Origin of the sequence: Agrobacterium sp. AGB01 (assembly GCF_014851585.1) — a bacterium.
Lineage (GTDB): Bacteria > Pseudomonadota > Alphaproteobacteria > Rhizobiales > Rhizobiaceae > Agrobacterium.
Genome location: NZ_JACVAB010000012.1, coordinates 1 through 43,765, shown reverse-complemented (window position 1 = coordinate 43,765; position 43,765 = coordinate 1). Strand labels below are relative to the sequence as shown.

Annotated in this window: 44 protein-coding genes and 3 pseudogenes; 22 read left to right on the top strand and 25 right to left on the bottom strand. The window is 54.1% G+C overall.

Features of this window, described 5'->3' with window-relative positions; genetic code table 11:
• A pseudogene (locus IB237_RS26115) lies at window positions 1–105 on the top strand (IS110 family transposase); the annotation flags it as partial.
• A 24-nt stretch (window positions 106–129) separates the two neighbouring features.
• Here IB237_RS26115 and IB237_RS26385 read toward each other — a convergent pair.
• Window positions 130–450 (bottom strand): annotated as a pseudogene (locus IB237_RS26385) (acyltransferase family protein); the annotation flags it as partial.
• 383 nt (window positions 451–833) lie between these two features.
• Between IB237_RS26385 and IB237_RS26110 the strand changes: the two are divergent.
• Window positions 834–1,856 carry an acyltransferase family protein gene (locus IB237_RS26110; RefSeq protein ID WP_192491674.1) on the top strand — a complete coding sequence of 341 codons (1,023 nt, stop codon included), beginning with the start codon at window positions 834–836 and terminating at the stop codon, window positions 1,854–1,856.
• Window positions 1,857–2,131: 275 nt separating this feature from the next.
• On the opposite strand, the gene IB237_RS26105 is transcribed toward IB237_RS26110, so the two are convergent.
• Window positions 2,132–3,814, bottom strand: coding sequence for an SGNH/GDSL hydrolase family protein (locus IB237_RS26105; protein ID WP_192491673.1), 1,683 nt, complete (start codon window positions 3,812–3,814; stop codon window positions 2,132–2,134).
• An 898-nt stretch (window positions 3,815–4,712) separates the two neighbouring features.
• Here IB237_RS26105 and IB237_RS26100 point away from each other — a divergent pair.
• Both IB237_RS26100 and IB237_RS26095 read left to right on the top strand, forming a co-directional pair.
• A complete protein-coding gene (locus IB237_RS26100) occupies window positions 4,713–5,786 on the top strand; it encodes an acyltransferase family protein (protein ID WP_371815418.1) in 1,074 nt (357 codons plus the stop codon).
• A 204-nt stretch (window positions 5,787–5,990) separates the two neighbouring features.
• Complete coding sequence (locus IB237_RS26095) at window positions 5,991–6,584, top strand: outer membrane protein (protein ID WP_192491671.1); 594 nt, start codon at window positions 5,991–5,993, stop codon at window positions 6,582–6,584.
• A 100-nt stretch (window positions 6,585–6,684) separates the two neighbouring features.
• Here the strand turns inward: IB237_RS26095 and IB237_RS26090 are convergent, their stop codons facing one another.
• Complete coding sequence (locus IB237_RS26090; protein WP_192491670.1) at window positions 6,685–7,713, bottom strand: acyltransferase; 1,029 nt, start codon at window positions 7,711–7,713, stop codon at window positions 6,685–6,687.
• A 126-nt stretch (window positions 7,714–7,839) separates the two neighbouring features.
• On the opposite strand from IB237_RS26090, the gene IB237_RS26085 reads away from it, so the two are divergent.
• Entirely contained in the window at window positions 7,840–8,142 is a 303-nt protein-coding gene (locus IB237_RS26085) for a hypothetical protein (RefSeq protein ID WP_192491669.1), read from the top strand.
• Here the strand turns inward: IB237_RS26085 and IB237_RS26080 are convergent.
• A complete protein-coding gene (locus IB237_RS26080) occupies window positions 8,129–9,421 on the bottom strand; it encodes a hypothetical protein (RefSeq protein ID WP_192491668.1) in 1,293 nt (430 codons plus the stop codon). The genes IB237_RS26085 and IB237_RS26080 overlap by 14 nt on opposite strands.
• A 602-nt stretch (window positions 9,422–10,023) precedes the next feature.
• On the opposite strand from IB237_RS26080, the gene IB237_RS26075 reads away from it, so the two are divergent.
• Window positions 10,024–10,215 carry a hypothetical protein gene (locus tag IB237_RS26075; RefSeq protein ID WP_192491667.1) on the top strand — a complete coding sequence of 64 codons (192 nt, stop codon included), beginning with the start codon at window positions 10,024–10,026 and terminating at the stop codon, window positions 10,213–10,215.
• A 77-nt stretch (window positions 10,216–10,292) separates the two neighbouring features.
• On the opposite strand, the gene IB237_RS26070 is transcribed toward IB237_RS26075, so the two are convergent.
• Window positions 10,293–10,673 (bottom strand): PAS domain-containing protein, encoded by a 381-nt coding sequence (locus IB237_RS26070; protein ID WP_371815417.1) that lies wholly within the window; start codon window positions 10,671–10,673, stop codon window positions 10,293–10,295.
• Window positions 10,674–10,945: 272 nt separating this feature from the next.
• On the opposite strand from IB237_RS26070, the gene IB237_RS26065 reads away from it, so the two are divergent.
• A complete protein-coding gene (locus tag IB237_RS26065) occupies window positions 10,946–11,575 on the top strand; it encodes a hypothetical protein (protein WP_192491666.1) in 630 nt (209 codons plus the stop codon).
• Window positions 11,576–11,618: 43 nt separating this feature from the next.
• On the opposite strand, the gene IB237_RS26060 is transcribed toward IB237_RS26065, so the two are convergent.
• From IB237_RS26060 to IB237_RS26040, 5 genes are all read right to left on the bottom strand, one after another.
• Window positions 11,619–12,020 (bottom strand): hypothetical protein, encoded by a 402-nt coding sequence (locus IB237_RS26060; protein WP_192491665.1) that lies wholly within the window; start codon window positions 12,018–12,020, stop codon window positions 11,619–11,621.
• A 450-nt stretch (window positions 12,021–12,470) separates the two neighbouring features.
• On the bottom strand, window positions 12,471–12,827 hold the full coding sequence (locus tag IB237_RS26055) for a DoxX family protein (RefSeq protein WP_192491664.1): 357 nt from the start codon (window positions 12,825–12,827) through the stop codon (window positions 12,471–12,473).
• A gap of 11 nt (window positions 12,828–12,838) precedes the next feature.
• Window positions 12,839–13,516, bottom strand: coding sequence for a TetR/AcrR family transcriptional regulator (locus IB237_RS26050; protein ID WP_192491663.1), 678 nt, complete (start codon window positions 13,514–13,516; stop codon window positions 12,839–12,841).
• A 237-nt stretch (window positions 13,517–13,753) separates the two neighbouring features.
• Window positions 13,754–14,341, bottom strand: a complete 588-nt coding sequence (locus IB237_RS26045) for a sugar O-acetyltransferase (protein ID WP_192491662.1) — start codon at window positions 14,339–14,341, stop codon at window positions 13,754–13,756.
• 10 nt (window positions 14,342–14,351) lie between these two features.
• Entirely contained in the window at window positions 14,352–15,554 is a 1,203-nt protein-coding gene (locus IB237_RS26040) for an MFS transporter (RefSeq protein ID WP_192491661.1), read from the bottom strand.
• A 75-nt stretch (window positions 15,555–15,629) separates the two neighbouring features.
• On the opposite strand from IB237_RS26040, the gene IB237_RS26035 reads away from it, so the two are divergent.
• From IB237_RS26035 to IB237_RS26025, 3 genes are all read left to right on the top strand, one after another.
• A complete protein-coding gene (locus IB237_RS26035) occupies window positions 15,630–16,196 on the top strand; it encodes a TetR/AcrR family transcriptional regulator (protein WP_192491660.1) in 567 nt (188 codons plus the stop codon).
• 219 nt (window positions 16,197–16,415) lie between these two features.
• The gene (locus IB237_RS26030; protein WP_192491659.1) at window positions 16,416–17,309 is read left to right on the top strand and encodes a GGDEF domain-containing protein; all 894 of its coding nucleotides are present in this window, start codon (window positions 16,416–16,418) and stop codon (window positions 17,307–17,309) included.
• Window positions 17,310–17,847: 538 nt separating this feature from the next.
• A complete protein-coding gene (locus IB237_RS26025) occupies window positions 17,848–18,390 on the top strand; it encodes a cysteine hydrolase family protein (protein WP_192491658.1) in 543 nt (180 codons plus the stop codon).
• 94 nt (window positions 18,391–18,484) lie between these two features.
• Here IB237_RS26025 and IB237_RS26020 read toward each other — a convergent pair whose 3' ends face one another.
• The 4 genes from IB237_RS26020 to IB237_RS26005 all read right to left on the bottom strand — a co-directional run bounded on the left by IB237_RS26020 (window position 18,485) and on the right by IB237_RS26005 (window position 23,322).
• Complete coding sequence (locus IB237_RS26020) at window positions 18,485–20,011, bottom strand: P-loop NTPase fold protein (protein ID WP_192491657.1); 1,527 nt, start codon at window positions 20,009–20,011, stop codon at window positions 18,485–18,487.
• 96 nt (window positions 20,012–20,107) lie between these two features.
• Window positions 20,108–21,628, bottom strand: a complete 1,521-nt coding sequence (locus IB237_RS26015) for a terminase (RefSeq protein WP_246788340.1) — start codon at window positions 21,626–21,628, stop codon at window positions 20,108–20,110.
• A 245-nt stretch (window positions 21,629–21,873) separates the two neighbouring features.
• On the bottom strand, window positions 21,874–22,443 hold the full coding sequence (locus tag IB237_RS26010) for a terminase small subunit (RefSeq protein ID WP_192491656.1): 570 nt from the start codon (window positions 22,441–22,443) through the stop codon (window positions 21,874–21,876).
• A 513-nt stretch (window positions 22,444–22,956) separates the two neighbouring features.
• Window positions 22,957–23,322 (bottom strand): hypothetical protein, encoded by a 366-nt coding sequence (locus IB237_RS26005; RefSeq protein ID WP_192491655.1) that lies wholly within the window; start codon window positions 23,320–23,322, stop codon window positions 22,957–22,959.
• A gap of 492 nt (window positions 23,323–23,814) precedes the next feature.
• Between IB237_RS26005 and IB237_RS26000 the strand changes: the two genes are divergently transcribed.
• Window positions 23,815–24,393: a GNAT family N-acetyltransferase gene (locus IB237_RS26000; RefSeq protein ID WP_192491654.1), complete on the top strand. Its 579-nt coding sequence runs from the start codon at window positions 23,815–23,817 to the stop codon at window positions 24,391–24,393.
• A gap of 45 nt (window positions 24,394–24,438) precedes the next feature.
• Here IB237_RS26000 and IB237_RS25995 read toward each other — a convergent pair whose 3' ends face one another.
• Window positions 24,439–25,185 (bottom strand): F0F1 ATP synthase subunit A, encoded by a 747-nt coding sequence (locus IB237_RS25995; RefSeq protein WP_192491653.1) that lies wholly within the window; start codon window positions 25,183–25,185, stop codon window positions 24,439–24,441.
• Between the two features lie 289 nt (window positions 25,186–25,474).
• Complete coding sequence (locus IB237_RS25990; protein ID WP_192491652.1) at window positions 25,475–26,641, bottom strand: calcium:proton antiporter; 1,167 nt, start codon at window positions 26,639–26,641, stop codon at window positions 25,475–25,477.
• A gap of 593 nt (window positions 26,642–27,234) precedes the next feature.
• On the opposite strand from IB237_RS25990, the gene IB237_RS25985 reads away from it, so the two are divergent.
• On the top strand, window positions 27,235–27,942 hold the full coding sequence (locus IB237_RS25985; protein WP_192491651.1) for a hypothetical protein: 708 nt from the start codon (window positions 27,235–27,237) through the stop codon (window positions 27,940–27,942).
• Between the two features lie 71 nt (window positions 27,943–28,013).
• Here IB237_RS25985 and IB237_RS25980 read toward each other — a convergent pair whose 3' ends face one another.
• The gene (locus tag IB237_RS25980; RefSeq protein WP_192491650.1) at window positions 28,014–28,847 is read right to left on the bottom strand and encodes an undecaprenyl-diphosphate phosphatase; all 834 of its coding nucleotides are present in this window, start codon (window positions 28,845–28,847) and stop codon (window positions 28,014–28,016) included.
• Between the two features lie 716 nt (window positions 28,848–29,563).
• On the opposite strand from IB237_RS25980, the gene IB237_RS25975 reads away from it, so the two are divergent.
• From IB237_RS25975 to IB237_RS25965, 3 genes are all read left to right on the top strand, one after another.
• Window positions 29,564–29,845: a hypothetical protein gene (locus tag IB237_RS25975; RefSeq protein ID WP_192491649.1), complete on the top strand. Its 282-nt coding sequence runs from the start codon at window positions 29,564–29,566 to the stop codon at window positions 29,843–29,845.
• Window positions 29,846–29,847: 2 nt separating this feature from the next.
• Window positions 29,848–30,039, top strand: a complete 192-nt coding sequence (locus IB237_RS25970; protein WP_192491648.1) for a hypothetical protein — start codon at window positions 29,848–29,850, stop codon at window positions 30,037–30,039.
• A gap of 177 nt (window positions 30,040–30,216) precedes the next feature.
• On the top strand, window positions 30,217–30,441 hold the full coding sequence (locus IB237_RS25965; RefSeq protein WP_192491647.1) for a hypothetical protein: 225 nt from the start codon (window positions 30,217–30,219) through the stop codon (window positions 30,439–30,441).
• Window positions 30,442–30,781: 340 nt separating this feature from the next.
• Here IB237_RS25965 and IB237_RS25960 read toward each other — a convergent pair whose 3' ends face one another.
• The 3 genes from IB237_RS25960 to IB237_RS25950 form a co-directional block, all read right to left on the bottom strand.
• Entirely contained in the window at window positions 30,782–30,922 is a 141-nt protein-coding gene (locus tag IB237_RS25960) for a hypothetical protein (RefSeq protein WP_192491646.1), read from the bottom strand.
• Between the two features lie 210 nt (window positions 30,923–31,132).
• The gene (locus IB237_RS25955) at window positions 31,133–32,551 is read right to left on the bottom strand and encodes a M20/M25/M40 family metallo-hydrolase (protein WP_192491645.1); all 1,419 of its coding nucleotides are present in this window, start codon (window positions 32,549–32,551) and stop codon (window positions 31,133–31,135) included.
• A gap of 40 nt (window positions 32,552–32,591) precedes the next feature.
• Window positions 32,592–33,806, bottom strand: coding sequence for a PLP-dependent aspartate aminotransferase family protein (locus IB237_RS25950; protein WP_192491644.1), 1,215 nt, complete (start codon window positions 33,804–33,806; stop codon window positions 32,592–32,594).
• Window positions 33,807–33,916: 110 nt separating this feature from the next.
• Between IB237_RS25950 and IB237_RS25945 the strand changes: the two genes are divergently transcribed.
• The gene (locus IB237_RS25945) at window positions 33,917–34,792 is read left to right on the top strand and encodes a LysR substrate-binding domain-containing protein (RefSeq protein WP_192491643.1); all 876 of its coding nucleotides are present in this window, start codon (window positions 33,917–33,919) and stop codon (window positions 34,790–34,792) included.
• Window positions 34,793–34,823: 31 nt separating this feature from the next.
• Here the strand turns inward: IB237_RS25945 and IB237_RS25940 are convergent, their stop codons facing one another.
• The 3 genes from IB237_RS25940 to IB237_RS25930 are packed head-to-tail and all read right to left on the bottom strand — an operon-like array spanning window position 34,824 to window position 37,416.
• Entirely contained in the window at window positions 34,824–35,600 is a 777-nt protein-coding gene (locus tag IB237_RS25940; RefSeq protein WP_192491642.1) for an amino acid ABC transporter ATP-binding protein, read from the bottom strand.
• A 3-nt stretch (window positions 35,601–35,603) separates the two neighbouring features.
• A complete protein-coding gene (locus tag IB237_RS25935; RefSeq protein ID WP_192491641.1) occupies window positions 35,604–36,515 on the bottom strand; it encodes an amino acid ABC transporter permease in 912 nt (303 codons plus the stop codon).
• Window positions 36,516–36,519: 4 nt separating this feature from the next.
• Window positions 36,520–37,416 (bottom strand): ABC transporter substrate-binding protein, encoded by an 897-nt coding sequence (locus tag IB237_RS25930; protein WP_192491640.1) that lies wholly within the window; start codon window positions 37,414–37,416, stop codon window positions 36,520–36,522.
• A gap of 1,737 nt (window positions 37,417–39,153) precedes the next feature.
• Here IB237_RS25930 and IB237_RS25925 point away from each other — a divergent pair.
• From IB237_RS25925 to IB237_RS25915, 3 genes are all read left to right on the top strand, one after another.
• Window positions 39,154–39,474, top strand: coding sequence for a hypothetical protein (locus IB237_RS25925; protein WP_192491639.1), 321 nt, complete (start codon window positions 39,154–39,156; stop codon window positions 39,472–39,474).
• A gap of 220 nt (window positions 39,475–39,694) precedes the next feature.
• On the top strand, window positions 39,695–40,054 hold the full coding sequence (locus IB237_RS25920; RefSeq protein WP_192491638.1) for a hypothetical protein: 360 nt from the start codon (window positions 39,695–39,697) through the stop codon (window positions 40,052–40,054).
• Window positions 40,055–40,056: 2 nt separating this feature from the next.
• Entirely contained in the window at window positions 40,057–40,491 is a 435-nt protein-coding gene (locus tag IB237_RS25915) for a hypothetical protein (protein ID WP_192491637.1), read from the top strand.
• Between the two features lie 100 nt (window positions 40,492–40,591).
• Here IB237_RS25915 and IB237_RS25910 read toward each other — a convergent pair whose 3' ends face one another.
• Window positions 40,592–41,074, bottom strand: coding sequence for a hypothetical protein (locus IB237_RS25910; protein WP_192491636.1), 483 nt, complete (start codon window positions 41,072–41,074; stop codon window positions 40,592–40,594).
• A gap of 309 nt (window positions 41,075–41,383) precedes the next feature.
• Here IB237_RS25910 and IB237_RS25905 point away from each other — a divergent pair, with 309 nt between their 5' ends.
• The 3 genes from IB237_RS25905 to IB237_RS25895 all read left to right on the top strand — a co-directional run bounded on the left by IB237_RS25905 (window position 41,384) and on the right by IB237_RS25895 (window position 43,261).
• Window positions 41,384–41,725 carry a hypothetical protein gene (locus tag IB237_RS25905; RefSeq protein WP_192491635.1) on the top strand — a complete coding sequence of 114 codons (342 nt, stop codon included), beginning with the start codon at window positions 41,384–41,386 and terminating at the stop codon, window positions 41,723–41,725.
• A gap of 4 nt (window positions 41,726–41,729) precedes the next feature.
• Window positions 41,730–42,098 (top strand): hypothetical protein, encoded by a 369-nt coding sequence (locus tag IB237_RS25900; RefSeq protein ID WP_192491634.1) that lies wholly within the window; start codon window positions 41,730–41,732, stop codon window positions 42,096–42,098.
• A gap of 146 nt (window positions 42,099–42,244) precedes the next feature.
• Complete coding sequence (locus IB237_RS25895) at window positions 42,245–43,261, top strand: IS5 family transposase (RefSeq protein WP_192491633.1); 1,017 nt, start codon at window positions 42,245–42,247, stop codon at window positions 43,259–43,261.
• A 402-nt stretch (window positions 43,262–43,663) separates the two neighbouring features.
• Here IB237_RS25895 and IB237_RS25890 read toward each other — a convergent pair.
• A pseudogene (locus IB237_RS25890) lies at window positions 43,664–43,765 on the bottom strand (IS110 family transposase); the annotation flags it as partial.

The following is a 43,765-nucleotide window of genomic DNA, read 5'->3' as shown; positions in this document are numbered from 1 at the left end:
GATGCTGGCAAACCCAAGATCGTCGCGATTGTCGCAACGATGCGAAAACTGCTGACCATTCTCAACGCCATCATCAGGGATCAAAAACCATGGCAAGACGCTTGACGAACAAGACAGTCGCTCATTCGGTTTCACGGCGTTCTCCTGCACTTGGCCAAAATATAGCCACCGCGCGAGTCCCCAGAATCCGAACAAAAAGGCAAACGTCCAAATTTTCCGAGAAAACAATGCCGCCCAAGACGAATGCAACGCGTTTCCTGCAAGCATGCCGGATATAGCGAAAAACAGAGGTATACGGATCGGACGGAGAAGGTCGTTAATCCCGCCGTACAAACTATGATCAAGGTCATATAACTCTACGTAGCCGTCTACATGGTAAAGAACTACGCCTATGATAGAACATCCCCTTGCAATATCAATCCAGTCCAGTCTTGATGCTTTTGCCAACATAATATCCCCGATTATGAGGCTATGGTAATATTTTAGATTCTCAATTTAGTCGATGCGTTACTAGAGATTATTTTGCAGGGTGACAGTGCATTGGGCCGGATCAAAGTGACATGACTGGTCCGATTTCTGACGAATGGCAGCACGCTATCCGCACCGGCCTCAAGTTCGGATCACTTCACACTGAAAATCAAAAATCCGGGCACGTTCCGTCCTTTTGGTATCTTGGGGGGCGCTCGCGCCGTCAAGGATGATGAGGGGGTGGCAGGAGTTAAGGTTACCTCATAACCTCCACGCAAAAAATATGCTGCATAGCAACAATATTTATTAAATTACGAATAAGGCATGTTAGTAGTCACTCTATCCGTGATTACGCAAGGTTTCCAATGAACACCATGGCTCCGCGTCTCGAATGGGTAGACACCCTCAAGGGGATATCCATTGTTCTTGTCGTTTTTTATCATGCCACTCTGATGCTTGCGGCTTTGGATTTTGAAGTTGAGGAACTTACTTACATTAACCGTTTTTTAGCCCCAATCAGAATGCCTGCGTTCTTTTTTGCTGCAGGGCTGTTCGCTCGATCTGCGATAAACAAAAGTTGGAAAGACGTATTTCAACATAAGGTCGCACTATACATGTACCTTTTTGTCCTGTGGTCCGTGATCAGGTACATCTACTTTGGTATCGTTCCTAATCCAAACACTCCGACTGAGGGGCACAATATTTTTTGGCTTCTTCAGTCCGTAATCAAACCTGTCAGTGGCGCATGGTTCCTTTGGAGCTTATCCATCTTCTTTCTTGCTACACGCGCATTGCGGGGAATTCCGCCGCTCCTCGTTGTCGTTGTGGCGTCGGTGCTTTCAGCTGTGACGCTTTCTGATGTTTTGCGCCTTCACTTCTCGTATGAGAATACTCTGCAGTATTTCATCTTCTTCTATTCCGCATGCCAGTATCGCGAGATTTTCCAAACGATTACAGAGCGAAAGTGGTCATCCGTAATCTTAGGTGCTGTGGTTTTTCTATTGGTGACAGCGGCGGCTTTGATTTCAAGGCGATGGTGGGTGGATGGTGCAGCTCTTTTTATTGCTGCATGGTCTGGCGTATTTGTCATGGCTGGAATAGCTCAGTTTATAACGGGCACACGGCTAGCGAAGTCATTCATCTATATCGGACTTAACACGCTTCCAATTTACGTCATCCACGTAATGATAGTGGCCACGATAGCCCACGTCGCTGATATATCCGGAGTTCCAGACGAAGGTGATGGAGTGTTGATATTCCCCCTCATTTCGACTTTGCTTGCTATTCCGATATGCTTGTTGCTTTTCAAGATAGCCACATACGCCCAACAATCGTGGTGGTTATTCAAACTTCCTTTCGCGCAGCGAGTTGAGGCGATTGCTCGGTAGTGAAGGGAAGTTTGGACGATCCTGCAGGAGGTTAGACAAACATTACGGAGTTAGTTCTCACCCGCTTCGAATGCAGGCAGGTTAATATCGAGCTTGATCAGCAAGCCATCCATTGGACGCAAGTTATGACTAATTCGCGCTGCAAAAAAGTAAGAAGCCTGGATACGTTCCGGGCTTCTTGTATTTTAGTCATGGCGGTGGATGGCTGTATGACGGCGCAGCGCTTAGGCCACACAATCGAATAGATTACACCACCATCAAATTTTTACGCTCTATTATAGAAGCTTGCTTTTCTCTGACTGTGCTATCAGCTCCGCAATCTCAGTTGTGCGGCCTGAAGATGCATGGATGCTGTCTCCGCTGACTGAATAATAAAGCGGAGTTCCCGACGGAACCGATGCCGTATATGCGGCTGCACGTACGTTTGTCCAGGTACCATCACCATTGGCCACGGAACTTAGAATATTGCCTCCGCTAATTGTACCGAAGCGATAGTCATGCCCCACATTCAGAGGAACATCCGTTTTGAACGTATTCCAAGTTGTTACGCCATCACCAGCTGTTTCAACAAAGGTACCTCGCTGTTGCGCAGTGAGGTATGGGCGCCACTTGTAGGTGTCAATCGGGTCCGACCAGGCCTCAAATGCATCGATATAGCCGTCCAATGCGCCACTTGCATTTGTCCTGATGCCGTTATTCACGGCGCCCAAAATTGCGGCAGTGAACGGGCTGGTAATGGTCTGGCTAGCGGTTGTCGAGAAAGATGAAGAGCTGGTGGTCCGACCAAACAACGTCATGCCTACGACCTTCACGCCACTGAAGCGCGCTTTAATTCGACCGACCAAGGCATCAATCCGGCTCGACCAGGTTGCTGCCGTAGTATTGTTATCGTTCCAGCCCACTTGATTAAGGACGACTGTGAACGGTCGTTTTCCATCCGGATTAAAGGCGATTGCTTCATCCAGCACCGCCCATCTCTTGAGCGCGTTTGTTGCCAGTTCACGCTGCGCCGCAGCACCCGGTACGCCAATAATAAAATGTGGAATACGACCCAGACCACCGACGTCGTCAAGCCAACGGCGGAGGAAACCCATGTTACGACGAGCATCGGCTGACATTGCAATTTCATTTCGCTGTTCGCCATGGCTATCAGATGTCACCAACGCAACAGGGCGTTCATCGTAATCACCACGAGCCAACATCATGTCAGGGCCAAAGCATTGGAATTGGTTGGTGAGCGAGTTGTAATTACCAGGATTGTCGATTGCAGTAGTTGAAGGAGCGTTGGAATCCACCAATGCTTCTAGTGAAGTAAGCGTGGACGACGCCCAGATCTTTTCGCCACGTTCTTGCTGATGACGATATCCATACAACAGCTTTTCGCCCACTGCTGCATGATATTCGGTAATTACGCCAAATACCGAGTTTGCGGGCAGGTCGACGCCAGGTACGCAATGACCCCATACGCCATTTGAACCGCTGGCGATGGTAGCGCTTGCAGATCCGCTGAAGTCGATCGGATATCGTTCGTTACCAATGGTTAACCAGGCTTTGTCGATCACCACATTATTGCCGGGTGCCAACAGTTCTTGCGGTGCGGTTCCGCCTTCGTTGATACCAAAACCGGACCAATGAAAACGAAACTCACGAGTTTTGTATGGTGCGGATCCAAAGAATAGTTTGGATGCAACGTAATTCAGTCCCGTGACCGCAACAGGAAGTGATGATGTACCTCCCGGAACTCTGTTGCCAGTCGCGAAAAACATCCATCGGTTGGTATCAGCCGTGGTTGGAACAACGATATTTTGATTGAAGTTTTCGGACCAACCTTCTGAGTTCTCGACTTTGGTGGACAGTGTGTAACTGCCAGGCGCTAGATCGGTCGCAACGCGCGTTTCCGCGCCGATGATTTCGTCTGCCGGATTGATGTCATTGGTCAGGCTGTAGATAATTTTCATGATAATATCTCGCGTCATCTTTTAGGGAGCTCTTTCAAGGAAGAGCGTTTGACTTCATTTGACGTCGCTTCGTGCTTTCAAGGGCTGGATCTCTTGGTTGAGTGCGTTTTTGTAAAACAAAGCAAAACCTTACGCTTTGGCTGCCCTTAAGCGGCCATGCTGGGAAACTCGTAGATACTGAAAGAAACGAAGTAATGTCGTTTATGAACCTGCAGCTTTGCTGACTAAGCTGAATGTCCTGGAGACGTTGATCTGATTTGAGGTGCGCGAATTGCACCGCAAATAACGTCAGCAGGCAATTTTATCGCTGAGGCGATGTGCAGGAAATTAAGCAGAGGTACGGTAGATAATGTTGATGCCACTGCCGATATTGGATTTTACCATAGTACATCCTTCGGACGGAATGTCCGTCGTCTGGATAGCTTTCCAATGGTTGTTTCTAGAAATCCACGATGAAAGCGCGGCAGATTTGTCGCTATGACTAATACTACACCTCGATGCTGTACGAGGGCGCCATTGTTTTCAGATTTCAAAGTTTCCTGTCTTTCGCAACAGACAGATTATTCAAAATGAGCACATGTCGCGAGTTATAACTCCTACGTATCGGGTCCAGCGGTCCGAAACACGTTATTCGGTTTATGTGTCTGCAAAAGAGCCTTTGTCACTGAATCAGACTGTCTCCTTGCGACATTCAGATGAATTGCATTGTTGTTCACTTGTTGCATATGATAACGTGACACCAATATTGATTGTTTTTTCATAAGTGCAAATTTCTACGGGGCGTGATTTACAATTATTGTCCTGAATGGCTTTTTAATTGGATTGTATATGTCTGATTTTTTAACAAGAAATACTTATTGTTTTGAGGGTCAATATGTCGCGTTAAAAGCTTAATTCTATACAGATTTTAAGAGCCGTTGCAGCGTTAGTCGTTGTGTTTTCCCACTGCATCCGAGCATACACAATCTACCAGCCACAATATATGCAAGATCTCTCGCATTCATGGCTGTCAGGGTCATGGTTACGTGAAGGTATGGCGGTTGGTGTCGATATCTTTTTCGTCATCAGCGGGTTTATTATGGTGCATGTCTCGAAAGATCATGCCGAAGGACGCAAAACACCCGGGAATTTCATTTGGCTGCGGCTTAAGCGTATATATCCACCTTACATCGTCGCGACGCTGGTGTTGATGGGGTTGGTGATTGCGTGGTCGCACTCGATACCTGATGACTTTAATGTTTGGCGTATTGTGTTGTCGGTGGCGCTTATTCAGTCATTCAACCCAAACGGACTGGTCCAGCCAATCTTAGGAACCGGATGGACATTGTCGTACGAAATGTATTTCTACCTTGCCTTTGCTGCCGCACTCGCGATTGGGAAGCGTAGCTACTTGGCTGTCTTGGTAGTGATGATTACGGGCGGGTGGCTTGTGTCGAGCGCTATATACAGCTACTCGGCACTCGGTGTTTTCTTCAGTAATCCAATTGTATTCGAATTTTTATTTGGTTGTGCTATTGGATACCTATATGCGGTTAATAAAATTCCGCGTGTTTCGAGCTTCATTGCGGCGCTGGCGGTACTATTCATCTGTGTTGTTTCGCATCTAAATCGAAGTGAATTGATATCCGACAACTGGCGATTTCTTTACTTAGGGATTCCTGCAGCAGTCATCGTTACCTCGGCACTTTCGTGGAGAGTAAGCGGACGTGTTAGCAATTTTTTCTCGTTTCTAGGCGATGCGTCTTATTCGATCTACCTAATCCACATAGTCGTCATTTACCAAGTCATGTCGCGTGTTTACCCGAAACTGATTTCTTTCGGCTTTGTTACGTCAATTGATCAGGCAGTAGCGATCACGTTTATTGTAGCCACAATCGGCGGAATTCTGTTCCATTTAGTTGTCGAGAGACAATTCAATGAATGGCGAAAGCGGACGAAGAAACGGGCAGCAGAGCGATTAGTCGGCGCATGAAAGCTTATCCTGACCATCCGCCAAATCCTCAATAAAGCCGCAAGCCGGCGACGGTGGGTCGGGTTTAAACAACTCGACATTTTTCCAGCTACATGCGCGATAATCCACTCAAATCGCTACATCCCGACCAGCAACCTCGGCCGGTTGAAGGTCACTTCGTGCACGGCGTCAAGGCCTAGAAAGAGCCCATCGTCGGCATCGAAGATGGGCCGGGTACGGGCGGCGATCTACGAAGTGCCGACACCACCGGTGGCCGTAGAAGAGACACCTCTGTTCAACTGGACCGGTTTCACCGCAGGTGTGCAGGGCGGTTACGCCTGGAACAACAACGACGCCGATTTCGGCGGTGGTTTTTCTGCTGATTTTGACGGCGGCATCCTCGGCGGTTTTGTCGGTTACAACCATCAGCTGGACAATAACTGGGTCATCGGTATCGAAGGTGATCTCGAAAAGAACTGGGGCGATGACTCCTTCGCTATAGGTGGTGTTACCGCCTTCAACTACGGCCTTGATTGGCAGGGCTCTGTCCGTGGTCGTGTTGGTTACGCCTTTGACCGTGCGCTGCTCTACGGTACAGCTGGTTGGGCCGTCGGCCGCGGCTTCCTTGACGTACCTGTCGCTGGCGTCGGACAGAAAGAAACCTTCAATGGCTTCACCGACATGGTCTTCGGCCGCATTGAATATCGCTACACCAACTTTGGCGACAAGGACTTCGACTTCACCGGCGTCGGTGGCCCGGTCATCAATTCCGACCTCGACCAGCACGCCATCCGCATCGGCCTTGGTATCAAGTTCTGATAACGCCACACGGAGTAGCAAAAAGCCCGGGCACGTCCCGGGCTTTTTTGTGTTTGGTTTTTAGGGGCGGGGCGCCAGATGATGAAGGGGCGGTGGGTTGTCACGCCGCAGCAGGCTTATTGCCTGGCATCTTTTTTTGACTAAATGGATAGTGATAAAGGAACCCTGCACCTGCCACCTCGGCAACTTTCTGAATGGCCAACGATGACAACGTGCTGAGAACGATTAGTGCAGGCAGCCCCAAATAGACGATCAAGGCTGTTTTAGGTAAAGCAGCAAACAGAAGGCTGAAAATAGCTATCGGGATAACGTGTGTGACATACACCGAAATTGTATTTCTGCCGAGAAACCCGACCGGCTCTTTAAGGAAGGTCTTGGCGATCAAGCTGGCAAGCGCCGCCATCCACATAATTCCAGTGAAGGCCATCAATAAACGCCAAAGGCCTGCTTCAAGATGAAGTCCTAAATGCCGCGTGATAAACAATACAGAATAGGCTGCGAACGCGATCAGGAAAACGGTTACTGACTTACTTGATGCCGCCTGCGCCATTGCGCGACCGTAGTAGACGCCAGCCATGTAGAAGGTGAAGTACTGGAGTAGATTTCGGTACGCGATGCCGTCAAACACCAACCAGCTTCCAAAAACGATAAGTGTTAGTGCCGCCGCAACAGTTAAGACAATCACTTTCGGGACACTCAAGACGAGTTTGGCGACGACGAGGTAGATGGCGAGAACCCACAAGAACCAAAGGCCGGTATTAGGCTTAACCCACATCCACACGAATTGCATAAGGTCTTTGCCTTCTTCCGGCGTGCGAACGTTGTCCTGCACATAGCCGAAGTAGACCCATCTAATGACCGTCCAAATTGCCATCAGATACAAAAGTGGTGCGATGCGTTGTCGGAATAGATCACGCCAGGACAACTGCAATGACTTCGCATGAAGCATTCCGGACAATGCAAAAAATGGCGGCAAAAGCACCGGGAACAGCGCCTTGTTGAGCAAGACATATGTTTCCGGCACCAGGGAATAATACTCTAGAAATAGAAACGAATGATAGAACACGACGGCAATGATTGCGATGGCGCGCCATATGTCGAGTTGATAATCTCTGGACTTCACTTGCATAATATACCCCGCTGCGTTGCTCGTTCTTAGAGCATGGCGATGCAGAGTCCTCAAGTTTCAAAATCCCAGAACACATCGCGCATGAATTGAGTTATTGGGGAAATACACTCCTACCTTGAGGCTCACATGTCATCGCAAATGAATGATTTGATGGTTGAAATCCACAGAAGATCAGCCGCATCTTTCGATGGAGTTTGCACATTTAACAACATCTCAATCACAGGTGAAGAACAGGTGTTGTTTAATGAAGCTCAAGCGATGGGCTTCATTAATTTTGAGATCAAAGATGATTTCGGTGATTACTACATTCTGTCGTTGACACCAAAGGGCCGATCCGAATTCAACCTTCCAGAAGTGAAGAGAAAATCATTCTGGGGATGGTTGATTGGCCTAGTATCGCCCGGGCGTTATTGGGTCAGGCTGCGGTAATCTCCAAATTCTCAATCCTCGTTACGACAGTCGCGGCTGCACCTTGCTGCGTGGCAACCTGCAAGTACGTGGCTAGAGTAATATTTACTCCTGACGAGAGAATAGAGAGGTCGGGAGTTTCAACCCACAGCGTAAGACCGTTTGTCGCATCAATATTTTGCATACTCGCCGCGCTTGAAGCCTCTGTCGGCGTCTCGCCTCCAGCGACCATGTGCCACCTTCCTACTGCTCTCTGCACCACTGTCGTAGATATAAATTCCGACATAAAGAAAGCCAATGAAACCGGCACTGCTGTAGGCTCTATGACTATTTTTGCCCTAGCTCTATACTTGCCGCCAGCCGGTACTGATATTCTACCTGTATCTGGCAGAGTGAACGAAAACCCACTCCAAACAGGCGTGTGACTGGCGGCACGTGTGACTGTTACCACCTGCACGTTTCCGTCCTTAGAGCCTTCGACAGTGGGGCCAGCTCCGGCCCTCACAAGGGAGTACCCGTCAGCAGCAACGCCAATGGCGTTCGTCAACGAACCACCAGTACCCGAAAGTGGTAGAGCAATATTAGTACCGAACCCACCAAAGGATTTTATAGTCAAACGACTAATAATCGCTGCCCGTATCGCAGCGCCAGCGGCTTTTGCTCCTATAGCTGAAAAGTGTATGCCGTCACTCTGAGTATAGCCCGCTTTCGGGTTTCTGTCCCCTGTGGCCTCGTTCACAACGTCTAGCAGGTTCACCAATATAGTCTTGGGGTTTCCTGCGACAGTCGCTGCAATTGCAGCGTTAATATCAAGCAGCTTCTGACGACTGGAGCCACCGGATACCCAAGAACCACCTGACGAGGTGGACCTAAGCCACAACAAAGGAACCGCGACTAGATCAGACACAGGTAGCAGACGCGCGTATTCCCTGTTAAAGTGGACCATGTATTCTTCGACCGTAATAGTGTCGATTTCGTTCCGGCCACCTGTTAAATATGCAATCCTGCTTCCTACAGGGGCCGCAGCAAGAACGATAAGCAAAGCGTCGATTTGCTCCACAATCGACGGCCTAGTTCCGCCGCCTTGTAACGCCCACCCCGAACCTGACTGCGCGTAGTTAGTTGGCGGGTTGAAGTACGGATATGACCCATTCCGAACAAGGACGTTCGAATCAAATATCCTTGCGGCGTCTAATTCGTTCGCCCAATTGACCGCAGATAGGGGCGCATATCCATATCTACTCTGACCGCTTTGCCCTGCCGCGCCATGCTGTTCTAGCGATGCTCCAACTACGTACATTACTGGATAATCCAAGACGGTCGGCACCACCCCACCGCCCTGAAAAGGGGCGATGGGCTTTAGATGAAACCCTGGGTGTTCGTGTTCCGCAGAGTAACCAAGATAATTTCCCACTAGGCGACACGAGGCATTTCTCACACTCGCTCTACTTGTCATGACCGCAGTGTGCGGGCCGCGCAGCTCCTGAAAATAAACAAATCAGTGAGTGGACATACCCATTGGTGGCGCTTACCCTGCCACATCGTCAGCAACCGAAATGTAGGCGCTGATGACTGAGGGTTGTTACGTGCTCTTGCCTGCTGAACAGGAGCGCGCAACGTGAAAACCTCGTGCACTTCAATTCTCGACATACACAGTAAAATAGCGGCCGCAGCGAAAGCGTGCGCGGCTCCTCGAGATCCTGTCTCGCCGCTCGATTGTCCTGTCACGATTTCGCTCTGGCGAAAAGCGCCGGCAAACGCATATCGGTGGCCACTAATGATGGGCAACCCGGCATCGCCAGATCATCTCGATGATCCCGGTCACATCGATAAGCGATGGTGGCATAGGCTTTTGTCCTTGGCGCATGCCTCTTTGGAATGGACAGTCGTGGGAAAAACAGCATGTGTGACGACCAACGGTTGATGGACGCCATCCACAAGCACGCCGACAAGGCGGATGCAGACCGGCTGCACTTTGTGGATATACGGGCCGTGGCTGTGACCTTGCACGCGCGTTTCGGTCATCGCAGTGAGGCTGATATTCTCGGCCAGCTGACCGATGTTTTCGAGGCGAGGGGTCTGTTATGGCAGTAACCTGCCACAGCTTTGCAGCTTGCCAACCAGCCTTTTGCTGTTCTCGCCGTCAATGCTGTGGTTGGTTATCTGCGCTCTTAGGTCCCGCCCAATAACCTTGGCCGCTTGAAGGTGACCTCATGTACGGCGCCCAAGCCCAGAAACGGCGCGTCGTCCGCATCGAAGATCGGCCGTGCGCGGGCAGCGATGATCCGGGTCGTTCCGTCGGGGCGTATGACCTTGTAACGCTGGTCAAACAGCGCTTTTTCGGTGATGCTGTCCATGATGGCGCTGGCCACCCGGTCTCGCATTTCAATGTCGATGCGTTCGAGAATATCCTCGATTGTTACGCCCTGCGCACCCACTTCGGCTGAAAACCCATGATACTCAGATGTTACCTCATCCATGATGAGCCTGTTGTCGGTGATACTCCACATGAAGTAACCGACCCCGCCTTCGACGCCTTCACGCTCTCCCACACCGCCTCCGCAATATGTGCCATGGAATCAGGAATTTAACTCTTATATTGGTCTTCGCTTTATGAGTGTGGATTAATTTAATTCGAGGACAGGTTTTAAACAGTTTTGCCACCGCGCCAAACAAACCAAGGCGCAGGGCGTTTGCCGCGCGGCTTTTCCCATCTGGCGAAACTAAACCGCCCCCTGTTACCCAATCTGGGTGATTACATCAGGCCCAGGTCTCGTAAAAACTGGCTTGGTGACCCCTCGAGTTCCCTGGAAATGATGGAGAGATGATGTTCAGCCTGCTGGCCCGCCTGTGCGCAATCGCGTTTTTAACTGTTGCCTCTACGCCCAACATATCAGTCGCGCAGATATGGCCTGAAGGCGGCATGAGTTTCGACCAGCTTCAAGACATCCTTTTAAACCATCCTTACGCGCAGTCCACGCCGGAGTGCAGACGATACAAGGCAGATAAAGATAACCTCTATCGCCTCTGCGGTCCGGGCGGACCTCGTTACGGTGATGCTGCATACTGCAAGGGCCTGATCAATGCAGGCTCCGGTCTAATAGATAGTTGTTCCGATGCGGTTGATGCTGAACATAAAAGACAGGTCGCTGCCAAAGCCAATGCGGGACAAGGTTCCTCACAGGGCACCGCACAGGTTGGGCAATGTGTTGCTTTTTCAAAGGTGCAGGAACGTGACAGCTTTGGTAATCCGTCCTGCGGTATTCGCGCTGAAAACAATTGTAGCGTTGCCACGCAGTGCCAGCTGGAAATGACCGGGGTTGATAGTCAGGGCAGGCGGCATCCGTCGCGTCAGGCCATCCATCTGCGTCCGGGCGAAACCGGTGCCAGAACCATCAACAATGTGCTGGCCTGCGAAAACCTGCAGGGGCAATGCAAACCCTCGACGCAATAAGGCGTGAGGTGGCAACATGTCACACGGGGAAGATGGGCGGCGGTTACCCGATCAGCATACGTAACAGACCGAACTTGCGGGGTTTCTCGGCCCTCGGTTGCTCATGGTCGCCCTTGGACCAGGCTGTAAAGTCCGTCACGAAAATGCCTTGCTCATTCCAGTCGTCGGGAAAAAGATCGTGGCGCACAAAGGGAAAGGCGGCTTGCTCTGGCCGTGCCACCTCAATCATCCGGTCATTGTGCTCTACGATGCAATGTTTGGTGTAATAACCCGCGCCCTTCGGCACCCATCCACGGATAACCGTGCCACCGTTCCGGCGCACATAATCTGCTGCAGCCTCATGGCAGTTGGCGCGCTTGCTGGCCGCTTCTGCAGGTTCATACTCACGGGGAATAGTCTTTCCCTGATTAAATGCTGCTGTTAAACGCTCAGCAAAGTCACACATACACCACTCACCACTATACCGAGTGTATGTGCCTAGAGAATTGCAATCACCTCGTCAAACTGGCTTTCAATTTTGGGTTAACGCGAAAGGGTAATATCGATGTATTGTATGAAAGTTCCATTTTGTTTAGAATTCGCGTTAATTATACCACGAAATAGCTATTGTCTTTGTCATAAACTATCTGGTAAAGTTGTTTTATATATTGTGAGATGTTTTGAGGGATAGCATTTCAGCAGGCTTGAAACCTCGGCCATTCATCTGGTCGAGGTTTTTTTTGACCTAAACATCAGCCAGTAGTTGAAAATATTGACAGTATATTTTTATTACTTGTGGTTGGTCTGTTAAGTGCTCATGTTGCTGTCATTTTCAGGGTCATGACAGCAACGTTTCTAAACTGATGCCAGGGTATACTGTGGTGAAGTGGCGCTGCGGCCACCACACCAGCGCTCATCACGCTCTTACGCGCGCCGTTTGCCTGCGCAGCAGCACGGCCAGCAACAGGCACAGTGCCAGCACCGTTGCCGGTATCAGCGCATGCAGAAACTCGCCATTGATCAGCACAGTCGTCGCGGCTGCTACCATAAGCGCCGCACCGGCCAGCGCGCCGAACAGCCGGTAACGGGAAAACATCAGCGCACTTGCCGTCAGTTCCAGCGTGCCAGTCACGTAATGGAACCAGTCTGGAAACCCCCAACGCTGGTAATCGGCCATGATACCCTCTGTCGGGAACAGGTTACCCATGGCCCCAAAGGCAAAAAATGCGGCCAGCAGCCAGCGAAACAGGGTGAGGCGGGTTGGTCTGCGCATGGTGGTGTCCCTTAAGAGTTGGATGGCTCGGTTGCGGTTTGGCCCGCGCCGTTTGCGGTTGCGTGGTAAGGCTGGTAGGCGCCGTTCAGGAACATCGTCACTGCACGGTCAACAATCTCGTCAATCTCTTCTGTGTCCAGCGTCGGCTGCAGGCCAACCAGTGCCCGCATCTGCGCGGTCGCGACTGTCAGGTTAAGGAAGTCTTCCGCCAACCGTTCCGCTGCAAAGTCGCCGCGCAGCAGGCCTGCGTCCTGGCCATCCTTTATCCAGCGGCTCAGCACCCGTTGCGCATTCATGTAGCCGGCATTCCAGATGGACTGGGCAAGGTCAGGAAAGCGGCCGCCTTCGGAAATCATCATGCGGTGCAAGGCAAGCGTACGCGGGTTCAGCACAATGTCCAGCGTGCTTTTGCCAAACAACCGCAGCGACTTTTCCGGGTCGGCGCCATCAATCACCATGTCGTTCAGTGGCGCAGACACTTCGCCGCACAACGCCACAACAGCCTCGGTAAACAGGCCGTGCTTGCCGCCAAAATGGTCGTAAACATTGCGGCGCGAACCACCCACTTGCGAAATCAGCGCGTCGAGCGATGCGGCCTGATACCCGTCCTCTAGAAACATGGTGATCGCGGCCTCCTTCAGGGCCTCGACACGTTCTTTGCCTTTGGCCGTGCGGTGTTCAGTGCTCATGCTGGCTCCGGGAATCTCTATTGCAATTTGGTATGGTATTGTACCGTACCATTCTAAGCAAGAAGACGTGTTTGTTTAACGTTGGTCAAATTGCCACAGCACATATGCGGGGCGTGTGGTGCTGCGGGCAGGCGTGTGGGCGGCCATTCGCGGCGGGTCATCGGCGTTATCAGACACAAAAAAGGCCGGAACACCAATGGCGGTTCCGGCCTGTTTATCTGTGCGGTTTCGCTCACATCACGCTTCGCGGTATTTGGCGACATCGGCCTCGGTGATGGTCCTGATGATGCGCGCCGGGTTGCCGCCAGCCAGTGACATGGGCGGCACATCGCGGATAACGATGGCGCCAGCGGCAATCACGCTGCCACGACCAATGGTCACGCCGGGCAGAATTTGTGCGCCAGCGCCAATCCAAACATCGTCCTCGATCGTCACTGGGTAGGCATATTCCAGTCCCTTGTTGCGGCGCTCGATATCCAGCGGGTGGCCAGCGCAGCAAATATGCACATTGGGGGCCACAAACACGTTGTTGCCAATGGTCACCTTGGCGCAGTCAAGAATGCACAGATTGACATTGGCGTAGAAGTTTTCGCCAATCTCGATGTTGTAACCGTAATCGCAGTTGAACGGCGCTTCGATGTGAAATGCCCCTGCGGTTTTGCCCAGCAGCTTGCGCAGGATCTCGCGGCGTTTTTCCAACTGGCGCGGCGGCGTGCTGTTAAATTCAAACAGCGCATCCTTGGCGGCGTGGCGCTGTTCAATCAGCCCGGCATCATTATTGGCATCATACAGCAAACCGGCCAGTGCTTTTTCCATCTCGGTCATGGTTTTATCCTTATGCCGTGGGTGTTACGGCTTCATCTGTTGTGGCCAGCTTGCGCGGGCGCACCGCAGGTGCCGCCAGAATGGCGCACAGCAACAGCGCCAGCACCACCAGCATGGCATTGCGCAGGCCAAAGTTTTCGCCCAGCAGTCCCAGCAGCGGCGGGCCAACCAGAAATGCGACATAACCGCCAATGGTGACGATTTTCACCCGTTCTGCGGAATTGGCGCCGGAGTCACCGGCCGCAGAAATGGCCACTGGAAAACCAAGCGATGCGCCAAGGCCCCACAGCAGCACGGACGCACCGGCCAGGATGGGATGGTCGGCAAAAATCACGCAGGCCAGACCCAGCGCGCCAAATACCGCACTGGTACGGATAACCGCCGAGCGGCCAAACCGATGCAGGAAATAACCGCCGGCAAACCGGCCAAAGGTCATGGCAGATGCAAACACCAGAAACACCAGGGAACCGGCCGTTTTGGAAAAGCCGTGCTCATCCACCATCAGGATTGGCAACCAGTCATTGGCCGCACCTTCGGCCAGCGCCACCGCCAGCACGATAAGCGCAATGGCCAGCAGGCGCGGGTCACGCCAGTAGTCGTCCTTTGGCGCGCCTGTCGTTTCCACCCTCTGGTTTTTGTCGGTCTTGGCGGTGCCTGCGGGAATGTGGCGGATGAAATGGACAATGGCCGGCACGATAAAGATGGCAATGGCCGCCAGGTGAACCTCGACAGGCACGGCCAGCGCATTGGCGCCCAAGCCCGCCAGTGCGCCCAGCACTGTGCCAAGGCTGAAACAGCCATGCAGCGTGTGCATCACCGCCCGGCCGGATTCCTGTTCCACCATCGCGCCATCAATATTGACGGCAATTTCAGCCAACCCCATGCCAAGCCCAAAACAGGCCAGCCCGACGGAAACGACAATCGGCTGTGCGGTTATGGTGCCAAGCGCCATGAAGGCCACACTGCTGGCCACCAGCCAGGTGCCGGCCAGCATCACGGCGCGGGTGCCAAACCGGCCAACGGCAAAAGCAGACATCAAAATGCCGCTCATCGACCCGATAGACAGACCAAGCAGAACCAGACCCATTTCGGCAATCGAAACATCAATCCGGTCGCGAATGGCAGGGGTGCGCGTTACCCACGAGGCCATGGCAACGCCGGGAATGAAGAAAAAAACAAAAAGTGCGAAACGTCTTTGGTTAAGCGATGGCATGATAGCTCTTGGTCCGTGAACGAGACCATGCGTATATGTACGTGCGTACACAAAGTCAAGAATTCGAGATTGGACATGACCAGAGAAAAAGCCCCAGCCAAAAGCCACCGGCCTGCCAATGATCCCGAAAGGCGGGAAAAAATCATAACAGCGGCGCTGGCAACAATCGGCCGTGTTGGCGTGGCCGATACCACCCACCGGCGCATTGCCGAAACGGCCGGTCTGCCGCTGGGTTCACTCACCTATTATTTCTCCGGGCTGGATGACATTATTGCTGCGGCGTTTCGCCAGCTGTCCGTTCAGGTGTCGGACCATCTCATGCAGATCATGATGGCTGCGCCAGACCAGGCTGCGGCGCGGACCGCGCTGGTGGATTATCTGTGTGACGACGGGCCGGTGCGCACCATGGACCTTATTCTCAGCTTCGAGCTTTATGCCTATGCCTCGCGCCGCCCACTTTTGAAAACCGTCATGCTGGACTGGATGGCCGCCAGCCGCCGTGCGTTACAGCTGCATTTCACCGTGCAGCAGGCCAATGCGCTAGACGCGATGATTGAAGGAATCACCATTCACAACGCCATGAACCCTAAGATGTTGGATCAGCAGCATATACGGCTGATTGTCGAGCGTCTGTCGGCCTAACCAGCGCGAGAATATTTGGCTGCCAGCACCCCGAAAACAGGTTGTTTCAAGGTTATTTTATTCGGTCGTAAACGGTTATTTAGGAAAACGAAATAGTGTTGTGTTAATTTCGATCAATCGGAAGGCTGGTTCGCAGTCCAATACACGCCGTGTGCAGCTTAGCACATACGGGTGTTTCGGTGGCGGCCGTGTCGTCAGGTAACGTGGGAACGAAATTCTTTGTTTACGCAGCAGCAGTTGGCTTCCATCCTGTCTTCATTGCCAGACCCGGCGTTTATTCTGACGCGCAGTGGTCGTTACGCCGCAGTGTTCGGCGGCAAGGACGTTCGCCATTACCATGATGGCAGTGGTCTTGTCGGCATGAGCATGTTTGATGTGCTGAAACAGGAAAAGGCTCAGTGGTTTGCGGACGAAGTGGCAAAGGCACTGCGCAGTCGCGTGTTGCATATTGTCGAATATCAGCTGTGCGGCAGCGACGTGAAGGGCGCCGGCGATGGCCCTGATTACGCCATCAGTTTTGAAGGCCGCGTTCAGGCCCTGGGTTTTCCGGTTGATGGTGAAGACGCCGTTGTCTGGGTGGCCAGCAACATTACCGAAAAAAACGAGGTGCAGTGCAAGCTGCGCGTGCTCAGCGAAACCGACGCGCTGACCGGCCTTTATAACCGCCGCAAGCTTATTGAAACGCTGGACGACCGTCTGGCGATTTTCGAACGGGAGCGCGACCAGACCTCGGTGCTGGTGTTCGACCTTGATAATTTCAAACGCCTTAATGACGAAATGGGCCACCATGCCGGGGATGCGGCGCTGGTGGAAATTGCCCGCCTGTGTCGCCAGAACCTGCGCCAGAGCGACATGATTGCCCGTTTCGGTGGCGACGAATTTGTCGTCGTCATGCCCGGCACCCGCAAGCCGGACGCACTGGAAATTGCCGAACAGCTGCGCAAGAACGTGCCGATTACCTTCCGCCAGAACCTGCGCTACGAATCCACCATTAGCGGTGGCGTGAGCGAATTCGGCCTGCCGGACCGGCTTTCCAGCGAAATCCTCAAACGGGCGGATGAGGGGCTGTATCTTTCCAAACGCGCCGGCCGCAATCGGGTGTCTGCGCTGTAAGCTCGGGTTGCTTGGGTGGGGGCTGCCTTTCCAAACACGCTGGCCACAATCGGATTTCTGCGCTGTAGTCGGTTGTTTTTTGGGCGGGCGTTTGGCTCACACCTCTCATTGTTTGACGTCGACGTCACCTCCAAACGATCCTCATTCCTGTGCCTGTCACAGGAATCCAGGCCAGCCCAAGTCCTTGGGCTGAATAGACTTTTCCACCGCGCAGACGCGCGACGACTGGATCTCTGTGACAGGCACAGAGAAGAGGGAGGTCGAGGCGTGCATTCAGCAAACCAACTCAACTTCGAGACGGGTGTTGTCGCTCATCTAACGCGCTGTTATGGGTTTTGGCCACGGCGTTTCCACGGGCGCCCTTACCTCTACCCCTGTGGGAGAGGAAGAAAAATCATCATCTTAGCTTGCTAAGTGATAGATTTTTCAGGTGAGGGGTTTTGCCATGCACCATCAATCACACAACAAAAACACTTGAGAATCTATCCGCTTTTCTCAAAGCTACGCGCCAACATCACTTATGGAACAGGGCAGAGACATGGCAAAAACGGCGCTGATCATTATCGATATGCAGATGGACATGCAGCAGCGTATCGATGCCGGGCGGAACCATGTGAACGGTGAAGCACCGGAAAAGATAACCGCGCTGGCGACCGCATTTCGCGCCAAGAACCTGCCGGTCCTGCACATCCGCCACGCCGACAGCAATTCCGCCTCGCCATTTCACCCAGGTGCCCCGGGCTACCAGCCCATGCCGTGCGGGAAAGAGGTGGGCGACGAGCCTATCTTCGTCAAAAACACCTCGTCCGGTTTTGCCTCAACTGATCTGGCCGAGCACCTGCGCAGCAACGGCATCGAAGATCTGGTGGTGACAGGCGCCGTCGCAGGTTTCTGCGTTAACTCCACCGTGCGCGCCGGCGCCGACCTTGGTTTCAACATGACCGTGGTGCGCGACGCTGTGCTGGGCTTCGACCTGCCATCGGCAAACCTGTCCGCTCAAACCATATTTGACGTGACCATGGCCCATCTGGAGGCTGACTTCGCCCGCGTTGTGGATGCGGAAACCTTGTTGGCTGGGTGAGCAGACTCCTCGTCGTTCCTGTGCTTGTCAAAGGACTCCAGACCAGCCCAAGTCTTTAGGCTGAAAAAGCTTGCCGCCGCGTCATCGCTTACATTTAGTCGAGCTTTTCCCATCGACGCGCATGTTTGATGAGCGCAGGATAGTTTTTAAGTTCGCTATAATTCCGCTCCGTTAGAGTTGTCCGTCTTGCATTGAACTCTTTTTGCAAGACTGAACAAATGTAACCGATTTCCTCTGATGGAGTATTTGTCAACTCATCATCCGCGTCGTGATAAGCCTGACCCAAAGGCACTTTTATATACCGCGAATATAAAGAATAATACTCCTTGAGGTCGATGTTGAATATATCTCTCTCAATAAGCCAACTCACTGAATTTTCTTTTTCTTTTTGAAGTAAGAAATCATGAGGGTCCCGAATTATTCGTCCATTATTTAAATCAATATCCTTTTCAACTACATAATTACATATTAGAGGATACATATAAATAATTTCGATTTGAAATTCATGGTCCCATGCAGCAGTTACGTCCAATAATATTTCAAATGATTGATTGAATTGTCTGATGGACATATCGAAAAGTCTTGATGTTTTGTCGAAGAACTCGGCGAACAGTTCAATTTTAACCTCGCGACGGCTCGGAAATCTCCAATCGTCTAAATCAACGCCGCTTGCCCGAATGAGCGCATGCGCAATTGCAGCGATTTCTGGCTGCGGCAGATTGTAGGATCTGTGAAAGAAGCGACCGAGATAATTTTTCGAGTCAAAACCTGAACCGTAAACAGCACCAACGGAATATGCGAGTTGGGTCGTGTCTGTGGCCATTACGAATACCACGCCCCTGACATCAAAGAGATGTTTGATGCGTTCCAGCATGGCTATAGCGTAAGTTGGCCTGCACCGGTCAAGCTCGTCGATGAATACAAACAGCGGAAATGCTTTATCACCATCTCTAAAAATGGTCTCTAGAATAGAGGATAGGCTAGCCTGAAACTTATCGAGGCTGTTTTTCACTTCATCGATATCCTGCAAGCGCTTTTGGGCGTACATATCGATAGCCTGGTCTGAAAAATCGCCAAGACTTGCCTCGGTAATGGCAATGACCTTGTCATTCAGATTGTCGTTGTTACCGTCAGCAAGAGACGTTGGTTCGTTGATTAAGCCTGCAGCTATTTCCAACCCTTCACCAACCACTGCTTTGCTTGCTTTTTTGAGTGTTTCTTTGCCTACTGTGTAGGCGATTTTCCCGAAATTCTTGCGAAAGTTTTCAGTTTTCTCAGAAACGATATCGAGAAACTTTTTCTTCTCGGGCGAGCTTTTGACCAGATCCTTGAAGTAGGTATCAAGTGAAGACACGACTATGGAGTACGGGTCATCAACGAAGTCGTATTTCCATGCGTCGATGAAAACAGCAGGATGGTTCTTTGATTGAACCATTTCAAACATGCGCTTCAGAAAAAATGATTTCCCCTGTCCCCAAGGTGAATTCACGTTAATGACATAAGCTCCCTGATCTTTGGGGCGAGACGACGACCTATGGAGGATTAGTTTGTAGAGATATTCCGCATCCTGTTTGCGTCCAAGAAGATCGTCTTGCCAAATATCTTTCGCTACCATGTTCATTCAATACCCCTCTGCAATCCTTTTGATCATTATGCAGAAAGATCGAATCCTTCAACGGTTGTGCGGAACTACATCACACAATTATGACGATTTTTCTCACCCACCCAGCGGGTCATAGTCCATCTGGGCGCGGGCGACGGCCTTGTCATAGACAACAGTCCCATCCGGCAGCATCATCGGTTTGGGGCCGCGTGTTTTCTTGGCCACCGGCTGGGTAAAGGTCAGCGCCAGCGCGTCGCCCTCATTGGGCGATGGAATGCCGCGCGCCTTCATGTCCTGTTTGCTTTCCAGCTGGATTTTGCCATCCATGCGCGCCACGGTTTCCGGTCCGACAAGGTCTTGGTAAAGCGTCTCATTGTGCGGATCGATTGCGCCGCCGGCCTTGATCCAGCGTTTCATCTGGCCCCAGATATAGGCGCGGATGTTGTAATATCCGGGGTCGATTGTCTTGGTAGAACCGAACCACACAAGCTGCCAGTTGCGGCCCATGGTGGTGCCGGCGCTGACAATGCCGGTGCCATAACCGGCATCCACAAACACCGCATCGGCCTGATATTCATCCTCAAACCGTGCCACCAGCATTGCCACTTCAACATCATTGTCGTTGCGCGGAATGGTGGCCAGTCGTTTGGAATAAAGCCCTTGCCGCAGCATGATGACCGTCGGGTCTTCACCCGTCCAGGAAGGGTCGACGCCAATAATCACGGGCGCAAAGGCATATTGCGCCGGCCGCAGATGCGTGGTGCGTGCCTGGTCCAGATCATCGGCGGAAATGAACTGCATGGCCGATTGTGAGGGAAACTGCCCGCGCACGCGCACCTTCACATAATCGCTGTCTTCGCCGTGGTCATCGACCATGCGCTGCAAAAACTGCTTGTTGGTGCCGGGCACGGTGCGGCTGTCAATCTGCCGTCCAATCCAGCGATGCCGAAACCGACGAAAACATTCGCGAAAACGGCCGCTATTGCGCGTCGGGTTGCCAAACACCACCCAGATGATGATGGTGTTTTCATCGGTCAGCGCGCCCTCGGCCACCTCCCAAACCTTGTCGTGGATTTTTGACGCCTCATCAAACAGCAGCAGAATGATCTTGCCCTTGTTGTGCAGGCCGGCAAAGGCTTCGGTGTTGTTTTCGCTCCAGGAAATGAAGTCCTGCCGCCAGCTTTCGCCACGCTCCGGGTCGCGGCTTTTAATCGCCATGGCCTGCACATCAAACCAATGGGCGGTAATCGACATGCGAAACCACTTGCCAATTTCCGGCGCGGTTTTGGTGCGCAGCTGCCCCTCGGTATTGGCGGTGGTGACAATCTTGCAGTCTTCAAAACACGACATCGCCCAGTTGGACAACATGCCCATGGCGGCAGATTTGCCGATGCCGTGGCCTGACGCCACCGCTATCTGCAGCGGCTGATATCGGCTTTGCGGGTCCTGCAAATGCCGGGAAATAACCTCGTTAATATCGTCCTGCCAGCCACGTGGCCCGTCATAACCCTGCAGCTCTCCCACACCCCAGTCCCAGGCCATGCGGCTCCAGCGTCTGGGGTTAAACTGGCAGGCGGCGGCCAGCGTGATGATCTCATCATCGGGGTCAACGCTGGGGTCCATATCATCCGTCATGATAAGTGTCTCCTGCTGGGGATATGGGCGGGAAATGCGCGAAAAATCGCAGTCGACGGCCGCATGGTTGCGGCAAGTTTTACGGTGGTAAAATACTGTTTTAGAATGGTTTTTATAGCGGCTCGCAATTTATCTCCAACTGGTGATAAGCGGTAAAACAGCATGGGTTTTAACTTGGCGAAAAACGGGTTGTTGAGGTCGCACAAACCGGCCAAGTCCGGGCGGCTGCATGCGGCTTTCCCCGGTCATGGTTTGGCCTCGGCATCACGCTTGCGGGCCCGCTCCAGCCGGTCGGCCAGCGATTTCAGGCCACGATGTTTCACCACGTCCTGAAACGCATTAACGCGCACATGTTTGCCAATCATTTCCAGGCGGCGGGTGCGGTCCACCAGCTTCAGTTTTTTCACATGGCCAACCAGCTTTCGCTCATCGCCACGCCCTTCATAAACCGCGGTAATTTCCACGTCGGACACCAGCCCGGTGCGCCACACCGCCGGCCAGTCCTTCACGGGCAAAAGATCGCCATTGTCATCATAGAGATCGGCAATGTCGGCCTCTGCCTGCTCGGCCAGCCGCGCCAGCACCCAGTCGGCATCGACCGTTGGCTGGGAGGCGGCGGTTGTGCTTTCAGGTGCGGCCTTGTCTGGGTCCTGTGTTGCCATGTCTGGCTCAGCTGGCAACGCGTCAGCGCCGAAAGCGTCCGCGACGAAAATGTCGGCCTTCTCATCATCGGAGAATATCGATGCCGACAGTGTCTCGCGGTCATCACCATCATGTTCGGCAAAACCGGCCTGCTCAGCCGTCACATTTTCCATCGCGTCGCACGCCTCTTTTGGGCGGCAGTATTAGCGGGGAGATGGTTGTGGTGGTAAAGGAGGCTGGTGTGCCGAACCCGTACCCGCCATCATTCTCGGGGTGTCTCGAGAATCTATCCACGTCGCGATTGTGATGGATGGCTTAGATCCTCGCCTTGAGGGCGAGGATGACGTAGTGGGAATGACTGGCCCAGCATTCAAACGGCGCCACACTCTCCACCTCATTCCCGCACGAGTTGCTGGAATCTAGTCGTCATGCGTCCGCATGACGGATAGACTCTTTCCAGCCCCACGACTTGGGCTGGCCTGGATCTCTGTGACAAGCACAGAGATGAGGGGGAGTATGTGGCTGCCACTGGCGCCCTTACCTCTACCCTTGTGGGAGAGGAAGAAAAATCATGGTCTTAGCAACGCTAAGTCATAGATTTTTCAGGTGAGGGGTTGTGCTTGCTTGGCGCTCATTGATTGACGCTGACGGTCTCACAAACATCCAGTCATGCGGTCACAAAAATGTCAGGCAATATCACCGCGCATTGTCTCTAACCTGTAACGAGCGCGTGAAGGTTGAGGGCAGCTGTCGATTTCGGTTTCCACGTCTTCGAGGCTGCCGTGCAGCACAGTCTTTATAACGGCAAGCATTTTGGCTTCATCACGCTTGGGGCCGTCGCGTAACATCGTTGGTTGCAGCCATTCATGAAGAATAAAATCAAGCACATGTCGCCGGAAATCATCCTCTGCAAGCACTCGGTAATCTTCGTCAGAACAGGAAAATTCGAAGCTTGTTGATATAAAACTGCTGTCTACGGGCAGGGCGATCTGGAGCTGATCACCATCCCGAAACACGCCAAGAGACCAACCTTCACCTACCAGTCTTTCCATCTATATCTCCGGTCCCTTTAATTCATCCTGCACGCGCATGCGGTGGCTCCGCAACTACACCGTTTATTGTCTGATTCCAACATTGCGCCAACCGACCCTCATTCCTGTGCTGTCACAGGAATCTAGTCGTCATGCGTCCGCGTGACGGATAGACTCTTTCCAGCCCCACGACTGGGGCTGGCCTGGATTCCCGCAACAAGCGCGGGAATGAGGGGAGTGTGTGGTTGCCACTGGCGCCCTTACCTCTACCCCTGTGGGAGAGGAAGAAAAATCATCATCTTAGCTTGCTAAGTGATAGATTTTTCAGGTGAGGGGTTCTGTTCTGCAGCACTCAACCGGCCGTCATACTTGGGCTTGTCCCAAGTATCTAACCCCATCTCGTCAAACGAAACTGATCTGACTGGCGTGATTGGATCCTCACGACTGCGGCGAGGATATGGTTGCCCCACCTCACACCACGCAGTAAAGCAGGGCGAACCGCCGGAGCCTGCCATGCCAACCGATCTCGCCAGCCTGACACTGCGCGCCCTTGATGGCAGCGAAGACCGCGCAGTGTACAGCGCGGCGCGAGAATTTTGCCTGGAAATGATCCGCGACACCTACGCGATTGATTATAACCTCTTCTGGCATGCCGATCTGGATTCCCTCATCAAACCGGCGGAAGAAAACTGGTACAGCGGCGCAAACCGTGGCGCGTTCTGCGTGGTTTACGATGCGCAAAACCGGCTGATTGCCACCGGTGGCCTGCACGCATTTTCACTCAAACCCGGCACGGCAAAACGGCTGGGGCAGCGCTATCAAAACCACGCCGAGGTCTGCCAGCTGGTGCGGGTCTATCTGCGGCCGCAGCTGCGCGGGCAGGGGCTTGGCACCCGCATCGTGGACCTGCTGGAACAGCGCGCTGCCCAGCTGGATTACGCCACCTCTTATCTGCACGCCGATGCGCTGGCGGACGCGACTTTGCGCTTCTGGCAGCGTTGCTATTACCGGGAATTTGGCCGATTTTCTTACCCCGCCAATGGGCGCACCGACACATCGGTCGATTTCGACAAACCACTTCTGCCAGCCTGAAAACCCGGCGTCGTTTCTACCCCGCCGGGCATCAGCACGACCGCCTCAGTGGCCGGGGTGCAGCGCGTCGTTCAGATACATGCAGGTCAGCATGGTGAACACATAGGCCTGAATAACCGCCATCAAAAACTCCAGCGCGGTAATCGCCACCGTCATCATCAGCGGCATGATGGCACCAACTGCACCCAGCGCCCCAAAACTGACCAGTGACACCACAAAACCGGCAAACACCTTCAGCGTAATGTGGCCCGCCAGCATGACAGCGAACAGACGCACCGAGTGGCTGACCGGGCGTGACAGATAAGAAATCAGCTCGATGGGAATGATGATGGGCGCCAGCACCGCCGGCACGCCATCGGGCTTGAACAGTTTCAGAAAGCCAAATCCGTGTTTGTAGAAACCGTAAAGTGTCACGGTCAGAAACACCATGGCCGCGAGCCCAAAGGTCACGATGATCTGCGCCGTCACCGTAAAGGCATATGGAAACATGCCGAGCAGATTGGCGGTGAGAATGAACATGAACAGCGTGAAAACGAATGGAAAAAAGTGCATTCCCTGTTTGCCAACATTGTCCTTTAACGTGCGTGACACGAACTCAAACAGCATTTCCGCACCCGATTGCCAGCGGCTGGGCACCAGCTGCCTGCGGCCGGTGGCCAGCAGCAGAAAACCGGTGGCAAGGGCAACCGTCAGAAACATTGAGGCCGAGGCATTGGTGAAACTGATATCCACGCCACCAAGGCTGATTTCGACGATTTTTTTGATTTCAAATTGTTCAACAGGTCCGGCCACGGGGCTTCCTCTGTGCTGCGGCCATGGCAATGCACACGCGCAGTTCGCCAGCGCCACAGCACTGCCGGGCGCACACACACTGCGGACCAATGATTTGGATATAAGGGGTGAAAATGCTCATGCGGGCGGCCTGTTTCCATGGTGGAAAAGGGGCCGTCCCCGGAACGTTTCATAGGCACGGGTCGTCCCGCGCGCTGGTGTCTTAACCGCAGAAGGGGCAGATTGCAACGGCCATTTGCCCCTGATGCCCTAACGTAACATGCGCTTACGTGAGGCGACAATTGTCCGCTTAGGCGGTAAACAACATCAGCCCAAACACCGCAAACAGCAGAATGTGCAGCAACCCTTGCGTGGCAGAGGTACGGTGGCCAAGATAGGTCAGTGCCGTCAGGCCAATCGTCAGTGCAAACAGCACGGTTTCCACGGCGGAAATGCCCAGGATGACCGTCTTGCCAGTCAACAGACCCACCGTCAGCACGGCCGGCACCGTCAGCCCGACGGTGGAAACAAAGGCACCGAGGCACAGGTTAATGGCGCGCTGCGTTTCATTGTTCAGCGCCGCTTTGACGGCGGTGATGGACTCCGGCGTAAACACGATAATGGCAATCAGCACACCACCAACAGCCACGGGTGCCCCGGCTTTCACCACGCCGTAATCGATGATGATGGCAAGGTCATGCGCCAGCAAAACGATTGGCAACATCAGCGCCACCAGCTTTACCGCATGGCCAAGGTTCTTGCGGGTATTGGCGGCGGAATTGGCGTCGTCACCTGCCGTTGACCTGCGCGGCGCCTGCGCCAAAAGAATGGACATCTGCCCGGCTTCCGGCTGCATGTAATCGCTGCGGTAACGGCCCATTTGCAGCGCTAGAAAACCGCCGTAACCCGCCACCGTCAGCAGGCTGATCATGATGGCCTGCTCGTTGGTAAAGGTGCCGTCACGCGCGCCAATCACATTGGGCAGCAGCAGCGCAATGCCGGCTAAAACCAGGATCATGCTGATGAAGGTTATGGCGCCCGGCGCATTATATTCCTGCTCGCCATAGCGCATTGCGCCTGCCAGCAGGCAGATGCCGGTCACCAGGTTCATGATGATCATCATCACGGCAAAAATGGAATCGCGGCCAATGGTCGGGCTTTCGCCCGGTCCCATCATCACGGCGGCAATCAAGATCACCTCGATGGAGACGATCGACAGCGTCAGGATCAGCGTGCCATAGGGCTCACCCAACTGGTGGGCCAGTTCATCGGCCTCATGCACCACGCCAAAAGCGGCCATCAAAATGGTCGCAAACAGCACGGCAAAACTGAAGACGGCAACCGTGGTGGACATGTCAGGGCCAAGCAGCGCGTGGAACTGCAGCTGAAACGCCGCAACAACCGCCCATGCAATGATCAGCTTGGGCAAAACGCCTTTGGTCAGGGTGAACCGAGAAAGGGAGGGGATACGTGGCATGTCATGCGACCTCTTTTGGGGCCGTCCCCGATCACACAATGCCACATCCGGGCCGTCCCGGAGGGAGCAAACAACGCTGTTGCTGGCGTTCACCTAGCACATTGGGGTGTTGAGGTCCAGCTTTGGGCGTCGCGCCTTTACCTCTACCCTTGTGGGAGAGGAAGAAAAATCATCATCTTAGCTTGCTAAGTGATCAATTTTTCAGGTGAGGGGTTCTGTTGTGCATCACCCAGACCCGCCGTCATCCTCGGGCCTGACCCGAGGATCTAACCACATCTCCGCAGACGAAACGGATATGGCTGGCGTGATTGGATCCTCGCCTCAAGGGCGAGGATGACGTCGAGTGAGTGGTTGGGGCATTGTTTACACTGAGGACCACCCATCCGATCCGCACAACCCCTCCATTTGTGGGCAATAAAGCCATTGTTTTTTAACGCTAAAAATCAGTTTGGCACACTCAAGGGCCCTAACAGGGGTTTTCCCCCTCTGCGATTTTCAAAACGCTAACCTTTGTGGCTGAGTAAATGGCCTCGGCTGGACAGTTTCGTTTAGGAGCATCCGAAACTGTCAACATTAGAGGGGTAGCTAAATCAATGTCCGCAGTTCTCGCGCCTGAAATTCAAACTACACAACAAACGCCGACCTATCGTGATGGCATTGTCATGCCACGCGACGAAGAAAAGCGTGTTTTCATCAATGGCGTGGAATTTAATGCGGAGCGTATCTCCGGCCGGGTTGTCGGCTCCCGCGTCAAGCAGCACAGCCAGATCTATACAACACATCACAACAACTACGCAGCCAACGGCGACAACCACGTTTATTCCACGGTTCAGAGCGAACAATGGGAAACCAGCGAAGTGCGTTTGCGCTTTGAAGATGGCAAGGAAAAGCTGTTCAAGCTGCCATTTGCCGTCAGCGTCGGTGAAGACGATATGATGAGCATCATCAGCCTTTATAAGGTTGGCGGAGACGGTTATACCATTGCCGCGCAGAACCATAATATCAGCCATTCTTTCACCCATGACCGCAACGGTTTGCAGCGCGTGTGTTCCATGCTTGGCATATTCAAGCCGCAGGTGTTACTGACCAACAAGTCGTATGTTATTGCGCTGGCGCTGGTTGCGCTTGGCCTTTACGGCATGTCCAGCAGCATTCTGCTGGCCGTGATCGGCGGCTTTGTCCTGTCCGGTTTTCTGGTTCTGGCCTACCAGTATGTGGTGGTGCTGCCCTATGTGCTGGCCGTCTGGCCCAAAGTAAACCGCCAGCTGCAGGCGTTTTTCGACGATTTTGATACGTGGTGATACGCGCTACGGGCGGTAAGGTTTTACGGAACCCGGATGGGGCTCCGTAAAACGCTGAGACGTGTGCGGCGTTACAGAGGCATCAACCAGCCGGCCGTCAGGCCCAGCATGACGAGAGCGCCCACCACGATGCGGTAGATGACGAAGGGCATGTAGCTCTTCGTCGACACAAGTTTCAAAAACACCACGATGACGGCATAACCAAGCAGAAACGCCAGCAAGGTTGCAAGCGCCGTTGGTCCTGCTGCAACGGGTGTATCTTCTCCCATCGTCTTGAACAGCTGGTAGAAACCGGAGCCGAACACCGCAGGAATTGCAAGAAGGAAGGAATATCGGGCAGCCGCTTCGCGCGTGTAGCCCATCAGCAGACCGGCGGTAATCGTGCCGCCAGAGCGCGACACACCCGGAATAAGCGCCATGGCCTGCGCAAAGCCGAACAAAATACCGTCTCTCCATCCAAGCGAACGAAGGCTGCGGGTTTTGCGACCGATGCGGTCTGCCACGCCCAAGGCTATGCCGAATATGATCAGCATGGCGGCGGTGATGTAGAGATTACGTAGGCCATGCTCGATATTGTCTTTGAAAAGCAGGCCAAGGATGACGATCGGCAGGGAACCGACAATCACCAGCCAGCCCATCCGGGCGTTATCCTCATCATAAGCGCCCATGCGAAACACCTGACGAAGCCAGGCTGTCGCAATGTTCATGATATCCTTCCAGAAATACACGATGACTGCTGCTTCGGTACCAATCTGGGTAATTGCCGTAAAGGCAGCGCCGGGATCAGCCCCTGATGGCAGAAACTCACCGGCAATCCTGAGATGCGCACTGGAGGAAACCGGAAGAAATTCCGTCAGTCCCTGCAGCAGACCAAGAATAGCAGCATCGGTCCAACTCACACTCATCAAATAACCTTTCAAAATTTGCTCAAGAAAAAAACGGTGCCATTTTCAATTTCGTAAAGCGAAGCATTGGAAACGGCGATCAGTCATATCGTTTGGATTGTTGAGAATATGTCCGCAGCCTTGCAATAAACCGCATCCGTGCAGTGTCTGTGCGAAGCACAGCCCGGACATGGAGATTGCATCTTATAAGACCTGAAGATCGACTGGGCCAGACACAGGAAGAGTAAAATCCAAGCCGTTATTGCATAGCCGGTGTTCCCTTCTGAGGGAGCTTTGATGATGTTCCGCTTACAGGGGATGTCACAGGAATCCAGCCGTCACGTGTCGGCGCGGCGAAAAGAGTTTTCCCATCCCTAAGACTGGGGATGACTGGATCCCTGTGACGAGCACAGGGAAGAGGGAGGTTGGGGCGCTCACTGAGTTACAGACGACAACGTTATGGGTCGGAGCCGCGCCACTTGCGCCCTACCTCTACCCTTGTGGGAGAGGAAGAAAAATCATCACCTTAGCTTGCTAAGTGATAGATTTTTCAGGTGAGGGGTTCTGCCCTGCCTCTACCTTTGATGATGGGCCGGCGGTTCGTAACCAGGCCGCAATGGTTGTTAGACTCTCCGCAGAATAGGGCGTATTATCGCCCATCGTCAGCAACCGAACACGTAGGCGCTGACGACTGAGGGTTGATCTGTGCTCTAGCCTACCGGACCGGAGAGAGGCACATGACCATCCCCTCCATTGAAAATCCAGTAGTCCAGTTTCACCTACGCCCCTTCCTCACCAAGAGGGTGGCGCTCTATACATCGTCCATGGAAATGCGTCAGCGCATAGTTGAAAAGACAATTTTCAAGGCGACGAGCGATCCCTCCATCTTGCAGGATGATCCCATCGACATAGCGCTCGCAAGGTTACTGCACGAGACCGCCGTTGTGGAGCTAAGAATAAGCAAAAGCATGTTCCAGCCAGGTCCGATTGGACATCAGCTTTGGCAACGGGAGGGGTAGCAGTGCAAAATAACCCTGTACGCCACGCCGCGCAGGTGGAGGCTGGTGAACTTGAACTGTTAATCGACCTTTTTCTTGTGTGGTGCGAAAAAAACGACCGAAACGCGGAAGAATTGCTGCCACATTGCAGTTTGATTTTACAGCGCTATCGTAACGGCGAAGATACGGCTGACAAGTTGTTCGCTGATTTGTGAGCAACGGATTGCGATAACAAAAGGCCGCCTTGGATCACTCCAGGCGGCTTTGTTTATTTGCGATCAGATGATGATGGGGTGGCTCGTTCAAGCACGACAATACGCTGACTTATGAGTCGACAGCCTATTTAGTTCTGGCTAAAATAATCCTTTAGCAGCGATTAATGGAGGAGCATCATGGACCCTTCGTCGCGCAAGGATAGTCGTTTTGAAGTGCGACAGGCTCTTTACGATAGAGCATCCCTATACACGTCAAATAGGTGGAAGAAGCGAAAAATTGCCGACCGAACATTGGAGGCGGCCGCACTTGATCCGGCGCTCTTCGTTCAACCTGACATCGAAACCGCTTTATTCGAACGCCTGCATGAAATCGCCAAAGACGAATTGCGAACAGAGAAATAAACCATTCGATTTATCAGGGGCTAATCCTACGTGACGCGGCTTGCGAGGGATAGCAACGGCAATGCAATGCCGCTTTGGATTACTCCAGGCGGCGTTGTTCTGTCAGCGGGTTGCGCCGCCAATCTCTTTCCGCAGTTTGGGCTGGTGGGTGTCGAGTTGGGGGCGAGCTTCCTGCCGACAAGCTTACGGAAAAATTGTGTGGACCCGGTGCACGAGGCGAGGTTGTCCTCAGCACTCTGCTACGCAAGTCGCCCCTACATTTAGTCGTGGCGGCCTGGGAGCGGGTCCTTATCGCTTCTAACCTCATATGGGCTTGAAGCAAGCGGACGCCAGTTGACGCTCAGTGTCCCTTGGTCGCCTCATCCTTTTTAGCCTGATCGCGGTGCCACTTGATGGCATAAAACATGCCGATGCCGAGCACTATGATCTTGAACGGGAAGAAGATGTAAGGAAACAATTCTACCCAAGAACCGTCAGACATTTCGAGTACTTCCATTCTGTTGCTTGGAATTGTCTATCCGCAAGGATAGCGCCCACTCGAAATGCGCCTCAGAAGCCTTTGTTGCAAGATATAAGGAGCGGTCTTTTTGACGCACCCCTCACATGCCGCGCACCAAACGCCGGTAACTCTGCACGATGATGGGTGGAGGGTCGATTGCGCCCGGGCGGTTCTGTCTGTGTCATAGGCTGCCTAAGTCCGAAAATCTGTCGCAGCCTCAATCTCTTCGAAAATACGAATCCAGCTGCGTGCGCCCTGGCGCAGGCGTTCGCTATCATAGTGTTCGTCGGGAGCATGGATGGCATCGCTCGGCAAAATGAAACCGATGACCACGCATTCTGTCTGCAGTGCCTTGCCGAGCTGTTCAACCAGCGGGATGGCACCACCTGTTCCGCGCAAAATGGCCGGGCTTTGCCATTCCTTTTCAAGGCCGCGGGCCGCCGCTTTCAGGTAGGGGCTGTCTTGCGACAGCACGACCGCCGAACTGCCACCGTAACCCTCGAACTCAACGCGGCAACCTCTCGGTATCAACCGTTCGACATGGCTGCGGAATTGCTGGCGGATTGCCTCTGGCGATTGTCCGGCCACCAGCCGAAACGACAGCCGCGCAGTTGCCGACCCCGGCAGCACGGACCGTTCACCCGGCCCCTGGTTACCGCCGGTAATGCCGTTGATATCGACAGTTGGACGACCCCACATCGCTTCAATCGGCGAGTAGCCTTCCTCGGTGATGCCACCGGTCAGATCGACATCGGCAAACAGTTCCGGTTGCCGGGAAAGGTCCTGCCACTGCTGGCGTATGGTGTCCGGAATATCATGAACCCCATCATAAAAACCACGGATGGTGACACGGCCCTTGTCGTCATGCAGGCTTGCCAGAATGCTGCTGAGGATCCTTATCGGGTTGGCGGCAACCGCGCCGTAATGTCCCGAATGCAGGTCCGCATTGGGCGCAAGGATCGTGACACGTTCATGCACCAGCCCTTTGAGCTGGGTGGTGATGGCCGGCTGGGTGGCGGTCCACATTTCGGCATCACAAATGAAGGCGACATCACAGGCCAGTTCATGCCTGTGTGCCTCAATAAAGTCCGGCAAGCTCGCCGATCCGCACTCTTCCTCTCCTTCCAGCAGCACGATAACCTCTGCTGGAAATTCGCCATGCACGTTTTTCCACGCCCGCAACGCCTCGATGAACGTCCACAACTGGCTCTTGCTGTCGGATGTCCCGCGTCCGTAAAACCTGTGGACGCCATCTTCCTCAATGATATCAGGCGCAAAGGGCGGGTGTTTCCACGCACCTTCATCACCCACCGGCTGAACGTCATAGTGCCCGTAAAACAGCAGACGCGGTTTTTTGCCCGCTGAAAGGGTTTCGGTTGAAGCCGTGAAGGAGCGGGCAAGAACGACCGGGTGCCCCTTGGTGGCGATAATATCGGCCGCAAGCCCCATCGACGACAGCTCATGTTTCAGCCATTCGGCTGCCCGTTCAATTCCGTGTTTGCCGGAAGGGTCGCTGGATATCGACGGGATCGAAACCAGTTCAAGCAATTTGCTGAGCGTGATGTCAAACCTGTCGTCGATATCGCGCAGCACGTCTTCTGTCTTTGGCACGTCTTGTCCTTCCAGCAGTGTTGAAATATCGCGGCCGATATCAGCCGTGACGGGCCGTTTTCACCGACGTCTCGCTTGTTGTTCCGCTGCACTTTTCGTCAAGGAAAGCCAGCAGGCGGCTCACGTCCTCCCAGAGTTCGCCTTCATCTTCCAAGCCGATGCTAAGGCGCAATATGATGTCGGGACCGCCCCAGTCGGTCGCACTGCGAAAGCCGGTGATGGACATGGGCGCGGCAAGGCTGCGGGTGCCGCCCCATGACGCGCCAATGGCAAACACCTGCAACGCGTCGAGCGACGCCGCGACATGGGCCGATGCCTCCGGCGTGAAAACGATGCTGAAAACACCGCTTGATCCGAGAAAATCCCGCTTCCACACCGCGTGATCGGCGAAGGATTCCAAGGCAGGATGAAGAACTTGCGTCACGAGAGGATGGCCTTCAATCCTGCGGGCAAAATCAAGCGCAACCCGCTCTGAATGGCGCAGGCGCACGCCAAGCGTCTCAAAGCCACGCAGCACAAGCGAGGCATCATCGGGTGAGACACCGATGCCCATTCTGCCGATCAGCGAGCGGATCGGTTTGATCAGGCTGCCATCGCGAACGGTGATGGAGCCCATCAGCACATCGGAATGGCCCGACACAAACTTGGTCAGCGCCTCGGTGACGATATCGGCGCCATGCGCCAGCGGCTTGAAATTGAGCGGTGTCGCCCAGGTGTTGTCGACACCAACCAATGCACCATGCTCATGGGCGATGGCCGCAATGCGTGGCAGGTCCAGAATTTCCATCGTCGTTGAACCGGGGCTTTCGCACCAGACAATCCTGGTGGTTGGCCGCATTCTGGAGGCGACATCGTCTGGCGAACGGGGATCGAAGAATTCGACATCGACACCGAGGCGCCGCAAATCGGTCTCTGCCAGATCACGCATTGGCGGGTAGGCGGTATCGGCAATCAGAATGTGATCACCGGCCGCCAGAAACGGCAGAACCGCCAGTGCATTGGCCGCCTGACCCGAAGGCGTCAGAAATGTCCAGGCACCTTCCTCAAGGCTCGTCAGCTTGGCTTCCAGTGTCCGGGTGGTTGGCGTGCCATAAAGGCCGTAAGAATATCCCTCATGGCCGCGTTCGCCACGCGATGCATAGGCTGCGGCGTCCTTGAAGACGATCGTCGAGGCGCGATGAGTACCAATACCGAGCGGTGTAAAACCTTCCGTTGGTACTGCGGGCGTAAGGACGCATTGGGTGAGATCGTTCATGGCAAGGCCTTTCGGAACAAATGCTGTGCGTTTGCGGAAATCAATTCCGAAACGGGCAAATCTGCGCTACTGCTATTCGTAAAAGTTATTGATTGTTGGTGGAGCTGCTGGTGAACCTGAGACAGGTGGAAGTCTTTCGCGTGGTGATGACCAATGGCACGACGGCGCGCGCTGCCGAGGTTCTTCACGTCTCCCAGCCCGCCATCAGCAAGATGATCCAGGAACTGGAGCGTTCGCTTGGCTTTGATCTTTTCAAGCGGATCAAGGGGCGCTTGCAACCGACCCAGGAGGGACAGTTGTTTTTCCGGGAGGTCGAGCAGGCCTTTCTCGGATTGACCCATCTTCGCGGCGCAGCCGCCCGCATCCGGGATTACGGTTCCGGTGAGATCCGCATCGCCTGTCTGTCGGCGCTGTCGACCAATGTCCTGCCGCGCGCTCTTCACGCTTTCATGCAGGCCAATCCGAATGTCGCCGTCACATTCCAGGCGCGCATGTCGTCCAACGTGCGCGATCTGGTGGCATCTGGCCAATTCGACCTTGGCATTGTTGCAGACGAGATTGACCGCACCGGTGTGGAGGTTGAGGAATTCGCCCAGTTCCGGGTGGCCGTCGCATTGCCCAGGGGACATGCGCTTGAAGCCCTTGAGGTCATCCGCCCGGTCGATCTTGCCGGCCAGGCCTTTGTTGCACTGGCGCCCGAAGACACCACCCGGCGCGAAGCGGAAATCGCCTTCGCAAAGGAGGGCATTACTGTCCGCACCGTGATGGAAACGCCGTATTCGACGACGATCTGCGCCATGGTGGCCGCTGGCATCGGCGTTGGCCTGGTCAACCCGCTCACGGCCGAACCCTACGAAGGCCACGGATTGACCCTGCGACCCTTCGAACCGGCGCTCCATTTCAGAACGCTGCTGATCACGCCGCCCAATCGTCTGCCGTCCACAATTCTGGAGGACTTCATCCGGGTGCTGCGCGACGCGATTTGAGTGCTTTGGCCTGGTCCTGAACATCGCGGCCTCACAGCACCTTGGAGAGAAAGGCGGCTGTGCGCGGGTTTTGCGGACTGGTGAGCATGGTGCGCGGATGTCCTTCCTCGACGATCTGCCCTTGGTCCATGAAGACAAGATGGTTTCCCACTTCCCGGGCAAAACCGATTTCATGCGTGACGACCACCATCGTGATGCCGCTGCGCGCCAGATCCTTGATGACATCGAGAACTTCACCGACCAGTTCCGGGTCGAGCGCCGAGGTCGGCTCATCAAACAGCATCACCTCAGGCTCCATCGCCAGGGCGCGAGCGATTGCCACGCGCTGCTGCTGTCCACCGGAAAGCTGCGTGGGATAACGGCTGCCAAACCCATCCAGCCCGACACGTCTCAGCAGATCATCGGCCTTTTTTCCGGCTTGCTCTCGTGACCAGCCTTTGACGTGGCGCGGACCCTCCATGACGTTTTCGCGGGCGGTCATGTGCGGAAACAGGTGAAAACGCTGGAAAACCATTCCCGTCAGGCGGCGTTGTGCGGCGATCTGCGCCGGTGCGAGCGGGTGAAAACGGTCGTTGTGTTCGGTAAAACCCTGCAACTCACCTTTGACAAACACCCGTCCGGCCGAAATGCTCTCCAGCTGGTTGATGCATCGCAGCAGCGTTGATTTTCCCGAACCGGACGGACCTATGGCAACGCAAACTTCGCCACGCCGCACGCGCATGTCCACACCCTTCAGCGCATGGACGGGACCATAGAATTTGTGGATATTCTGCATTTCAACGCAGAACTCTGAAACATGTGCGTTCATGGTCTACTCCGCCCGTGTCGGGTGAACGGAAACGCCTTTACCGAAATGGCGTTCGAGGAAATGCTGGCCGACCATCAGCAGGCTGGTGATGGCGAGGTACCAGGTGCCGGCAACCAGCAGCAGCGGGATCGGCAGGTAAAGACGGTTCGAGATGGCATTGGTCGCAAAGGTCAGGTCGAGTGTGAATGGCACGGCAAGCACCAGCGATGTCATTTTCAACATGCCAATGGTCTCATTGCCCGTCGGCGGTATAATCACCCGCATCGCCTGCGGCATGAGAATACGCCACCAGATTTTTGCAGGTTTCATGCCCAGTGCCTGCGCCGCTTCAGCCTGCCCACGATCAAGCGAGTTGAAACCGGCCCGGAAGATTTCCGTGAGATAGGCGGACTCGTTGAAACCAAGGCCGAGGATGGCCGCTATTGCCGGCGTGACAATGTATTTGGTTTCGACGCTGATGACCTCGGGGCCAAAAGGTATCGCAAGGCTGAGATGGGGAAACAGAACCGCAAACAGACCCCAGAACAGCAGCTGCGTATAAATCGGCGTTCCCCGGAAGAACCACACCCAACCATAGGCAATGCCGCGCAAGACGGGATTGTCACTGTCGCGCATGATCACCAAAAGCGCAGCCATCACAATCGCAACGGTCATTGCGACCACGGTCAAAATCAGCGTCCAGCCGACCCCCCGTATAACCTGTGGGGAAAACAGGTGGGTGGCGTAAACATCCCAGTGGAAATTGGGATTGACCGAAACGGCCTGCGCGATCTGCAGCGAAACAACAGCCAGGATGGCAATGGCAAGCCAGCGGCCGGGATGGCGACGCGGCACGACGATGTTGCGCGTGACGCTGGCCTTTTCGAGGGGAACCGGCGTAAAGCCGGTTCCAATATTGTCGACATCAGTGGCCATCGGTTCAGATCTTCACTTCGGGATTGACGCGCGCCTGGTCGACGATCACGGAACCAACACCCCAGGTGTCGAGCAGTGCCTTGTAGGTACCGTCGGCGATCAAGGCGTTGATGGTGTCGGCGATCAACTGCGTCAACGCCATATCGGATTTGGCAACGGCAATGCCGTTTGGACCATGCTTGCTTAACGCACCGCCAGCCGGCTTCATGGTTTCAAACGCACCGTTAGACTGCTTTGCCGCATAACCGATACCTGCCTCGCCAGACACGGTGGCATCTGCACCGCCAGCCGCAACGCGGGTCAGCGCTTCCGGCTGTTTGGAAAACGGCAGAATGTCGATTTCGGCCTTGCCTGCGGATTTGCAGAGCTCGTTTTCAGCAATCACTGCCTTTTCATGGTAGCTGCCCGATTGGATGGCGATCTTGCGGCCGCATAGGTCAGCGGGATCGAACTTGGCCGGGTTGCCGGCCTTCACCGCCCACATGCTGCCCGTATCCGCATAGCTGACGAAATTGACGGCTTTCATGCGTTCATTGGTGACGGAAAACGCCGAAACGCCAATGTCGAACTTGCTGCCAAGGGCCGGCAGAATGGCTTCAAAAGCCGATGTCTGGAAATCGATTTTGACGCCAAGCTTCCTGCCAATGGCATTGGCAATATCGACATCAATACCCTCAGGGGTCTGGCCATCCTTTTCGCTCAGAAACTCCCAGGGCGCATAGGCCGTATCGGAGCCGATCGTCAGGACACCGCTTGCCTTGATTTTTTCCGGCAATCGGGCGGCCAAACTGTCCTCAACCTTGATGGAGGAGGTGTCGAAACTCTGCGCCAGGCTCTGGCCGCTGAGTGATAGAACAGCGAGCGCGGCAAACACCGGCAGATGAGTAAGTGTCTTGTTCATTTTGTTCCCCATGTTGTTTTGCGACGGATTGAGTGACGCTTGGGAGGATCACCATCATCATCCGACCATGACACTATGGGACCGGCAAAACAGTCCGTCCAATAATAAGATCGGGCCACTCTATTCGCTGAGGTTATTGCTTTCGCAACCGCGCGCCGCAGAAACTGACGCCGGTGCCATGCCCACAGCGAGCGCAAAGGAGAGCGAGGTTGGGGCAAAAGATTCTTTTTATCCCCAAGACTGGGGATGGGCCTGGACCCCTGTGACGAGCACAGGGGTGAGGGAAGTTGAGTTTGCCGCTCGGCGCTCCTACCTCTACCCTTGTGGGAGAGGAAGAAAAATCATCATCTTAGCTTGCTAAGTGATAGATTTTTCAGGTGAGGGGTCATGTTCCGCCTTACCCCATACCCACCGTCATTCTCGGGCCTGTCCCAAGTATCCAGCCACATCTCGTCAAACGAAACGAATGCGGCTGGCGTGGTTAGATCCTCGCCTCAAGGGCGAGGATGACGTTGAGGGAATGGTTGACCGATGCCAGCGGTCCGAACGCCTACATCTACCCCAACCGATCCTCATTACTGTGCCTGTCACAGGAATCCAGCCGACGTGCGTCTGCGCGGCGAAAGGCCTCTTTTCAGCCCAAAGAATGGGGATGACTAGATTCCCGCAACAAGTGCGGGAAAGAGGGTGGTGGGGGCGCCACTCGGCGCCTTACCTCTACCCCTGTGGGAGAGGAATAAAAATCATCACCTTCGCGTGCTAAGTGATAGATTTTTCAGGTGAGGGGTTAGTCAGCTGTCGATGCTCGTCTTGCTCAAATATTGCGCCAACCGATCCTCATTCCTGTGCTCGTCACAGGAATCCAGCCGACGCGCGTCGGCGCGGCGAAAGGCTTCTTTTCAGCCCAAAGACTGGGGATGGCCTGGATCTCTGTGATAAGCACAGAGATGAGGGGGAGTATGTTGGTTGCACTGAACGACATAGGATAGCGTTCATGGGTTGGGTTTGCCGCTCGGCGCCTTTACCTCTACCCTTGTGGGAGAGGAAGAAAAATCATCATCTTAGCGTGCTAAGTGATAGATTTATCAGGTGAGGGGTTCTTTTGACCCCAAACCGTCAGCGCTTGACACCCGAAACCCCGCCCAAACCCATGATAATGTTGAAGTGGCGCAGCCTGCTGCCCATAAACCTTGCACTCAACACCTGCTAACGCAGCACCGCCGCATCCTATTTTCTGTCTCTCTTCAGTCTTTGAAAGAAAGAGTGCAGCACTTATTCATTTTCAATCCTCTAGCAAGAAAACAGCAGCATTGCTGGACCACCAAACCACTCGCAATCTGCCGGCCAAAAGTGTTGTTATTAATGTTGCGCTTGATGTTGCTGTAGTGTTGACGGTGGTGTTGTGAGTTGTATAAATGCCGCATCAGAGCAGGCGCGACCACCTACGTGAAAAGCCTTTAAAGGCGCCAGTATTTCACCGTAACAACCTTGTTCGCACCTAATGTCAGAGAGTGAAGCAAGCCGCATGTAACCGGCCGGAATAGCCGGTAGCTTTGCGCGTCCGTAGTGTTGCTGTCGTGTTGTTGTTTTGTTGCGCTCAATGGAGGGCGGTCACATATCAGGCATTTTGCAGAACCTTTCCGGCCTTGCCCTTGCGGCCGGGCTGATGGCCTTCGCCGCCGTACAATTTAACGCGCAGGTCATGCGTGAAGACAGGATAAATCAGGAGATTGGCCCATGGCATCGCTCAATACCGCACCGATAACCGCGCTTCTCGATTTTGATGAGCTGAACATTGCCATCCATGGCCGTATGGACAGCGGCATTCTGATTTCCGGCCGCGCTGAACTGGAAGGCGATGCGGATGATTTTTACGTCACGGCGGTGTTTCTGGAGGATGGCAGCTGCTTAAGCCGCGATGCCAGCGACGAAACGCCCTTCGAGACGGAGCTTTTCAAGCGCATCGTCAATGTCATCCATAACGACAAGACGGTGATTGGCCGTTACGCGGCCATCGAATGGGCCGATGCGGTGGAGCAGCACAAGCAGCTGGTTTAACCCGTACCCTGCCGGGCATGGACGACTGAAACCTACGTTGTTTCTCGTCATGCGGGTAAATTTCACCGGCGCCTGAAACCGTAGATCACCCCCAAGCCGCTGAAAACCATCATCAATTGCAAAATGGCGGCGGCGAATAGGAATTAATTCACATTTCTTTATCCCCGGCACAGTGCGAAGCCCTATTATGCCTGCCATGAGTTACAGAAGGAAGTTGTAGATGTATTCCGCAAATCAACGGCCAGCCGCAGCAGACTTCACCCGCCAGCCAAAACCTGAGCGTAAGGCGCCAGTGCAGGCTGGTGCGGGGGCGGCTGGCCGTTTTGCGGGCCTCAGCCTTGGCGGGTGTAGTGAAACAATGCCCCCCAACCGGCCATTCCGGCTGACCGGCCCCTTTGCCAAAATGCTGTTTACGGCCCGGCCGCATAACGGCGCGGAATACACACGCTACATGCTGGCGGTGGAAGACTGGTGCCACGCTGAAACTGACGACTATCACCATGCGAACGCAGATAGTGAGCCGGCTTACCAAATGCGCCGTGCTGCATTGCTGGCAAGCCGCATCAACCAGGTGGGCTGATCATGACACAGCACACCAACCACCCTGACAACACCGAAGACCAGCCTCAAATCCCTGACATGGTGCATGACACCACCTGGAGACGTCTAGCACATATGACAGAGCAAACCGTTGAAACCGCTGATATCAAGCCTGCGCAACAGCCCGGCACTACGCCGGTGGTGATGCCTGCGGATGATCAGGCGCTGCTTGCCTTGCAGGCACAACTGCATGAGGCCGCAAAGGTTGCTGACCAGCGTTTCCGCGATATGCCCGAGGATATGGCGCTAGAAGATGAGCTGGCGGAAATCGACGCCATCATGCAACTGGGCGATGCGCTGGCAGAACGCATTTTTGCGCTGACCCCCACCACATCATCCGGCATCGATGCGCGGGTGCGCGCCGAGGCCTGGCACAGCGGCGACTACATCACCACCTATCTGCGCCCGTACCAGTAAGCCTGTCTTTCGGCAGGGTCGGCAAGATGTGTGCAACAATTTGGACAATGCGCAGTGAGAACGTGGATTTCAGTTCTTACCCGCCCAACAAATCACAACGTCACTGTTGCCAGGGCTTGCAACTGACTTCAGGTTCGTCACATCCGATAACCTGTGTTATTCCGCGTTCACCAGAGCTTCCCGCTGGTAAATGAAGCGCATAACGTTGGCGATGGCGGGTGCCGGTTGCATCAGTACCGCTAATGTCGGCGGAACATTCTACTGCGACTTTGCAGCTGTTACGAACCGCCACTTTGCAAACTGGCCTGTTGTATTCATCAAGTCCTTGTTGCTTTTTGTGAGAAACACATGAAGCAATTTTCGTACTGTTACCAACCGCCGGGGCGTTAGATTTGGCCGTGGCACTGCCAGCGGAACCGCTTGCCTTCCGCTGCATCAGCGCGCGCCATTCTTCGTGCAAGGTGCTGTTTATAATCATTTGCCGCGCGAATTCAGCTTGGTTCCGCGGGGGATTCGAAGCCGCATCAAGCGCTCGATCTGCAGCAATCATTTTTTGATGTAAAGCGTGTATCTCTGGGTCCATCGACCAGTCTTCTTTGTACCATGAAGGCTCAAACGCGAAGGAGACTCCGGCAGATAGCGTTGCAGAACAAATGAATCCGAATACGACACACGACAAAAGATAAGTGCTCCAGCGTGCCTTCGTGGCTGCGCTTGTTTGGGCGGTGTAATCTGCGCTTCTCTTGCCAGTGGATCGCAAAGAAATATCTCCAGTTTAGCAACATACGAGCAGCCTATATGACCATAACAGGCGGGAAATCCCCCGTTTGGGTGATGCTGACAGCGGCGGATTTTATTAGCGTGCTGCACAGGGTTTTCGGGGGCCACTGCGTTGCGCAAAATATCGATATCACTGCTGTGTTTTGTGCTGTCGCAATGCCTCAGCCTGTTGCTGTTTTCGCCCAGTGCCCGCGCCGATGTGCGCTGCATGACCATGCAGGGCGACAGCTGGGTCAATGGTTGTAATAGCGACATTCACTTTACCCATACGGATTGTGAAGGCGGTGTCGCCCGACTGAAGATCAAAGTGGCTGAAAAGCCGCGCTACAGCCCATATCTTGCCCGCCAGAACCATCAGAAAAACTGCACCGTCACCATTCTCAGCGAATGTGTGCCAGACGATATCGAGCGCGGCATCTGCAAACTCGAACTGACCAACCCCTATCTGGAGTAAGCCCATGCCTTTGATGCCTGCGTCATTTATGTCGTCTGTGTTTTGCCGTGCGGTTCTCAGTGCCGGCCTGTTATTGTCACCGGTCTCTGCAGCGCTGGCGCAGCAATCCCGCATCATCTCGGGCGATTGGGTGGCCGGTTGCGTTGAAAAATTCCGCGATGGCGCGCCGGTGGTCTATTGCGACCGGTTTGGCGGTTTTGTCACCAACACCTATCCGCCGGGTTGTGATGGCAACGCCGCATTCTACTGCTCGGGAATGGACCTGTGCACGCTGGCAACCTATGTGGCCGTCATCGACACCGATGATTATTATCGCCTGCAAAGCGAGATAGAGGATTGTGACGGGCCGGTCATGCAGCCGCTGCAGGGATGAGGGCGGTTGGGGCACCCATTGCGACACATCTCTAACGTTTTGATGACGTGAAACAGCGCGGCTGGCGCCTTACCTCTACCCTTGTGGACCGTTGCAAAATCTCTGAAGTATGATTCACTATCTTAAAGCTTTGGAGGATTTGTTTGATGGTCGATAAGACGACGGGTCAGTTCAGCTTTGCCGATGCACTTGTCACGACGCGTGGTGGGCCGGATCGGCTGGGCAAATTGGCTTCGGTCGTCAAGTGGTATCGGTTCGAGAAGGTCTTGCGGCCTGTGGCACGAGAAGGCCTAACCGGACGACCGTCTTATCCCGTTGTCATCATGTTCAAGGCTTTGATGCTGCAGCAGCTTTACGGTCTGTCCGATGCAGAACTTGAAGAAGCGATCTATGACCGGCTGTCCTTTCGGCGGTTCTGTGGGCTTGGCCTTGATGAAGCCGTCCCTGACCACACCACACTGTGCCGCTTTCGCAACCGGTTGGTGGAGCTTAAACTTCTCGAGAAGCTGTTTGCCGAATTGGATCGGCAGTTGGATGCGGCTGGTTTGATCTTGCGTCGTGGCACGATGCTGGATGCCACCGTCATCGAAACGCAGGCGGCTCGCCCACCACGAGACCGAGGTCGCGGTCTCAACGATGGCCTTGCTGACCATGAACCGAAAGCAGGCCCAGAAACATGTATTGTTGTTGATCCGGATGCGGCATTCACACGGCGCAAGGGTCGGCAGGGTTCGAGTTATGGCTACAAGGCTCATGTCGGTGTGGACGAAGGCTCAGGCCTGATCCGTCGGGTCATCACCACGCCTGCCAATGTCAACGATACCGTGCCTGCCGACCAATTGATCGTGGGGGACGAGGCCCGGGTTCTGGCCGACAGCGCCTACCATACACATCAACGCGAGCGGATGCTTCGGGAGCGCGGTATAGGCTGCGGTCTGATGAAGCGTCCCAACAAACATCATCCTGTTCTCAAAGCCGCAGCCCGTCGCTTCAACCGTGCGGTGTCACGTAAACGCGCGGCCGTCGAAACGACCTTTGCCACTCTCAAGCGACGTATGGGGCTAAACGCTATCCGTTACGTTGGTCTTGCCAAGGCCTCTGCCCAGGTTCTACTTGCAGTCATGGCGTTCAACATGCGTCGTTGGGTGACAATCAGCACGTGACCTCACGGGGTAACTGCGTCCGCAGGTCACCTCAAACACCGATCCACCACCTAAAGACAACCAAAACCGCCCTCAATGAAGAGGGGCGGCCAGGAAAACTGTGCCAGTGTTAAACCGCAAACGCTGAACTGGCAGTTATGCAATGGTTCCCTTGTGGGAGAGGACAGAAAATCACGGTCTTAGCGTCAGCTAAGTCGTAGATTTTCTTGGTGAGGGGTTATGTGCTTGCTCATCGTCAGTTGTTTTACACCAACAGCCCCAACAAACTCTCCTCATGCCTCGTGCTTGTCACAGGCATCCAGCCGTCACGCGTCTGCGTGACGAAAAGAATCTTTCCATTCCCAAGACTGGGAATGACTAGATTCCCGCAACGAGCGCGGGAATGAGCGACTGTCTTGTTCGTCAAGCGTCTTGCCATGGTTTTTGATCCCTGATGATGGCGTTGAGAATGGTCAGCAGTTTTCGCATCGTTGCGACAATCGCGACGATCTTGGGTTTGCCAGC

What these genes read in the sequence shown, in the direction of transcription:
- IB237_RS26060 (WP_192491665.1), bottom strand. Translation starts at nt 12,020, where the DNA reads ATGTGTGACTTTGCTGAGCGTTTAACAGCAGCATTTAATCAGGGAAAG.
- IB237_RS26085 (WP_192491669.1), top strand. Translation starts at nt 7,840, where the DNA reads ATGTCATCGCAAATGAATGATTTGATGGTTGAAATCCACAGAAGATCA.
- IB237_RS25925 (WP_192491639.1), top strand. Translation starts at nt 39,154, where the DNA reads ATGGCATCGCTCAATACCGCACCGATAACCGCGCTTCTCGATTTTGAT.
- IB237_RS25965 (WP_192491647.1), top strand. Translation starts at nt 30,217, where the DNA reads ATGGACCCTTCGTCGCGCAAGGATAGTCGTTTTGAAGTGCGACAGGCT.
- IB237_RS25910 (WP_192491636.1), bottom strand. Translation starts at nt 41,074, where the DNA reads ATGGACCCAGAGATACACGCTTTACATCAAAAAATGATTGCTGCAGAT.
- IB237_RS26055 (WP_192491664.1), bottom strand. Translation starts at nt 12,827, where the DNA reads ATGCGCAGACCAACCCGCCTCACCCTGTTTCGCTGGCTGCTGGCCGCA.
- IB237_RS25950 (WP_192491644.1), bottom strand. Translation starts at nt 33,806, where the DNA reads ATGAACGATCTCACCCAATGCGTCCTTACGCCCGCAGTACCAACGGAA.
- IB237_RS26080 (WP_192491668.1), bottom strand. Translation starts at nt 9,421, where the DNA reads ATGTACGTAGTTGGAGCATCGCTAGAACAGCATGGCGCGGCAGGGCAA.
- IB237_RS25980 (WP_192491650.1), bottom strand. Translation starts at nt 28,847, where the DNA reads ATGAGTGTGAGTTGGACCGATGCTGCTATTCTTGGTCTGCTGCAGGGA.
- IB237_RS26075 (WP_192491667.1), top strand. Translation starts at nt 10,024, where the DNA reads ATGTGTGACGACCAACGGTTGATGGACGCCATCCACAAGCACGCCGAC.
- IB237_RS25920 (WP_192491638.1), top strand. Translation starts at nt 39,695, where the DNA reads ATGTATTCCGCAAATCAACGGCCAGCCGCAGCAGACTTCACCCGCCAG.
- IB237_RS25895 (WP_192491633.1), top strand. Translation starts at nt 42,245, where the DNA reads ATGGTCGATAAGACGACGGGTCAGTTCAGCTTTGCCGATGCACTTGTC.
- IB237_RS26020 (WP_192491657.1), bottom strand. Translation starts at nt 20,011, where the DNA reads ATGAACATGGTAGCGAAAGATATTTGGCAAGACGATCTTCTTGGACGC.
- IB237_RS26035 (WP_192491660.1), top strand. Translation starts at nt 15,630, where the DNA reads ATGACCAGAGAAAAAGCCCCAGCCAAAAGCCACCGGCCTGCCAATGAT.
- IB237_RS25935 (WP_192491641.1), bottom strand. Translation starts at nt 36,515, where the DNA reads ATGGCCACTGATGTCGACAATATTGGAACCGGCTTTACGCCGGTTCCC.
- IB237_RS26025 (WP_192491658.1), top strand. Translation starts at nt 17,848, where the DNA reads ATGGCAAAAACGGCGCTGATCATTATCGATATGCAGATGGACATGCAG.
- IB237_RS25930 (WP_192491640.1), bottom strand. Translation starts at nt 37,416, where the DNA reads ATGAACAAGACACTTACTCATCTGCCGGTGTTTGCCGCGCTCGCTGTT.
- IB237_RS25985 (WP_192491651.1), top strand. Translation starts at nt 27,235, where the DNA reads ATGTCCGCAGTTCTCGCGCCTGAAATTCAAACTACACAACAAACGCCG.
- IB237_RS26110 (WP_192491674.1), top strand. Translation starts at nt 834, where the DNA reads ATGAACACCATGGCTCCGCGTCTCGAATGGGTAGACACCCTCAAGGGG.
- IB237_RS26005 (WP_192491655.1), bottom strand. Translation starts at nt 23,322, where the DNA reads ATGGAAAGACTGGTAGGTGAAGGTTGGTCTCTTGGCGTGTTTCGGGAT.
- IB237_RS26010 (WP_192491656.1), bottom strand. Translation starts at nt 22,443, where the DNA reads ATGGAAAATGTGACGGCTGAGCAGGCCGGTTTTGCCGAACATGATGGT.
- IB237_RS25990 (WP_192491652.1), bottom strand. Translation starts at nt 26,641, where the DNA reads ATGCCACGTATCCCCTCCCTTTCTCGGTTCACCCTGACCAAAGGCGTT.
- IB237_RS25975 (WP_192491649.1), top strand. Translation starts at nt 29,564, where the DNA reads ATGACCATCCCCTCCATTGAAAATCCAGTAGTCCAGTTTCACCTACGC.
- IB237_RS26090 (WP_192491670.1), bottom strand. Translation starts at nt 7,713, where the DNA reads ATGCAAGTGAAGTCCAGAGATTATCAACTCGACATATGGCGCGCCATC.
- IB237_RS26045 (WP_192491662.1), bottom strand. Translation starts at nt 14,341, where the DNA reads ATGACCGAGATGGAAAAAGCACTGGCCGGTTTGCTGTATGATGCCAAT.
- IB237_RS26015 (WP_246788340.1), bottom strand. Translation starts at nt 21,628, where the DNA reads ATGACGGATGATATGGACCCCAGCGTTGACCCCGATGATGAGATCATC.
- IB237_RS25900 (WP_192491634.1), top strand. Translation starts at nt 41,730, where the DNA reads ATGCCTTTGATGCCTGCGTCATTTATGTCGTCTGTGTTTTGCCGTGCG.
- IB237_RS26050 (WP_192491663.1), bottom strand. Translation starts at nt 13,516, where the DNA reads ATGAGCACTGAACACCGCACGGCCAAAGGCAAAGAACGTGTCGAGGCC.
- IB237_RS25940 (WP_192491642.1), bottom strand. Translation starts at nt 35,600, where the DNA reads ATGAACGCACATGTTTCAGAGTTCTGCGTTGAAATGCAGAATATCCAC.
- IB237_RS26040 (WP_192491661.1), bottom strand. Translation starts at nt 15,554, where the DNA reads ATGCCATCGCTTAACCAAAGACGTTTCGCACTTTTTGTTTTTTTCTTC.
- IB237_RS25915 (WP_192491637.1), top strand. Translation starts at nt 40,057, where the DNA reads ATGACACAGCACACCAACCACCCTGACAACACCGAAGACCAGCCTCAA.
- IB237_RS26105 (WP_192491673.1), bottom strand. Translation starts at nt 3,814, where the DNA reads ATGAAAATTATCTACAGCCTGACCAATGACATCAATCCGGCAGACGAA.
- IB237_RS26065 (WP_192491666.1), top strand. Translation starts at nt 10,946, where the DNA reads ATGATGTTCAGCCTGCTGGCCCGCCTGTGCGCAATCGCGTTTTTAACT.
- IB237_RS26000 (WP_192491654.1), top strand. Translation starts at nt 23,815, where the DNA reads ATGCCAACCGATCTCGCCAGCCTGACACTGCGCGCCCTTGATGGCAGC.
- IB237_RS26095 (WP_192491671.1), top strand. Translation starts at nt 5,991, where the DNA reads ATGGGCCGGGTACGGGCGGCGATCTACGAAGTGCCGACACCACCGGTG.
- IB237_RS25960 (WP_192491646.1), bottom strand. Translation starts at nt 30,922, where the DNA reads ATGTCTGACGGTTCTTGGGTAGAATTGTTTCCTTACATCTTCTTCCCG.